41 protein-coding genes and 2 pseudogenes are annotated in these 48,140 nt (G+C 61.8%); 29 read left to right on the top strand and 14 right to left on the bottom strand.

Annotated features, from left to right (window positions below; all coding sequences use genetic code 11):
* The 6 genes from araG to BFP93_RS03955 form a co-directional block, all read right to left on the bottom strand.
* On the bottom strand, positions 1 to 1,283 hold a 1,283-nt coding region (gene araG / locus BFP93_RS03980), incomplete at its 3' end, for an L-arabinose ABC transporter ATP-binding protein AraG (protein WP_065892039.1).
* The gene (locus BFP93_RS03975) at positions 1,280 to 2,284 is read right to left on the bottom strand and encodes a substrate-binding domain-containing protein (RefSeq protein ID WP_065883611.1); all 1,005 of its coding nucleotides are present in this window, start codon (positions 2,282 to 2,284) and stop codon (positions 1,280 to 1,282) included. The genes araG and BFP93_RS03975, both read right to left, overlap by 4 nt.
* Before the next feature lie 138 nt (positions 2,285 to 2,422).
* Positions 2,423 to 3,286, bottom strand: coding sequence for an SMP-30/gluconolactonase/LRE family protein (locus tag BFP93_RS03970; RefSeq protein ID WP_065892036.1), 864 nt, complete (start codon positions 3,284 to 3,286; stop codon positions 2,423 to 2,425).
* A gap of 16 nt (positions 3,287 to 3,302) precedes the next feature.
* The gene (locus BFP93_RS03965; protein ID WP_065892033.1) at positions 3,303 to 4,883 is read right to left on the bottom strand and encodes an aldehyde dehydrogenase (NADP(+)); all 1,581 of its coding nucleotides are present in this window, start codon (positions 4,881 to 4,883) and stop codon (positions 3,303 to 3,305) included.
* An 11-nt stretch (positions 4,884 to 4,894) separates the two neighbouring features.
* Positions 4,895 to 5,884, bottom strand: coding sequence for an AraD1 family protein (gene araD1, locus BFP93_RS03960; RefSeq protein ID WP_065892031.1), 990 nt, complete (start codon positions 5,882 to 5,884; stop codon positions 4,895 to 4,897).
* A 15-nt stretch (positions 5,885 to 5,899) separates the two neighbouring features.
* Positions 5,900 to 7,222, bottom strand: a complete 1,323-nt coding sequence (locus tag BFP93_RS03955; protein ID WP_065892029.1) for an MFS transporter — start codon at positions 7,220 to 7,222, stop codon at positions 5,900 to 5,902.
* Between the two features lie 193 nt (positions 7,223 to 7,415).
* Between BFP93_RS03955 and BFP93_RS03950 the strand changes: the two genes are divergently transcribed.
* Both BFP93_RS03950 and BFP93_RS03945 read left to right on the top strand, forming a co-directional pair.
* Positions 7,416 to 9,152 carry an IlvD/Edd family dehydratase gene (locus BFP93_RS03950; RefSeq protein ID WP_003173349.1) on the top strand — a complete coding sequence of 579 codons (1,737 nt, stop codon included), beginning with the start codon at positions 7,416 to 7,418 and terminating at the stop codon, positions 9,150 to 9,152.
* A gap of 48 nt (positions 9,153 to 9,200) precedes the next feature.
* Positions 9,201 to 9,923 (top strand): FadR/GntR family transcriptional regulator, encoded by a 723-nt coding sequence (locus tag BFP93_RS03945; protein WP_065892027.1) that lies wholly within the window; start codon positions 9,201 to 9,203, stop codon positions 9,921 to 9,923.
* A 133-nt stretch (positions 9,924 to 10,056) separates the two neighbouring features.
* On the opposite strand, the gene BFP93_RS03940 is transcribed toward BFP93_RS03945, so the two are convergent.
* Both BFP93_RS03940 and BFP93_RS03935 read right to left on the bottom strand, forming a co-directional pair.
* Positions 10,057 to 12,183 carry a TonB-dependent siderophore receptor gene (locus BFP93_RS03940; protein ID WP_065892023.1) on the bottom strand — a complete coding sequence of 709 codons (2,127 nt, stop codon included), beginning with the start codon at positions 12,181 to 12,183 and terminating at the stop codon, positions 10,057 to 10,059.
* Between the two features lie 288 nt (positions 12,184 to 12,471).
* Positions 12,472 to 13,563, bottom strand: a complete 1,092-nt coding sequence (locus tag BFP93_RS03935; RefSeq protein ID WP_065892021.1) for an NADH:flavin oxidoreductase/NADH oxidase — start codon at positions 13,561 to 13,563, stop codon at positions 12,472 to 12,474.
* A 91-nt stretch (positions 13,564 to 13,654) separates the two neighbouring features.
* Between BFP93_RS03935 and BFP93_RS03930 the strand changes: the two genes are divergently transcribed.
* On the top strand, positions 13,655 to 13,954 hold the full coding sequence (locus BFP93_RS03930; protein ID WP_065883595.1) for an ArsR/SmtB family transcription factor: 300 nt from the start codon (positions 13,655 to 13,657) through the stop codon (positions 13,952 to 13,954).
* 17 nt (positions 13,955 to 13,971) lie between these two features.
* On the opposite strand, the gene BFP93_RS03925 is transcribed toward BFP93_RS03930, so the two are convergent.
* The gene (locus BFP93_RS03925; protein WP_065892019.1) at positions 13,972 to 14,997 is read right to left on the bottom strand and encodes a GGDEF domain-containing protein; all 1,026 of its coding nucleotides are present in this window, start codon (positions 14,995 to 14,997) and stop codon (positions 13,972 to 13,974) included.
* Positions 14,998 to 14,999: 2 nt separating this feature from the next.
* The gene (locus BFP93_RS03920; RefSeq protein ID WP_170875999.1) at positions 15,000 to 15,851 is read right to left on the bottom strand and encodes a hypothetical protein; all 852 of its coding nucleotides are present in this window, start codon (positions 15,849 to 15,851) and stop codon (positions 15,000 to 15,002) included.
* Positions 15,852 to 16,181: 330 nt separating this feature from the next.
* On the opposite strand from BFP93_RS03920, the gene BFP93_RS03915 reads away from it, so the two are divergent.
* The 10 genes and pseudogenes from BFP93_RS03915 (at position 16,182) to BFP93_RS03875 (ending at position 24,592) form a co-directional block, all read left to right on the top strand.
* Positions 16,182 to 17,072 carry a bestrophin family protein gene (locus tag BFP93_RS03915; RefSeq protein ID WP_057721971.1) on the top strand — a complete coding sequence of 297 codons (891 nt, stop codon included), beginning with the start codon at positions 16,182 to 16,184 and terminating at the stop codon, positions 17,070 to 17,072.
* 143 nt (positions 17,073 to 17,215) lie between these two features.
* Positions 17,216 to 18,298 (top strand): annotated as a pseudogene (locus BFP93_RS29575) (cache domain-containing protein); the annotation flags it as partial.
* 345 nt (positions 18,299 to 18,643) lie between these two features.
* Positions 18,644 to 19,159, top strand: a pseudogene (locus BFP93_RS29570) (methyl-accepting chemotaxis protein); the annotation flags it as partial.
* A gap of 248 nt (positions 19,160 to 19,407) precedes the next feature.
* On the top strand, positions 19,408 to 19,998 hold the full coding sequence (locus tag BFP93_RS03905; protein WP_065883587.1) for an amino acid synthesis family protein: 591 nt from the start codon (positions 19,408 to 19,410) through the stop codon (positions 19,996 to 19,998).
* A 39-nt stretch (positions 19,999 to 20,037) separates the two neighbouring features.
* Positions 20,038 to 20,871 (top strand): alpha/beta fold hydrolase, encoded by an 834-nt coding sequence (locus tag BFP93_RS03900; RefSeq protein WP_065892013.1) that lies wholly within the window; start codon positions 20,038 to 20,040, stop codon positions 20,869 to 20,871.
* On the top strand, positions 20,868 to 22,349 hold the full coding sequence (locus BFP93_RS03895) for an aldehyde dehydrogenase (RefSeq protein ID WP_065892010.1): 1,482 nt from the start codon (positions 20,868 to 20,870) through the stop codon (positions 22,347 to 22,349). The genes BFP93_RS03900 and BFP93_RS03895 overlap by 4 nt, the downstream gene beginning before the upstream one ends.
* 12 nt (positions 22,350 to 22,361) lie before the next feature.
* The gene (locus BFP93_RS03890; RefSeq protein WP_065883582.1) at positions 22,362 to 22,847 is read left to right on the top strand and encodes a flavin reductase family protein; all 486 of its coding nucleotides are present in this window, start codon (positions 22,362 to 22,364) and stop codon (positions 22,845 to 22,847) included.
* Between the two features lie 13 nt (positions 22,848 to 22,860).
* On the top strand, positions 22,861 to 23,250 hold the full coding sequence (locus BFP93_RS03885) for a carboxymuconolactone decarboxylase family protein (RefSeq protein ID WP_065883580.1): 390 nt from the start codon (positions 22,861 to 22,863) through the stop codon (positions 23,248 to 23,250).
* A 23-nt stretch (positions 23,251 to 23,273) separates the two neighbouring features.
* Positions 23,274 to 24,026, top strand: a complete 753-nt coding sequence (locus BFP93_RS03880) for a GntR family transcriptional regulator (RefSeq protein WP_065892008.1) — start codon at positions 23,274 to 23,276, stop codon at positions 24,024 to 24,026.
* A gap of 2 nt (positions 24,027 to 24,028) precedes the next feature.
* The gene (locus BFP93_RS03875) at positions 24,029 to 24,592 is read left to right on the top strand and encodes an NUDIX hydrolase (protein ID WP_065892007.1); all 564 of its coding nucleotides are present in this window, start codon (positions 24,029 to 24,031) and stop codon (positions 24,590 to 24,592) included.
* A 96-nt stretch (positions 24,593 to 24,688) separates the two neighbouring features.
* Here the strand turns inward: BFP93_RS03875 and BFP93_RS03870 are convergent, their stop codons facing one another.
* Both BFP93_RS03870 and BFP93_RS03865 read right to left on the bottom strand, forming a co-directional pair.
* The gene (locus tag BFP93_RS03870) at positions 24,689 to 26,209 is read right to left on the bottom strand and encodes an MFS transporter (protein WP_065892005.1); all 1,521 of its coding nucleotides are present in this window, start codon (positions 26,207 to 26,209) and stop codon (positions 24,689 to 24,691) included.
* A gap of 271 nt (positions 26,210 to 26,480) precedes the next feature.
* Positions 26,481 to 26,774, bottom strand: a complete 294-nt coding sequence (locus tag BFP93_RS03865) for a DUF1330 domain-containing protein (protein ID WP_065892003.1) — start codon at positions 26,772 to 26,774, stop codon at positions 26,481 to 26,483.
* Between the two features lie 69 nt (positions 26,775 to 26,843).
* Between BFP93_RS03865 and ribBA the strand changes: the two genes are divergently transcribed.
* The 5 genes from ribBA (at position 26,844) to BFP93_RS03840 (ending at position 32,050) form a co-directional block, all read left to right on the top strand.
* The gene (gene ribBA, locus BFP93_RS03860; RefSeq protein ID WP_065892001.1) at positions 26,844 to 27,950 is read left to right on the top strand and encodes a bifunctional 3,4-dihydroxy-2-butanone-4-phosphate synthase/GTP cyclohydrolase II; all 1,107 of its coding nucleotides are present in this window, start codon (positions 26,844 to 26,846) and stop codon (positions 27,948 to 27,950) included.
* Between the two features lie 178 nt (positions 27,951 to 28,128).
* A complete protein-coding gene (locus BFP93_RS03855) occupies positions 28,129 to 29,154 on the top strand; it encodes an ABC transporter substrate-binding protein (RefSeq protein ID WP_065892000.1) in 1,026 nt (341 codons plus the stop codon).
* Positions 29,139 to 30,062, top strand: coding sequence for an ABC transporter permease (locus BFP93_RS03850; RefSeq protein WP_122462815.1), 924 nt, complete (start codon positions 29,139 to 29,141; stop codon positions 30,060 to 30,062). Before BFP93_RS03855 ends, BFP93_RS03850 begins: the two co-directional genes overlap by 16 nt.
* A 6-nt stretch (positions 30,063 to 30,068) precedes the next feature.
* A complete protein-coding gene (locus BFP93_RS03845; RefSeq protein WP_065891998.1) occupies positions 30,069 to 30,878 on the top strand; it encodes an ABC transporter permease in 810 nt (269 codons plus the stop codon).
* Between the two features lie 17 nt (positions 30,879 to 30,895).
* Positions 30,896 to 32,050, top strand: coding sequence for an ABC transporter ATP-binding protein (locus BFP93_RS03840; RefSeq protein WP_065891997.1), 1,155 nt, complete (start codon positions 30,896 to 30,898; stop codon positions 32,048 to 32,050).
* A 176-nt stretch (positions 32,051 to 32,226) separates the two neighbouring features.
* Here BFP93_RS03840 and BFP93_RS03835 read toward each other — a convergent pair whose 3' ends face one another.
* Positions 32,227 to 33,633, bottom strand: a complete 1,407-nt coding sequence (locus BFP93_RS03835; RefSeq protein WP_065891996.1) for a purine-cytosine permease family protein — start codon at positions 33,631 to 33,633, stop codon at positions 32,227 to 32,229.
* 319 nt (positions 33,634 to 33,952) lie between these two features.
* Here BFP93_RS03835 and BFP93_RS03830 point away from each other — a divergent pair, with 319 nt between their 5' ends.
* The 4 genes from BFP93_RS03830 (at position 33,953) to BFP93_RS03815 (ending at position 39,550) form a co-directional block, all read left to right on the top strand.
* Positions 33,953 to 34,438: a flavin reductase family protein gene (locus tag BFP93_RS03830; protein WP_065891995.1), complete on the top strand. Its 486-nt coding sequence runs from the start codon at positions 33,953 to 33,955 to the stop codon at positions 34,436 to 34,438.
* A gap of 56 nt (positions 34,439 to 34,494) precedes the next feature.
* Positions 34,495 to 35,538, top strand: coding sequence for an LLM class flavin-dependent oxidoreductase (locus tag BFP93_RS03825; RefSeq protein WP_065891994.1), 1,044 nt, complete (start codon positions 34,495 to 34,497; stop codon positions 35,536 to 35,538).
* A gap of 280 nt (positions 35,539 to 35,818) precedes the next feature.
* Positions 35,819 to 38,227: a glucose/quinate/shikimate family membrane-bound PQQ-dependent dehydrogenase gene (locus tag BFP93_RS03820; RefSeq protein WP_065891993.1), complete on the top strand. Its 2,409-nt coding sequence runs from the start codon at positions 35,819 to 35,821 to the stop codon at positions 38,225 to 38,227.
* 57 nt (positions 38,228 to 38,284) lie between these two features.
* Positions 38,285 to 39,550, top strand: coding sequence for a carbohydrate porin (locus tag BFP93_RS03815; RefSeq protein ID WP_065891992.1), 1,266 nt, complete (start codon positions 38,285 to 38,287; stop codon positions 39,548 to 39,550).
* On the opposite strand, the gene BFP93_RS03810 is transcribed toward BFP93_RS03815, so the two are convergent.
* Complete coding sequence (locus BFP93_RS03810; protein ID WP_065883553.1) at positions 39,547 to 40,722, bottom strand: XylR family transcriptional regulator; 1,176 nt, start codon at positions 40,720 to 40,722, stop codon at positions 39,547 to 39,549. The two genes, BFP93_RS03815 and BFP93_RS03810, sit on opposite strands and share 4 nt — an antisense overlap.
* 139 nt (positions 40,723 to 40,861) lie before the next feature.
* Here BFP93_RS03810 and xylA point away from each other — a divergent pair, with 139 nt between their 5' ends.
* From xylA to BFP93_RS03775, 7 genes are all read left to right on the top strand, one after another.
* Complete coding sequence (xylA, locus tag BFP93_RS03805; protein ID WP_065891991.1) at positions 40,862 to 42,178, top strand: xylose isomerase; 1,317 nt, start codon at positions 40,862 to 40,864, stop codon at positions 42,176 to 42,178.
* 123 nt (positions 42,179 to 42,301) lie between these two features.
* Positions 42,302 to 43,303, top strand: coding sequence for a D-xylose ABC transporter substrate-binding protein (xylF, locus tag BFP93_RS03800; RefSeq protein ID WP_057721949.1), 1,002 nt, complete (start codon positions 42,302 to 42,304; stop codon positions 43,301 to 43,303).
* A gap of 162 nt (positions 43,304 to 43,465) precedes the next feature.
* Complete coding sequence (gene xylG, locus BFP93_RS03795) at positions 43,466 to 45,010, top strand: D-xylose ABC transporter ATP-binding protein (RefSeq protein ID WP_065891990.1); 1,545 nt, start codon at positions 43,466 to 43,468, stop codon at positions 45,008 to 45,010.
* On the top strand, positions 45,011 to 46,147 hold the full coding sequence (locus BFP93_RS03790) for a sugar ABC transporter permease (RefSeq protein WP_065891989.1): 1,137 nt from the start codon (positions 45,011 to 45,013) through the stop codon (positions 46,145 to 46,147).
* 406 nt (positions 46,148 to 46,553) lie between these two features.
* Positions 46,554 to 46,862 (top strand): DUF6124 family protein, encoded by a 309-nt coding sequence (locus tag BFP93_RS03785; RefSeq protein ID WP_065883544.1) that lies wholly within the window; start codon positions 46,554 to 46,556, stop codon positions 46,860 to 46,862.
* A gap of 92 nt (positions 46,863 to 46,954) precedes the next feature.
* Entirely contained in the window at positions 46,955 to 47,263 is a 309-nt protein-coding gene (locus BFP93_RS29095) for a transposase (RefSeq protein WP_065883309.1), read from the top strand.
* Positions 47,260 to 48,102 carry an IS3 family transposase gene (locus BFP93_RS03775; protein WP_065891840.1) on the top strand — a complete coding sequence of 281 codons (843 nt, stop codon included), beginning with the start codon at positions 47,260 to 47,262 and terminating at the stop codon, positions 48,100 to 48,102. Before BFP93_RS29095 ends, BFP93_RS03775 begins: the two co-directional genes overlap by 4 nt.
* Positions 48,103 to 48,140 lie beyond the last annotated feature (38 nt).

Below are 48,140 nucleotides of genomic sequence, written 5' to 3'. Positions count from 1 at the left end.
ATACCGCGCGTGGGCTCGTCCAGCAGCAGCACCTTCATCGGCATCGACAGCCAGCGGCCGAGAATGGCCTTCTGTTGGTTGCCGCCGGACAGGTACATGATTTTCTGTTCGGCGCTCGGCGTCTTGACCTTCATGGCCTTGATTTGCCCGTCGGCGTTGCCCTTTTCCCAGCCATCGCGCAGCAGCCAGCCGAACGCCGAATGCGCGCCACGGGCACTGATGTTGATGTTTTCGGCGACGCTGGACAGCGGAATGATGCCCTCCTTCTTGCGGTCTTCCGGGCACAGCAGTACGCCGGCCGCGATGGCATCGCGCGGTGAGCGCAATTGCAGCGGCTCACCGCACAGCTCCAGATGGCCGGCACTGGCGCGTTCCAGGCCGCTGAGCAGGCGGAACAGTTCCGTGCGCCCTGCCCCCACCAAGCCGAACAGGCCTAGGATTTCGCCTTTGCGCACGTTGAAACTGATCGGCGCGCGCAGGCCGGGACCGAGCAGGCCGTCGACCTTGAGCGCCACTTCGCCGTGCTCGCGCGGGCGATAGTCGTAGATGTCCTGGATATCGCGGCCGACCATGCAGGTCACCAACTGATCGTGGCTCAGCGCGCTCATGTCCTCGAAGGTGCGCACGAAGCGCCCGTCCTTGAATACCGTCACCGCATTGCAGATACGGAACACTTCTTCCATGCGGTGCGAGACATAGAGCACCACTTTGCCCTCATCGCGCAGGCGCGTGATGATCGCCATCAAGCGATCAATCTCACGGGCGGACAGGCTGCTGGTCGGCTCATCGAAGGCAATCACATGGGCGCCACGGGACAACGCTTTGGCGATTTCCACCAGTTGGCGCTGGCCCAGGGACAGGCGCCCGAGCTTTTCCTGGGGATCGATTTCATCGGCCAGGCCCTTGAGGCACGCCAGCGCCTGCTGGCGCAGCACGCCGCGGTTGACCACGCCAAAACGCGACGGCAAATGCCCGAGGAACAGGTTTTCGGCCACGGTCATTTCCGGCACCAGGTGCAGCTCCTGATGGATCACCGCCACGCCGCTGGCAATGCTGTCGGCGGCGTTCTTGAAGACCATGGTTTGCTCGCCGATCTGCACCGTGCCGCTGCTGGGAATATAGGCGCCGCCGAGGATCTTCAGCAGCGTCGATTTACCCGCACCGTTCTCGCCCATCAGGGCGTGCACTTGCCCCGGGTGCGCGGTGAAGCTGATGCCATCGAGCGCCTTGACCCCAGGAAAGGTTTTGCCGATACCGTCAAAACGCAGGGCCGCAGCGGTCATTTCCACAGCCCGATCTTGGTCAGTTCTTCCTGGAAGTTGGCGCGGGTGATCAGGGTCACTTCGTCCATGGCGGTGTATTTGGCGGGCTCTTTACCGGTGGTGACCCACTCGTACATCGCCAGCGCGGTGTTGTAGCCCTCGATATGCGGGCTTGGCAGCATCGAGCCGAAGAAGCCGCTGTCGGCTTTCTTCAATTCGCCGATGGCGTCGGTGCCATTGATGCCGATACCGATGACGTTGGCGGCCTTGAAGCCGGCGCTTTCAGTGGCACGTACGCCACCGAGCACGGTGTTGTCGTTCATGCCGCCGATGATCAGGTTTTTCGCGCCGCTGGGCAGCTTGACCAGGGCCGAGTTGGTGGCGTCCATGCTGCCGGGCACGTCGAGGGTTTTAAGCGCGGCGGTGAGGATATGGTCCTTGGGAATGCCGGCTTCTTCCAGAGATTTGATCGAGCCGTCGGTGCGTTTCTTGCCGGTGTCGAGTTCGTTGAAGGTGTTGATCACCGCGTAGGTGTCCTTCCAGTCCCAGCCGCGTTTTTTCGCTTCGGCGGCCATGGCGGCGCCCTGCTTCTGGCCCACTTCAAACGCCGCCATGCCCAGGTACGGCACGTCTTCCATGAAGTTGCCCTTGGCATCGACGAAGCGGTCGTCCACGGCCATCACTTTGAGGCCGTTGACCTTGGCCTTGGCGACAATCGCCGGGCCGAGGGACACATCCGGCGGGCAGATCACAAAGCCCTTGGCGCCGTTGGCGGCCAGGCTGTCGATGGCCGACAGGGTTTTCTCGCCATCCGGCACGGCGATCTTGATCACGGTGAAACCGTGTTCCTTGCCGGCTTTTTCGGCGAAGGCCCATTCGGTCTGGAACCAGGGTTCTTCGGCCTGTTTGACCAGGAAGCCGATCTTCACTTCTTCAGCGGCCAGCAACAGCCCGCTCAAGCTCATGGCCGAGACCGCCACAGCGGCGCAGCACAGGGAACGCAAACCACGACGACGATTCATACGGGTGACTCCTTGTTGTTGTTTTGTGTTTTTGTGTAGGAGCGAGCTTGCTCGCGAAAAACCTGAGAGCACCGCGTTCATCCAGGATGAACGCGTTATCGTTGACGTTTTTCGCGAGCAAGCTCGCGCCTACAGGGTTTATCCGGCAAAGCGAGTGCAAGGTTTTCCAGGGACATCAACTTCCAGGGCCAGCACTGCACCGTCCAGGGGGTGACCCAAGGGGCTGGCGGCGCTGGTGATATACAGGGTGGTGAGATCCGCTCCACCGAACACGCAACTGGTGGGACGGCTGACCGGCAGTTCGATGATGCGGTCCACCTCACCGTCAGGCGCCAGGCGCAGCAGGCAACTGCCGTCCCAGCGCGCATTCCAGATATAGCCTTCAGTGTCCATGGCCGAGCCGTCGGGCCCGCCGCGTTCGTGCGGGCCGAACCACACCTGTGCGGGTGCCGGCCGGCCATCGGCGTGGATCGAATGCTGATAGAGCGTGCCATCCAGGCTGTCGCCAAAGTGCACCTGGCTACCCTCCTCGTTCCACAGCAAGGTATTGGGAATGCCCAGCCCGCTGAGCAACGGCGTGACCGTCGCATCGGCATCGATGCGAAACAGCCCGCCGGAGCGTCGCGTGATCGGCAGGTCTTCACCCTGCTCGCCAATATTGTTCTGCATGGTGCCCAGCCACAGTCGGCCCTGGGCATCGCAGCGCGCTTCATTGCCACGGTTGCCCGCTTGCGGGTCGGCCACGCACAGCAGGGTCAAGGCTTCGGTGTTCAAGTCCAGCCGGTACACACCGCTGCTCAGGGTCACCAGTGCATCGCCGCTTTCACAGGGAATGAACGCCGAGACGTGCTCGGGTAATTGCCAGACCCGCAACTGCCCGCCCATCAGGCGCAGCGCCTGCCGGGCGGCGATATCCACCCAATAAAGGGCCTGGGACCGCGCATCCCAGAACGGCCCTTCGCCCAACCGGGCACGGTGTGAGGTGACTGCGCTCAATGTCATGAAGCCTCCGGGTGACTTACAGCGATTCGCGAGACGGCGCGCCATCCACCAGCCGCTGGATACGCAGCGGGTTGGCGTTCTTCAGCGCGTCGGGCAGCAAGCTGTCAGGGTAGTTCTGGAAGCACACCGGGCGCAGGAAACGATCGATGGCCAAGGTGCCGACCGAGGTGCCACGGGCATCCGAGGTGGCCGGGTACGGCCCGCCGTGCACCATCGAATCGCAGACTTCCACGCCGGTGGGGTATCCGTTGAGCAGGATGCGTCCGACTTTCTGCTCCAGCAGCGGCGTCAGCTCGGCGAACTGTTGCAGGTCGGCCGGCTCACCAATGATCGTCGCCGTCAACTGCCCGTGCAGGCCGTGCAAGGCGGTGCTGAGCTGGGCCTGGTCGGCGACCTCAACGAACACCGTGGTGGGGCCGAAGACTTCTTCCTGCAGCACTTCGTCGCCGTCGATCAACAGGCGTACATCGGCTTTGAACAGTTGCGGCTGCGCCTGGTTGCCCGATTGCGCGTTGCCGGCCAGGTGTTCAATGCCAGGGTGGGACAGGAGTTTTTCCAGGCCCTTGCCATAGCTGCCCAGGGTGCCGGCGTTGAGCATGGTCTGCGCCGGTTGCTCGCCGATCAGCTGCGCCATTTGTTGGGTGAATGCGCTGAATTCGGGCGAAGCGACGCCGATCACCAGGCCTGGGTTGGTGCAGAACTGACCGCAGCCTTGCACCACCGAAGCGGTCAGGTCGCGGGCCACGCTTTCGGCCCGTGCCTTGAGGGCCTGGGGCAATACAATCACCGGGTTGATGCTCGACATCTCGGCAAATACCGGGATCGGTTGCGGGCGGGCTGCGGCCATGTCGCACAGGGCACGGCCGCCCTTGAGCGAGCCGGTAAAGCCCACGGCCTGGATCGCCGGATGCTTGACCAGCGCTTCGCCGACGCCGCCACCGAAAATCATGTTGAATACACCGGCGGGCATCTCGGTCGCTTGCGCGGCGCGAATGATCGCATCGGCGACCTGTTCAGCCGTCGCCATATGGCCGCTGTGGGCCTTGAACACCACCGGGCAGCCTGCCGCCAACGCCGCCGCGGTATCGCCACCGGCCGTGGAAAATGCCAGGGGGAAGTTGCTGGCGCCGAACACGGCGACCGGGCCGAGGCCGATGCGGTATTGGCGCAGGTCCGGACGCGGCAGCGGCTGGCGATCCGGCAGTGCCTTGTCGATGCGCGCACCGTAGAAATCACCCCGGCGCAACACGTTGGCGAACAGGCGCATCTGGCCGCTGGTGCGCCCACGCTCGCCCTTGATACGCGCAGCCGGCAAGGCGGTTTCGCGGCACACCAACTCAACGAAGTTATCGCTCAGGGCATCCAGTTCGTCGGCGATCGCATCCAGGAACTGCGCGCGCCGCGCCGCACTCAAGGCGCGGTAGGCTGGATACGCCTGGGCGGCGGCCCTGGCGGCGGCGTCGACTTCCTCCGGGGTGGCCTGATAGAAGTCCTGGGGCAAGGCCTGGCCTGTGGTCGCGTCGACGCTTTGCAGCTTGACGCTGCCGTTGGCGCTGCGCTGGCCGCCGATGTAGTTGTGGCCGAGGAACTGGGTCATGGGGCTCTCCTTTAAAGGGTGATGACATTGCCGGGTTCGAATACCGCGTCGCTGCTGCCGACGCTGTTGACCAGCGGCGCGCCGAACTCAGCCTGGCTGATCTCGAACACATCGCCGGCCTGGGTACGTATACCGTCGGCGAATGACAGTGTGGCGGTGCCGAAGAAGTGAATATGCACATCGCCGGGCTTGAGGAACTGGCGGTATTTGAAGTGGTGGTACTCGAGGTTTTCCAGGCTGTGGCACATATTGGCCTCGCCGCTGAGGAATTCGTTCCGCCAGATTTCCTCGCCGTTGCGCAGGATACGGCTGGTGCCCGCCAGGTGCTGGGGCAACTCGCCGACACGCACTTCCGGGCCATAGCTGCAACTGCGCAGTTTGGAATGGGCCAGGTACAGGTAGTTCTTGCGTTCCATGATGTGGTCGGAGAATTCGTTGCCCACCGCAAAGCCCACACGATAGGGCTTGCTGTCCGGGCCGATCACGTAGAGGCCGCCGATTTCCGGCTCTTCACCGGCATCTTCGGCAAACGGTGGTACCGGGAAGGCAGCGCCCGGGCGCACGACGGTGCTGCCGTCGCCCTTGTAGAACCACTCCGGTTGCACGCCCGCCTGGCCGGCCGCCGGCTTGCCGCCCTCCACGCCCCATTTGAAGATGCGCATGGTGTCGGTCAAGGCGGTCTCGTCGCCCGCCTGGTGCATCTTGTCCCGCGCCGAAGCGCTGCCCAGGTGGGTCAGGCCGGTGCCGCTGATGAGCATGTGTGCAGGGTCCGGATGATCCAGCGGCGGCAGGACCTTCAGGTCGGCCAGCAGGCTTGCATAGTCGTGGCTGTCGCCCAGGCCGAGGCTGTTCACCTGTTGTTCCAGGCCCACGCCCGCTTCGATGGCGGCCAGGGCCAACTCGCGCACGCTGCACGCGCTGCGCACCTCACGCAGTTGGCTGCCCTCGACGACGCCGACGCGGCGTTCGCCGTTGCTTGACTCGAACTGAACTAAACGCATGAATTTTCTCCCAGATTAAGGTCGTGTGGCGCCACGGGCGCTGGCGGCGAATTGGTCGACGGGCAGCACATGCTTGCGCTCCAGCACACGGTAGACCACGCCGGTCAAGACCAGCCCGAACACCATCACCGCCGACAGGAAGTACAGGCCCGAAGCCAGGTTGCCGGTGTATTCCTTGAGCGCACCGATCACGAACGGGCCGATGTACCCGCCGAGGTTGCCCACCGAGTTGATCAACGCAATACCCGCCGCCGCACTGGCGCCGGCGAAGAACCGCCCCGGCAAGGTCCAGAACACCGCGGTGCAGGAAAACAGGGCGAATGCGGCCAGGCACAGCGCCGCCATCTGCAGCACGGGCGCACTCAGCCAGGCGCTTGAAAACAGGCCGATGGCGCCCAGTACATAGAGCACGGCGAGGTGGCCGTAACGGTCATTCAGGCGGTCGGAACTGCGCGGGATGATCAGCAGACCGATGATGCCGAAGAGGTAAGGCACGGCGGAGATGAAGCCGGTGGTGAGGTCACTGCCGCCGAACTGTTTGATCAAGGTCGGCAGCCACAGGCCAAGGCCGTAGATGCTCAGGGTCACCGGCAGGTAGAACAGCGCCAGCAGCAACACGCGCTTGTCTTTCAACGCATGCAACGGGTTGCCGTGACGGGTCTGGCCGTAGGCTTGCAGGTCTTTGTTCAACTCACCCGTGAGCCAGGCCTTTTCTTCCTCGCTCATCCACTTGACCTGCTTGGGGCCGTCCGGCAGGTAGCGCAGCACTGGCCAGGTCAGCAGGATCGCCGGGGTGCCGATCACGATAAACAGCCACTGCCAGCCGTGCAGGCCGAGCAGGCCATCCATGCCCAGCAGGCCGCCCGACACCGGGCCGGTGATCATCATGGCGATGGGTTGGGACAGAATGAACAGCCCGAGGATCTTGCCGCGATGGCGCACCGGGAACCATTGGGTGATGTAGTACAGCACGCCCGGGAAGAACCCCGCCTCGGCCGCGCCGAGCAGAAAGCGCATCACGTAGAAGCTGTGCGGCCCCTGCACAAAGGCCATGCCGATGGTGATGGTGCCCCAGGTGATCATGATGCGCGCAAACCAGCGCCGCGCGCCGAAGCGGTCGAGCATCAGGTTGCTGGGAATCTCGAACAGGAAGTAGCCAATGAAGAACAACCCGGCGCCCAGGCCATAGGCCGCATCGCCGATGCCGACGTCGGCGCCCATGTGCAGCTTGGCGAAGCCAACGGCGGAGCGGTCCACATAGGCAATCAGGTACAGCAGGATCAGGAAGGGAATCAGTTTCAGCGTGATGCGCCGAATAAGCCGCAGTTCCTGGCTCATGGGGGTCGATCTCCGATTGTTGTTTTTATAGAAGCTCGGGGGACGCCTCTCGCGAAAATCCGCCAGGGTCATACCTCAGTTGAGAAAGACTATATAGTAGGACTATTTACAAAACAACTCTTCCAAAGCTTGGTTTTTGCGCTTATGTTTAGCTACGGTTAGAACATATAGTCATACAATAAGAGAATCGATCATGTCTGATAAAAAGCCCGGCCTACGCTCCGCCCAGTGGTTTGGTACTGCCGACAAGAACGGCTTCATGTACCGCAGCTGGATGAAGAACCAGGGCATTGCCGACCATCAGTTCCATGGCAAGCCGATCATCGGCATCTGCAACACCTGGTCGGAGCTGACCCCGTGCAACGCGCATTTCCGCCAGATCGCCGAGCACGTCAAACGCGGCGTGATCGAAGCCGGTGGCTTTCCGGTGGAATTTCCGGTGTTCTCCAACGGCGAATCGAACCTGCGCCCTACCGCCATGCTCACGCGCAACCTGGCGAGCATGGACGTGGAAGAAGCGATTCGCGGCAACCCGATCGATGGCGTGGTGCTGCTGACCGGCTGCGACAAAACCACTCCGGCGCTGCTGATGGGCGCCGCCAGTTGTGATGTGCCGGCGATCGTCGTCACCGGCGGGCCGATGCTCAACGGCAAGCACAAGGGCCAGGACATCGGCTCGGGCACGGTGGTGTGGCAGCTCAGCGAACAGGTCAAGGCCGGCACCATCACCCTGGATGATTTCCTCGCGGCCGAAGGCGGCATGTCGCGCTCGGCGGGTACCTGCAACACCATGGGCACCGCGTCGACCATGGCCTGCATGGCCGAAGCGCTGGGCACCTCCCTGCCGCACAACGCGGCGATTCCGGCGGTGGATGCGCGGCGTTATGTGCTGGCGCATATGTCCGGCATGCGCGCGGTGGAGATGGTGCGCGAAGATTTGAAACTGTCGAAGATTCTCACCAAAGAAGCGTTTGAAAACGCGATTCGCGTCAACGCGGCCATCGGCGGCTCGACCAACGCGGTGATTCACCTCAAAGCCATCGCCGGGCGCATCGGCGTCGAGCTCGACCTGGATGACTGGACGCGCATCGGCCGTGGCATGCCGACCATTGTCGATTTGCAGCCGTCGGGGCGCTTCCTGATGGAGGAGTTCTACTACGCCGGTGGCCTGCCCGCCGTGTTGCGCCGTCTCGGTGAAGCCAACCTGATCCCGCACCCGAATGCCTTGACCGTCAACGGCAAGTCGTTGGGCGAAAACACCAAGGACTCGCCGATCTACGGCCAGGATGAGGTGATCCGCACCCTCGACAACCCGATCCGCGCCGACGGCGGCATTTGCGTACTGCGCGGCAACCTGGCGCCACTCGGTGCGGTGCTCAAGCCATCGGCCGCCAGTGCCGAGCTGATGCAGCACCGTGGCCGCGCGGTGGTGTTCGAAAACTTCGACATGTACAAGGCACGCATCAACGACCCGGAGCTGGACGTGGACGCCAACTCGATCCTGGTCATGAAAAACTGCGGGCCCAAGGGTTACCCGGGCATGGCTGAAGTGGGCAACATGGGCCTGCCGGCCAAGTTGCTGGCCCAGGGCGTGACCGACATGGTGCGCATTTCCGATGCGCGCATGAGCGGCACGGCGTACGGCACGGTGGTGTTGCACGTGGCGCCGGAAGCGGCGGCCGGCGGGCCGTTGGCTGCGGTGAAGGAAGGCGACTGGATTGAGCTCGACTGCGCCAACGGCCGCCTGCACCTGGACATCCCCGACGCAGAGCTGGCAGCGCGCATGGCCGACCTGGCGCCACCTGAAAAACTCATCGTCGGCGGCTATCGCCAGCTGTACATCGACCATGTGCTGCAGGCTGACCAGGGCTGCGACTTCGACTTCCTGGTGGGTTGCCGAGGGGCTGAAGTCCCACGGCATTCCCACTAATTGGGATGCTATGATGCCGCGAATCTAAGTCAGAGCCTGCCCGTCGTTATGGATCACCAGCCGCCCAAGCCGCGCAAGAGCCAGCATGCCCAGATCGTTCAAGACCTGGGCATGCACATCGTTTCCGGCCGCTTCAAGCCCGAAGAACGTCTGCCCATGGAGGCCACGCTCTGCGAGGAATACAAGGTCAGCCGTTCGGTGCTCCGCGAGGCGACGCGGGTGCTCAGCGCCAAGGGCCTGGTGTATTCCAAGCCGCGCGTGGGCGCGGTGGTGCGGCCACGCTTGAAATGGCACCTGCTCGACCCGGACGTGCTGTCCTGGTTGATGCAGTCCACGCCCCACAGTGAATTCTTCAATACCCTGGCCGGGGTGCGGCGCATTCTCGAACCGGAGATCGCCGCCATGGCCGCGACCACCGCCACCGATGAAGACATCGCCATCATCGAACACGCCTACCAGGGCATGGAAACCGCCAAGACCCACGAAGAACTGTTGCAGGCCGACCTGGATTTTCACCGTGCGATTGCCGACGCCACGCGCAACGACCTGCTCGCCTACATGTGCAACATGCTGTCGCTGCCGTTGCGTGAATCGATCAACATCACCAACCGCCGCCCGGATATCCAGGGGTTGAGCCTGCCCCGGCACAAGGCGATTCTGACCGCGATAAAAAACCGTGACGCGCTGGGCGCACGGCATGCCTCGCTGGTGCAACTGGATGACACCCGCGTGGCGCTGGATACGGTGATGAATGTGTTGACGCCGTTGTAGCGCGTCCGGGGTGTAAACGGGATCAAATGTGGGAGGGGGCTTGCCCCCGATGGCGGTGGGTCAGCGGCAACAGAGCTGGCTGACATACCGCATCGGGGGCAAGCCCCCTCCCACATTTGGACTGTGTACAGCGTCAGAGGGTGTAGGCGATGCCCACCTGCACCGTGCGCGGCTCGCCCGGGTAGGCGTAGAAGTTCAGGAACGAGCCCTCTTCGTATTCACGGTTGAACAGGTTCTTCACATCCAGGTTGAGCCGCACGTTCTCGTTGACCTTGTAGTAACCGAGCAGGTCGACCACCGTGTAAGCGTCCATGGTGAAGGTGGAATTGGCGGTCTGCCCGGCACGATCAGCCACGTATTTGCCACCGGCGCCAAGGCCCAGGCCCTTGAGTGCGCCATCCTGGAACTCGTACACGTTGAGCAGGCTGAAACTGTTGCGCGGGATGTTGGCCTGACGCGTTCCGGTACGCACCGTCGTGTCCTTGGTAACGGCGGCATCCACATAGGCATAGCCGCCGATCATCCGCCATTCAGGCGTCAGGTTGCCGGCCACGTTCAGGTCGAAACCACGGCTGCGCACCTCGCCGGTCGCGACCTTGAAATCGGCGTTGAGCGGGTCGACACCCTGGACGTTCTTCTTTTCGATCTGGTAGATCGCCGCGTCGACGCTCAGCTGTTTATCCAGCGCTTCCCATTTCACGCCCATCTCATAGGACTTGCCTTTCTCCGGCTCGAACCCGCCACCTTGACGGCTGGCACCGGTGTTCGGCTTGAAGGAGCGGGCGGCATCGGCGTAGAGCGCGACGGTGTCGGTGAGGTCATACATCACGCCGACGCGCGGGGTGACGGCGTTGTCGGCTGCGTTCCAGGGTTTGACGCCCGACACGTAGGATTCGTACTGGTGCTCGAAGCGCTCAAGGCGTGCGCCGGCGAGGACTTTCAAACGCTCGGTCAGCGCCACCTGGTCCTGGACGAAGACCGCATAGGTCTTGAGGTTTTCTTTATCGTGGGTCGGCGTGCGGGTCAACGCCGGACGTGGCTGGCCATAGACCGGGTTGAAGATATCGATCGGGAAAGCAGCGCTGGAACGTTGGATGATCGACTTGTAATCGTAATCTTCGTATTCGATGCCTGTGAGCAAGGTGTGGTCGAGGCCACCGGTGGAGAAATGCCCGGTAAGGTTGAGCTGATAATCCTTGTCGGTCCATTCCAGCTTGCGGTAGTTGAAGTTGCGCTGCAGGGTGCGGCCGTCAGCGCCGAGGCTGCTCGCGTTATTGGCCTCCACGCCATCGCCCTTCATCGTGCCGTCCAGCCACTGGAACCCACCGCCCAGGGTCCAGTTGTCGTTGAGCAGATGCTCGAAGCGCAACTGGGCCGTGTTGTTATCGTTGTGCAGGTCACCGGCGTACTTTTCACCCCAGAAGGTGTCGCGCGACGGCGTGCCGCGCTGGTTGGCAAAGCGGGTCAGGCCGCGATCCAGCGGGTGGTTGTTGCGTATGAAGTCGCCTTCGAAGATCACCTTGGTCTCATCGGTCGCTTGCCAGGTCAGCACCGGGGCCACGCCGTAGCGTTCTGTGGAGACATGGTCGCGGAACGTATCGCCGCCCTCGCCCACCACATTCAGGCGATAGGCCAGGCGGCCTTCTTCATCCAGCGGGCCGGACGCATCCAGGGTGCCGCGCTTCATGCCTTGATCATCCAGTTGGCTGCCCAGTGTGACCGTGCGCTCGGCCAACGGCTGCTTGGACACCACGTTGAAGGTGCCGCCGGGATCGCCCCGGCCGTAGAGCATGGTCGCCGGGCCACGCAACACTTCAAGACGTTCGATCGTGTTGGCGTCGGGCATGGCCGGGTAGCCGCGGTTCACGGGGAAACCGTTGCGATAGAACTCTGCAGTGGTAAAACCGCGCACGGTGAAATTGGTGAGGCCCTGGCCGCCGAAGTTATTCGCCCGGCCCACCCCGCCCGCGTAATCGAGCGCATCTTGCAGACGCGTCGCACCGATGTCCTCGACCACGTCTTTGGAGACCACGGTGATGGACTGCGGTGTTTCATGGATGGATGTATCGGTACGCGTCGCACTGGCTGAACGTGTGGCGTGGTAGCCCTTGACCGGTCCTTGAGCCGTCTCGAAATCCGCCGTGCCGGTCACAGTGGTCGCTTGCAACTCAAGGCTGGTTTTTTCGGTGGGGGCACTATCTGCCCAACTGAACGGGGAAAACGCCTGCAGCACACAGATGGAAATCAGGGTACGACGCATGAATGTTGAACCTAGTGAATGAGCCAGATGGGGCGGCAAACCTGCCAAGAATTCGCCGCGCATCATATATCAATGCATTCTCGTTTGATATCCGTTCTCATTTGTTATTTTTCGTGTATCAGCTTTGTACGAAGTGGCGCGGATTGTCTGATGGATGAAAAACAAATGTGGGAGGGGGCTTGCCCCCGATGGCGGTGTATCAGTCAAAAATATTGAGACTGAGCCACTGCTACCGGGGGCAAGCCCCCTCCCACATTTAGATATGCGCAAAAACGCTTTTTACTGGCCTCAGCGATAGCGCTCCAACCAATGCGCGTAAGGCGCCGGCAAGGTCCAGGACGACTTTTCCACGCCCAGTTCCTTGGCCGCAAAGTACGCCCAATGCGGATCGGCCAGGTGCGCACGGCCCACCGACACCAGGTCAAGATGCCCGGCCTGCAGCGCGCCTTCGGCCAGTTGCGGCGTACCAAAGCCCCACGCCGACGTCACCGGAATACCCGCTTCGCGGCGCACACGTTCGGCGATCGGGCCCAGGAAGGCCGGGCCCCACGGGATGTTGGTGTCGGGAATGGTGAACCCGACGCTGACGCTCAGCAGGTCCAGACCACCGGCCTTGAAACGGCGGGCCAGTTCGATGGACTCGGTGAGGGTCTGCTCATCGCGACCGTCGTATTCGATCACACCGAAGCGTGCGGTAAGCGGCAGGTTTTCCGGCCAGACTTCGCGCACGGCGGCCAGGGTTTCCAGGAGGAAGCGGCTGCGGTTGTCGAAGCTGCCACCGTAGGCGTCGGTGCGCTGGTTGGTGTGTTCGGAAAAAAAGCTCTGGCCCAGGTAGCCATGGGCGAAGTGCAGTTCGATCCACTCAAAACCGGCATCACGGGCGCGACGGGCGGCGTCGACGAAATCCTGCCGGACCCGGGCGATATCGTCCAGGGTCATGGCACGCGGCACCTTGGGCAGGTTCTCGCCGAACGCAATCGCCGACGGAGCGATGGTTTCCCAGCTACGGGGATCGGACGCAGGGATGTGGTCGTCGCCTTCCCATGGACGGTTGGCGCTGGCTTTGCGACCGGCGTGGGCGATCTGGATACCCGGTACGGAGCCCGCCGCCTTGATGGCCTTGACCATGGGCACGAACGCCTGGGCATGGGCATCGCTCCAGATACCGGCGCAGCCTGGGGTGATACGCCCCTCAGGCGAGACGGCGGTGGCCTCGACCACCAGCAGGCCGGCACCGCCACGGGCCATGCTGGCCAAGTGCACGTGGTGCCAGTCATTGACCATGCCGTCGTCGGCCCTGTATTGGCACATCGGTGGGATGGCGATGCGATTGCGCAGGGTAACGTCTTTGAGTTTGAACGGTTCGAATAATGCGGACATCAGATACTCCGAGGGAAAGGTGGTTGATTCGATAGTTCGATGGTAATCGAACTATGGTGTTCAGTGCTACCCCCCTGTTATGATTTGCTCCATGCGCGCATTCAAACACCCTACCCTGCAAGAACTCACGCTGGAGCGTCTGCTTTACGCCCTCAGCGACCCCGTGCGCCTGGAAATCGTGCGCTGCCTGGCCGACGTGCCCGAAGCCACCTGTGGTGAACTGGACGGTGGGCGACCCAAATCCAGCGTGTCCCACCACTTCAGGGTACTGCGCGACGCCGGCCTGGTGAACACGCGCAATGTGGGCACCACCCACATGAACTCATTGCGCCGTGATGAGCTCGAGGAGCGTTTCCCCGGGTTGCTGGCCAGCGTACTGGCCCAGCGCTGAATCACGCCGGCTGCGCTTCAGGCCGCGACGGGCCGCAGCGGCGCGCCATCGAGATGCACACAGTCCTTGCCATTGCGCTTGGCGCCATACAGGTTCTTGTCGGCGATCTTGAGTACCATCGACAGTTCGTCACCTGAGGCAAAGCGCGCCATGCCGGCACTGCACGTATAGTTGTGCGGGGCCGCGACGCTGCAACGGATCGCCTGCAGCAAATCCAGCACAAACTCGCAGGCAAACGCCGGGTCATCGCCCTGCAACAGCACGCCGAACTCTTCCCCGCCGATCCTTCCAAAGCTGAAGCTGCCTTTGGCGTTTTTCAGGCAGAGCGCCATGGCGCGCAGAATCTTGTCCCCAACGTCGTGGCCATACCGGTCGTTCATCGCCTTGAAACTGTCGATATCGAGCATGATGAAATAGCCACCGTGGCCGCTGTCGAGCAGCTTTTCGAAGCTCTGCATGAACGCGCGCCGGTTGAGGATAGACGTCAGGTAATCGGTCTCGGCCAAGGCGCGAAACTCACTTTCCACCAGCAACACCGAACGCAGGTTCTTCAGGTACGAGTAACTGAGGATAAAACCGATCGACACCGACGAGGCGCAAAATATCAACAGATAGCCTTGGGTTGCGGCATACAGCTCGGCCTGCATGGGCGACCACAGGATGAGCCACACCGACAGCGCGCCGACCAGATAGTCCTGAACGCTGATAAACAGGATGGCGCTGCCGACCACCAGGGTGACCGCCAAAGGCAAGCCATAGATACGCAATTGCGGATTCAAGTGAATCACATAGGCAAACCCCACTGACAACAGCACGATGTAGGTCACCCCCAGAAAGCGCCACAGTAGAAAATTAGTCGTCAGCGAATGAACACGGCAAACAAGCAACAGGGCAAGGGTGACACTCAACATATACAGGTCCAACAGCGTTGCCTGCATCCAACCGATACCTGTCCAGGCAATGATGCCTATCCATTCGGCTTGCGTGACCGCAGGCGACAACAACCTGCGCATCCTGGGTCTTAACTTCAAGTGAGCCGGCATCCTTACGCTCCCATTTCAATAGCATGCAGGCCCACCGCAAATGAAAAGGCCATGAACCGCTTTACCAGGCTGACGAAGGGTGGCAGCACTTCCAGGCGGGTCTTGGAGTGCGCTTTGAAATAGCCCTTTTCAACGCCCTCCTGAACCATTCGGATAATGTGGGTCTTGGACACCGAAAGTTGCTTGGCCAAGGCAAGATAAGACGATGACCTGAACGTTGCCCGATCATTTTCCGGCGCAAAGGCGTCGTTATAAATGGCCAGCATCAACAGGTGCCCGGCGTCTCTTTTCACCAGCCAGTAACACTCGGGCAGCAATACATCGACCGTCAGGTCGGCGTCGAGAATGATGGCAAAGCCCCTGAAGTAGAGGGCCAGGAAGCCGCGATCATCCAGCTCGCGCATTTTCCGGAATATCGCCCGGTCAGGGTACAGCCGCGCCAACGACTCGGTAAGCGAGTTCAACATCAAGCGTGCTTCACGGCAGGCTTCATCCGAGGGCGCATACACTCGGAAACGACTGTCTTCCGGGTGCGGCGCCACCTCCATAAAGCCCAGCGCCCGTAATAACAGAAACATTGATTCCAGGCTGTTTTTTGAACAATACCTGCGCGTCACGCACAGGGTTTTAACTTCGGACAACAACGGTAACGGTGTGGCGAAGTACTCACTCAATAACGCAAACGACACCATCAGACGACTGTATTTAAGTGCACTCTTATAGAAAAACGGTCGTCTGGAATAGGGCACGAGCAGCACGTGGTAATGCGCTCTCAAGCACGATTCAAAATCCTTATGACGTTCGATTGCTTGCGCGGTACTCCACATAGCCGACTTCAACGAACTGACATGCATGAAAGAGCCCTGATCATCCAACTTGATTCCTGATCTCAGCTACGAAATCCCTGCAGCCCGGCCCCAAAACAAATCACGTGGTAAACCCTGCGGTTAATGGCTTTTTGCCTCGAACGCAATGTACAGCGATTGCTGCGCAAGACGTCATCAGTACCAAAGTTGTTCCAGTTTCCCCGGTGCCCCCTGCCATCGGCAGTTCGAAGACACTTCCTGTTACATCCACCCTGGCGTCGCGCTAAAACATCCAACCAGGTCTCGTTGGGCGAACCTTCATCCGCCTGCGGCGTCGTAACCTGGCATTGTCGCCAAACGCACGCGCGAGGTTCTCGTTTGAAAGCTGCCCTTCTCAAGAAATACCGCCTGATCATCAAGACCATGGGCTATGTGGGCTGGGCCCTGTTCTGGCTGTTGTTGTGGGATATCGCCGTCACGGTGGATTTCATGCTGTTCCTCAACTCCAAGATCAACCTGCCGCTGATGCCCCTGACCTTGCTGGGTTCGGCGCTGGTGGTGCTGATCAGCTTTCGTAACAGCAGCGCCTACAACCGCTGGTGGGAAGCGCGCACTTTATGGGGCTCGATGGTCAACAACTCGCGCAGTTTCGCGCGCCAGGTGCTGACCCTGCTGGACGACCCCGACAGCGAAGTGAACCCGATCAAATCGACCCTGCTGCGCCGTCATGTGGCCTATGTGAATTGCCTGGCCGCGCACCTCAAGGGCGAGCCCTGCCCGGAGGAAGTGCGCGCGTTCATCCCTGACGAGGAATTCGCGCGCAATGGCGCCACCAACAACTTCGCCAACGACATCCTGACCGGCTCGGCCGCCTTGCTCGCCCGGGAATACAAGGCCGGTCACCTGGACAGCATCCGCCTGGCGCGGCTGGAGTCGACCCTGGTGGACCTGTCCAATGCCCAGGGCGGCATGGAGCGCATCGCCAACACGCCGCTGCCCTACCCCTACGTGTATTTCCCCCGGCTGTTCATTTCGCTGTTCTGCCTGATCGTACCGGTGGGCCTGGTGGAATCCCTCGGCTGGTTCACCCCGTTGGCCTCTACGGTGGTGGGCTTCATGCTGCTGGCGATCGAACGCATCGGCACCGACCTGCAAAGCCCGTTTCGCTCCAGCGAACATCAGATCCAAATGGAAGCCATCTGCGAAACCATCGAGAAAAACCTGCAGTCCATGCGCCGTGACGCCCTGGCCGGCGATCAAATCGGCTGAGTCCCCGCCCTTCCCCCTCAAGTGCCGGCGCCCTCGGTCGATAAACCGAGGGTACGCATGGCCTCGGCCCCATAACAACGCATGCGACGCTTAGCACGACCGTTTCCCCCTTGCCAAAACTATAAATACCCGCGGGTGAAGTCATGAATATCAAGCAGAAGCTGACATGGGCGTTTGCGGCCATCGCGTGCGTGCCGGTCATCCTGGTCGCCGTTATTGTGGTGTTGAATGTGCGCGAAGGCGCCCTTGCCAACTTTCTCGACAGCAGCGGTCGCGAGATCCGCCAGATCGACAATGGCATGAAGCAGTTTTTCGACGGCATCAGCCAGAACGTGGAATTCGTGGCCAAGGACCCGCGCGTTGTTGCGGCCAAGGACCTGAAAAGCTACGCCGGCGCGGATGGGGCGAAAATCCCCCTCACACCGACCAATATCGAGCTGCTGGCGATATTCGACCAGTTCGCCAAAAGCCATCCCAGCACCGCCTACCTGTCCCTGGGCCTGCGCGATGGCGGCTACGCCAGCTGGCCGGACGACACCAAGCTGAACAACTACGACCCACGCGTGCGCCCCTGGTACCAGGCCGGCGTCGCTGCCCCGGGCAAGACCGTGCGCACCGGTGCCTACTACTGGGCGCCGGACGATGTGGTGCTGATCGGTACCGTGCGCGCCGTCGCCGATGCCACGGGCAATATCCTCGGCGTGGTCGGCCTGGACGTGTCGCTCAAGCAACTCACTGAACTGGTACGCACCATCAAGCTGGGCGACAGCGGCTACTTGATGCTGGTGGAAGACAACGGCAACGTGCTGGTAGACCCCAGCGATGCCAAGCACAACTTCAAGCCCCTGGCCGACCTGGGCCCCAACTACGCCGAACTGGCCAAGGGCGGCGACGGCGTGACTCAGGTCGACATCGACGGCGTGGCCTACATGGCCAACGTGGTCAGCTCCAAAGACCTGGGCTGGCGCTTTATCGGCCTGATCAAGCGCGATGAAGTAATGGCCGGCGCCACCCGCCTGACCTGGTTGATCGCGGCCATCGCCGCGGTATTGGCCGTCGTGTTCGCCATTGTCGGCGCCAGTTTTGCCCGCGTGATCGTGCGCCCGATTAGCGGCGTGGCCGACGGCCTGCAGGAAATCGCCGAAGGTGAAGGCGACCTCACGCGCCAGCTCAAGGTGCAGGGCAAGGACGAAACCGCCATCCTCGCCGGCTGGTTCAACCAGTTCCTGGGCATGATTGCCCAACTGGTGCAACGCATCGGCAACGCGTCCTCGGACCTGCAAACCGCCGCCGCCGACACCAGCGAAGTGGCCAGTAACATGAACCAGGCCGCCGGTCGCCAACGCGAAGCGGTGGAACTGGTGAGCACCGCCTTCAACGAGATGGTGGCAACCGCCAATGAAGTGGCCCGTTCCTGCAGCGCCGCTGCGGTGAGTGCCGACGAAGGCTATCGCGACGTACACAACGGCCAGCAGCACATCGGCGAAGCCACCGGCAGCGTGCTCAAGCTCAGCGAAGACTTGCAGAAGTCGACCCAGACCATGCAGTTGCTGGAGCAGGACAGCCAGAACATCAACACCATCCTCGACACCATCCGTTCGATTGCCGAACAGACCAACCTGTTGGCGCTCAACGCCGCGATCGAGGCGGCTCGCGCCGGCGACCAGGGCCGTGGTTTCGCGGTAGTGGCCGACGAAGTCCGCGCCCTGGCTCGACGCACCGCCGACTCCACCGGCGAGATCGACAGCCTGCTGGGCAATCTTGCCCGCCGCACCCAGGAAGTCACCCAACAGATGCAAGGCAGTTTGCTGGTGTCGCACACCAGCGTGGAGCGTATCCAGCAGGCCCGCGACAGCTTCGAAAAGATCCGTGGCTCGGTGGACTCGATTCGCGACCAGAACACCCAGATCGCCACGGCCGCCGAAGAACAGCACCAGGTGGCCGAAGAGATCAACCGGCACATCGCGCAGATCCATGCCGATGCGCAGCTGGTTGAAGAGTTTGCGCATACGGCGCAGACCGGCTCGGGGCGTTTGACCGACATTTCCGGTCAGCTCAACGGTCTGGTGGGCCGCTTCAAGTTCTGACGTCCTCTCCCAAAGCAGGCGGTGAGCCCTTCACCGCCTGATCGCTGCACCCCTTCCCCCCTCAAGCACTGCCAGCGGGCAACTGTAGGAGCGAGCTTGCTCGCGAAAAACTTCAACGATAACGCGTGCTTCCTGAATGAACGCGGCGCCTGTGAGTTTTTCGCGAGCACGCTCGCTCCTACAGCTATTGCGCTTCTCGTATTATGGTATACCATCATACGCAGACCCTCACTTAGACGGAGCAGCCCATGAGTTTCGAAATCCGCAAGATCGTCAGTTATGTAGAAGAGACCTTTATCGAGGGCGGCAAAGCCTCCGACACGCCCGTGAAAATGGTCGGCCTGGCCGTGGTGCTGAAAAACCCCTGGCTGGGTCGTGGTTTCGTCGAAGACCTGAAGCCGGAAATTCGTGCCAACTGCTCCGACCTCGGCGCGCTGATGGTCGAGCGCCTGGTCGCCATCATCGGCGGCGCCGAGAACATCGAGGCCTACGGCAAAGCGGCCGTGGTGGGTGCCGATGGCGAGATCGAACACGCGAGCGCGATCATCCATACCCTGCGCTTCGGCAACCACTACCGTGAAGCGGTCAAGGCCAAGAGCTACCTGAGCTTCACCAACAAGCGCGGCGGCCCGGGCACCTCGATCCAGATTCCGATGATGCACAAGGACGACGAAGGCCTGCGCTCGCACTACATCACCCTGGAAATGCAGATCGAGGACGCGCCGCGCGCCGACGAAATCGTCGTCGTGCTGGGCTGCGCCGATGGCGGTCGCCTGCACCCACGGATCGGCAACCGTTACATCGACCTGGAAGAGCTGGCGGCTGAACAAGCCCAGTAAGCAACACCGGCCATGACAAAAAGCATGCAGGAGCGCTCCATGATTCGGCTCACCGCTGAACGCACCCCGGCCGGCACCAGTTACCTGGCGACCGGCCAAGGCCAGCCTGTGGTTTTGATCCACGGCGTGGGCCTGAACAAAGAAATGTGGGGCGGGCAAGTCGTTGGCCTGGCCACGAAATACCATGTGATCAGCTATGACATGCTCGGCCATGGCGCCAGCCCGCGCCCGGCCGCCGGCACGCCGTTGCTCGGCTATGCGGACCAGTTGCTGGAGCTGCTCGAGCACCTGCAAGTGCCCCAGGCCACGGTGATCGGGTTCTCCATGGGCGGTTTGGTCGCACGGGCGTTTGCCCTGCACTACCCCGACCGCCTCAAAAGCCTGGTGGTGCTCAACAGTGTGTTCAACCGCAGCCCCGAGCAGCGTGCCGGCGTCATCGCGCGCACGGCCCAGGCCGCCGAGCACGGGCCGGATGCGAACGCGCAAGCGGCGCTGTCGCGCTGGTTCAGCCCTGAATACCAGGCGGCCAACCCGGCGCAGATCGCCGCGCTGCGCCAGACCCTGGCGGGCAACGATCCCCAGGGCTACCTCACCACCTACGAGCTGTTTGCGACCCAGGACATGTACCGCGCCGACGACCTCAAGGGCCTGCGCGTGCCCACCCTGGTCGCCACCGGCGAACTGGACCCCGGCTCGACGCCGGAAATGGCCCGGCAACTGGCCGACTGTATTCCCGGCGCCACGGTTGCGGTGCTGGCCGAGCAACGGCATATGATGCCGGTCGAATCACCGCGCCTGGTCAACAGCCTGCTGCTGGGGTTCCTCGACACCGTGTACACCCAAAATAATCCAATAAAGGGGATCGTTGCATGACACTCGCACGCTTCCAGATGTGCATCGGCGGTGAATGGGTCGATGCCCTGTCCGGCAAGACTTTCGACAGCCTCAACCCGGCCCTGGCCGAACCCTGGGCGCAATTGCCCGATGCCGATGAAGCCGACGTGGACCGCGCCGTACAGGCCGCACAAACGGCTTTTGGGAGCCCGGCCTGGCGTGGCCTCAGCGCCACCGCACGGGGCAAACTGCTGCGCCGCCTGGGTGACTTGATCGCCCAGAACACCGAACAACTGGCGCAGTTGGAAAGCCGCGACAATGGCAAGCTGATCCGCGAGACCCGCGGCCAGGTCAGCTACCTGCCGGAGTTCTTCCACTACACCGCAGGCCTGGCCGACAAGCTCGAAGGCGGCACTTTGCCGCTGGACAAGCCGGACCTGTTCGCCTACACGGTCCACGAAGCCATCGGCGTGGTCGCCGCGATCATTCCGTGGAACAGCCCGCTGTACCTGACGGCGATCAAGCTCGCGCCGGCCCTCGCGGCAGGCAATACCATCGTGATCAAGCCCTCGGAACACGCTTCGGCGACTGTCCTGGAACTGGCGCGCCTGGCCCTCGAAGCCGGCATTCCACCGGGCGTGGTCAACGTGGTGACCGGCTACGGCCCAAGTACCGGCGCCGCCCTCACCCGTCACCCACTGGTGCGCAAAATCGCCTTCACCGGCGGCGCGGCCACCGCTCGGCATGTGGTGCGCAGCAGCGCGGAGAACTTCGCCAAGCTGTCGCTGGAGCTGGGTGGCAAGTCACCGAATATCATTTTTGCCGACGCCGACCTCGACAGCGCCATCAACGGTGCGATTGCCGGGATCTTCGCGGCGTCCGGCCAGAGCTGCGTGTCCGGGTCGCGCCTGCTGGTGCAGGATGACATCTACGACGAGTTCGTCGAGCGCCTGGTGCAGCGCGCCGAACGCATCCGCATCGGCAATCCCCTGGACGATGCCAGCGAGATGGGCCCCATGGCCACCGCCCAGCAACTGGCCGTGGTCGAAGGCCTGGTGGCGGATGCCATCGCCGAAGGCGCACGCCTGCGCACCGGTGGCAAGCGCCCGCAGCACCTCGGTGAAGGCTGGTTCTATGAGCCGACGCTGTTCGAGTGCGACGCCAACTCAATGAAAATCATGCAGGAAGAAGTGTTCGGCCCGGTGGCTTCGGTGATCCGTTTCAAGGACGAAGCCCAAGCGCTGGCGATTGCCAACGACTCCCAGTTCGGCCTCGCCGCCGGCATCTGGACCCGCGACCTGGGCCGCGCCCATCGACTGGCCCGCGACGTGCGCTCGGGGATTATCTGGGTCAACACCTACCGCGCCGTCTCGGCCATGGCGCCCATCGGCGGCTTCAAGAACAGCGGCTACGGACGCGAAAGCGGCATCGATTCGGTGCTGGCCTATACCGAGCTGAAGACGGTGTGGATCAACCTGTCCCAGGCGCCCATGCCTGATCCCTTTGTGATGCGTTAAGAGGCCACACCCATGATCGAACCCGGCATTTACAAAGACGTCATGAGCTCGTTTCCTTCGGGCGTCACGGTGGTCACCACCCTCGACCCGGACGGCGGCATCGTCGGCATTACCGCCAGCGCATTCAGTGCGCTGTCGATCGACCCGGCCCTGGTGCTGTTCTGCCCCAACTACGCGTCGGACACCTACCCGATCCTGCGCGACAGCAAACGCTTTGCGATCCACCTGCTGTCCGCCGGCCAGACCGCCGAAGCCTATGCCTTCGCCAGCAAAGGCAAGGAAAAGGCCAAGGGCATCGAGTGGCACCTCAGCGACTTGGGCAACCCGCTGCTGGCCAACGCCACGGCCATCATCGAGTGCGAGTTGTGGCGCGAATACGACGGCGGTGACCACGCGATCATTGTCGGCGCGGTGAAGAACCTGATCCTGCCCACACAGCCGGTCACGCCGATGATCTATCACAAAGGCAAGCTCGGCGCGCTGCCGACCCTGGCCTGAGGAGCACTGAACCATGAGCAACGACAAGTATGAACAAGGCCTGAAAATCCGTACGCAAGTCTTGGGTGAAGCCTACGTACAGCGTTCAATCGACAACGCCGACGACTTCACGCGACCGCTGCAGGAGATGGTCACCGAGTACTGCTGGGGCCATGTGTGGGGCCGGGAGGGTTTGTCGCTTAAAGAACGCAGCATGATAAACTTGGCAATGATTTCGGCCCTCAATCGGCCTCACGAACTCAAGCTGCACGTGCGCGGCGCCTTGCGCAACGGGCTGAGTCGTGAACAAATACGCGAAATTCTGCTTCAGGTCGGCATTTACTGCGGGGTTCCCGCCGCCGTGGACAGCTTCAGGCTGGCCCGTGAAGCCTTCGCCGAAGCCGATGCCGAGGCCTCCAGTTAACCGCCACATTCAGAGCAAACCCCATGAAACGCGCGCCCCTCGACGACAGCTTCAAGGTCAATCACAACCCGATCACCCTGCGCGAAATCGTGCTGGAGAAACTGCGCAGCGCCATCATGAATTTCCAGCTGCTGCCCGGTGACCGCCTGGTGGAGCGCGACCTGTGCGACCGCCTTGGCGTCAGCCGCACGTCGGTGCGCGAAGCCTTGCGCCACCTGGAATCCGAAGGCCTGGTGGAATTCGCCGATGCCAAGGGCCCGCAGGTGGCGATCATCACCCTGGCCGATGCCGTCGATATCTATGAACTGCGCTGCGTGCTCGAAGGCTTGATCGTGCAGCTGTTCACCCTGCGCGCCAAGGCCAAGGACATCAAGGCCCTGGAAAAAGCCCTGGAGGAAAACCGCAAGGCCCTCAAGGAAGGCGAACTGCAGCAAGTGATCGACTCCGTGCAGGGCTTTTACGATGTGTTGCTCGAAGGCTGCGGCAACCACGTGGCCGCCACTCAGTTGCGCCAGTTGCAGGCGCGTATCAGCTATCTGCGCGCGACGTCGGTGTCCCAGCAGAACCGGCGTGGCGCCAGCAACCAGGAAATGGAGCGCATGGTCCAGGCGATCAAGAGCGGCGACCCCCTCGCCGCCCACCAGGCCTGCGTCGATCACGTACGTGCCGCGGCAGCCGTGGCCCTGGATTACCTCAAGCGCAAACAGGAAGAAACCGGCAAGCTCCCCGAGATCACCCTGCCCATCGCGCTCAAAGAACCGCGCATAGGTCACTGACCGTGCCCGGCCCCAGCTTCTGCCCGACCTGCGGCGGCCATGACCTCGGTCACCAACTGCCACCGGGCGACACCCACGAGCGCCTGATGTGCCGGGGCTGCGGCTACATCCACTACATCAACCCCAAGATCATCGCCGGCTGCATCATCGAGCAGGACGGCAAATACCTGCTGTGCCAGCGCGCAATCCCCCCGCGCCCCGGCACCTGGACGCTGCCGGCGGGCTTCATGGAAGGGGGCGAAACCACCGAAGAAGCGGCGTTGCGCGAAGTCTGGGAAGAGACCGGCGTGCGCGCCGAAATCGTGTCGCCCTACTCGATTTTCAGCGTGCCGAAGATCAGCGAGGTGTACATCATCTTCCGCGCCATCGCGCTGGAGATCACCGGCCAGTTCGGCCCGGAAACCCTGGCCTACACCTTCTTCGCCCCCGAGGACATCCCCTGGGACAGCATCTACTACCCGGCGATCCGGCAGATTCTGGAGCGCTATATCGAAGAGCGCCAGGCGGGGGTGTATGGCATTTACATGGGGAATGATGACAGCGGCAAGATTCACTTCATACGCTGATCTTTGGGCCAAACCTTGTCTCAACTCGGCAGGGGCGGTGCGGCGATTCGTTTTGCTTTCGATAACGGCATCAAAAAAAGAGATCACCGCCCTACGCTATACCGGAGCCGCTTTAGGGACTTTCAATGTGCGCCTGGCGATGAAAATTGCCAGCAACGCCAAACTGAAGGTTACCCAGGCCATCAAACTTATACCCCCTTCAAATGCTCGTGTGGCGTTGTACATCACCTCGTCGCCTTGACTTCCAGTCAATGTTGCCGATATCGCGTGGGCACCTGCCAGTGTTTCACTGGCCAGGTGCATTTGCAGCGGTGTCAGGAAGTCCGGCAACTGTAGCGTGCTGCGGTAGGTCGCAGTGACAACGCCGCCGAGTACGGTGGTACCGAGTACGACGCCCACTTCATAGGCGGTCTCGCTGATGGCTGAAGCCGCTCCAGCTTTGGTGGAGGGCACGGCCGATAAAATCACGTCGTTAGATACCGTAGCGATGGCGCCAACTCCGATGTTCAACAACGCAAATGCCATCACCAATATCGTCAGGCTGCTACCAATGCCGGCAACCAGCAAAAAGGCTGCAGCAGTAAAAGCCAACAAAATTGGAATCAAAACAATGACCGATACTCGCTGGGCGACCGGTACTATCACCAGGCCCACGACGATAGCCATCACCTGGCCTGGTATCAGCGCCAGGCTGGCGCTGAGGGGAGACATCCGCAGGGCGATTTGCAGAAACTGAGTGGAAAAAAACACAAAACCGATCAGAAACGCCAGACTCATCAGGTTGATGGTCACCGCCCCACTGAACATCTTGTTGCGAAACAGGCCCAGGTCCATCAATGGTGTTGGCAAGCGCAGTTGCCTGCGCACGAATAACCAGCCGATGACGAGAGCGACACTGAAGGCCACCAGTGCCCACACATCCGGACCAACACTGGCGACGTGCTTGATGCTGTAAACCAGCGCACCGAGGGCCACCATCGATTGCACAATACTTACGGCATCCATTGCTCCCGACGCATCCGGTTCAGACTCGGGTAACAGCAAAGGCCCGAGGATCAATAATGGCACCAGCACCGGCACCGCCAGCAGAAAAATCGATCCCCAACTGAAAAACTCCAGCAGCACGCCGCCGATCAAAGGCCCAAGTGCAGAACCGACCGTCAAGGTCGTTGCCCAAATAGCCACCGCAAGCCGCCGCTCTTCCCGGTCTTCGAAGAGTGAGCGGATCAACGCTAATGTTGAAGGCATCAACATGGCGCCGAAGATCCCCATGCAGGCGCGCCCGGCGATCAATTGCGCGGCACTAACGGAGTAAGCCGTCATGGCGGACACTACGCAAAATCCCAATGAGCCGATCAGCAGCAGTTTTCGATGACCTTTGCGATCACCCAGGCTACCCATGGAAATGAGCAATCCCGCCAGCACCAACGAATAGGCGTCAATCATCCATAGCTGCTGGCTGGCGCTGGGCCGCAAGGCTTGAGCGATTTTCGGCAGGGCAAAACCGAGTACAGTGTTATCCACGGTCACGAGCAGAACCGGTAGCATCAATATCGCTAACGCTATCCACCGGTTGGAGCGTGGTTGCTGCCTTACATCTTCCGCCGTCAATGACATCATCGGCTCCTTATAAAATAATCATAAAACCGTCCCCCTGTAGGAGCCTGCTGAGCTTTTTATAATTTGTAAGGCGGTGAGACCATCAAGTGTTTGTTTCACATTGTATTGCTGTTACAAACCCACATAAATTCAAAACAAATTCTGAGTTTTCTGTAAGAACTTACCCATCTTAATTCTCCTCGCGCATAAAAAGCGGCTGAGCGAATTCAATTCGCTCTCTTACTGTGCAAGGGCCTCTTGCCTCTGAATCGGCATACACCTGGCAGACCTAGGGCGCCAGCCCTTCCACAATAATGATCTGCGCCTCCCCCACCCCCGCTCTGTGCCCCTTCGCCGCCTGATATTCGGCAGACTCATAGCACGCCACCGCCTGCTCATAGCTCTCAAACTCAATCACCACATTACGCTGCCGTGCCGGCCCACCTTCCAGCGCCTGACTGCGCCCACCCCTGGCCAGGAAGCGTCCGCCGAATTTCGCAAACGCCGCCGGGGCGCGCTGGGTGTACTGGGTGTATTGCTCTGCATCGGACACGTCCACATGGGCAATCCAATAGGCCTTCATCGAGACATCCTCTTGCTTGGAATTTGTGGTATACCATAATACATACAACCAACAAGCAGAGCACTCCCCATGCCCTTCAACAGCATCGCCGACATCATCGAAGACTACCGCCAGGGCAAGATGGTGCTGCTGGTGGACGACGAAGACCGGGAAAACGAAGGCGACCTGCTGCTGCCTGCAGCGTGTTGCACCGCCGAGACTATCAGCTTCATGGCCCGCGAAGCCCGTGGCCTGATCTGCCTGACTCTCACCGATGAACATTGCCAACGCCTGGGCCTGGAGCAGATGGTGCCCAGCAATGGCAGCGTGTTCAGCACCGCGTTTACCGTGTCCATCGAGGCCGCCACCGGCGTGACCACCGGCATCTCCGCCGCCGACCGCGCACGCACGGTGGCGGCGGCTGTGGACAGCAACGCCGGCCCCGCCGACATTGTGCAGCCGGGGCATATCTTCCCGCTGCGCGCCAGGGATGGCGGTGTGCTGACCCGCGCCGGCCACACCGAAGCCGGTTGCGACCTGGCGCGCCTGGCCGGGCACACACCGGCCTCGGTGATCGTCGAAGTGATGAACGATGACGGCACCATGGCCCGCCGCCCCGAGCTGGAAGCCTTTGCCCGCAAGCACGGGATCAAGATCGGCACCATCGCCGACCTGATCCACTACCGTCTCAGCACCGAACGCACCGTGGTGCGCATCGGCGAGCGCGACCTGCCCACGGTGCACGGCACTTTTCGCCTGATCACTTTTGAAGACCGCATCGACGGCGGCGTGCACATGGCCATGGTCATGGGCCAACTGCGCCGCGATGAACCGGCGCTGGTACGTGTGCACGTGATCGACCCGCTGCGCGACCTGGTCGGCGCCGACTACAGCGGGCCGTCCAACTGGACCTTGTGGGCCGCCCTGCAACGCGTGGCGGCAGAAGGCTGCGGCGTGGTGGTGGTGCTGGCCAACCATGAATCGTCCCAGGCCTTGCTCGAACGCGTCCCGCAGTTGACCCAGGCGCCGCGTCAGTTCAGCCGGTCGCAGTCGCGGATTTACTCGGAAGTGGGTACCGGCGCGCAGATATTGCAGGACCTGGGCGCAGGCAAACTGCGCCACCTCGGGCCACCGCTGAAATACGCAGGCTTGACCGGTTACGACCTGGAAGTCGTGGAAAGCATCCCCTTCACCTGAGACTGGAAACCAGCGTTGGCAGATAGCCGGTATGGCAAAGTGCTTGCGCAAAGTTTGGAATACCATAATATGATATTCCATAGGCCGGACGACCTTAACCAGTTGCTCCGGACCGACTGCTCCCGACAGGCGGGCACTGCAAAGCCCCGCTCATAAACACAACAATGAGGGCGTAAACATGGTGTTGAACAAAGGTGCAACCGCGGCGCTGTTCGCGGGACTGTTGAGCGTGGCCACCCACGCGGCCATGGCAGCCGAAAGCGTCAATTTCGTCAGCTGGGGCGGCAGCACCCAGGATGCGCAGAAGCAGGCGTGGGCCGATCCTTTCAGCAAGGCCAGCGGCATCACCGTCGTCCAGGACGGCCCCACCGACTACGGCAAACTCAAGGCCATGGTCGAAAGCGGCAATGTGCAGTGGGACGTGGTGGATGTCGAAGCCGACTTCGCCCTGCGCGCCGCCGCCGAAGGCCTGCTCGAGCCCCTCGACTTCGCGGTGATCCAGCGCGACAAGATCGACCCGCGCTTCGTCTCCGACCATGGTGTCGGTTCGTTCTTCTTCTCCTTCGTGCTCGGCTACAACGAAGGCAAGCTCGGCGCCGGCAAACCGCAGGACTGGAGCGCCTTGTTCGACACCAAGACCTACCCCGGCAAACGCGCCCTCTACAAATGGCCGAGCCCGGGCGTGCTCGAACTGGCGCTGCTGGCCGACGGCGTGCCCGCCGACACGCTCTACCCCCTGGACCTGGACCGCGCCTTCAAGAAACTCGACACGATCAAGAAAGACATCGTCTGGTGGGGCGGCGGCGCGCAGTCGCAACAGTTGCTGGCCTCCGGCGAAGTCAGCATGGGCCAGTTCTGGAACGGTCGCATTCACGCCTTGCAGGAAGATGGCGCACCGGTGGGCGTGAGCTGGAAGCAGAACCTGGTGATGGCCGACATTCTCGTGGTGCCTAAAGGCTCGAAAAACAAAGCGGCCGCGATGAAGTTCCTGGCCAGTGCCAGCAGTGCCAAGGGCCAGGCGGATTTCTCCAACCTGACCGCCTACGCGCCGGTGAACATCGACAGCGTGCAGCGCCTGGATTCGGTCCTGGCGCCCAATCTGCCGACCGCCTACGCCAAGGACCAGATCACCCTCGATTTCGCCTACTGGGCCAAGAACGGTCCGGCCATTGCGACACGGTGGAATGAATGGCTAGTCAAATGAAAATGACGGCAACCACGCCGGCCGGGGGCGCCCTCGGCGGTGCCGTTGGCGCGAAGGCCGGGGCGCCGTCCCTGGCGCAGCGTTGGCGCGGATCGAGCAACCTGATTCCGGCGCTGCTGTTCCTTGGCCTGTTCTTCCTGGCGCCACTGATCGGCCTGCTGCTGCGCGGCGTGCTGGAGCCGGTGCCGGGCCTGGGCAACTACGAACAGTTGTTTGCCAACTCGGCGTATGCGCGGGTGTTGCTCAATACCTTTTCAGTGGCCGGCCTGGTGACCCTGTTCAGCCTGCTGCTGGGCTTTCCGCTGGCCTGGGCGATTACCCTGGTGCCGCGCGGCTGGGGCCGTTGGATCCTGAGTATCGTGCTGCTGTCGATGTGGACCAGCCTGCTCGCCCGCACCTATTCCTGGCTGGTATTGCTGCAAGCCTCGGGGGTGATTAACAAGGCGTTGATGGCCATGGGCATCATCGATCAACCGCTGGAGATGGTGCATAACCTCACCGGCGTGGTGATCGGCATGAGCTACATCATGATTCCGTTCATCGTGCTGCCGCTGCAGGCGACCATGCAGGCCATCGACCCGATGATCCTGCAGGCCGGCTCCATCTGTGGCGCCAGCCCGTGGACCAACTTCTTGCGGGTATTCCTGCCGCTGTGTCGGCCGGGGTTGTTTTCCGGCGGGTTGATGGTGTTTGTGATGTCCCTCGGTTACTACGTCACCCCGGCCCTGCTGGGCGGTGCGCAGAACATGATGCTGCCCGAGTTCATCATCCAGCAGGTGCAATCGTTCCTCAATTGGGGCCTGGCCAGTGCCGGCGCGGCGTTGCTGATTTTGATCACGCTGGTGCTGTTCTACTTCTACCTGAAGCTCCAGCCGGAATCCCCGGTTGGCGCCAGCAACGCGAGGTAAGCCGTCATGCTCCTGACTCCCAACGCCATGAGCCGCAGGATGCGCCTGGGCCTCTACACCACCACCGGTTTGATTGGCCTGTTCCTGCTCTTGCCGATCGTGTTTATCGTGTTGCTATCGTTCGGTTCGTCGCAATGGCTGGTGTTCCCGCCACCGGGCTGGACACTGAAATGGTACGGTCAGTTCTTCTCCAACCCCGACTGGATGAACGCGGCAATGGCCAGCCTCAAGGTGGCGGTGCTGACCACGATTTTCGCGGTCGCGCTGGGACTGCCGACGGCGTTTGCCCTGGTGCGCGGGCGCTTCCCCGGCCGCGAGCTGCTCTACGGCCTGTTCACCCTGCCGATGATCGTGCCCCTGGTGATCATCGCCGTGGCGGTGTACGCGCTGTTCCTCAAGCTCGGCTACACCGGCACGATGTTCGCGTTTGTGGTCAGCCATGTGATCGTTGCGCTGCCGTTCACCATCATCTCGATCATCAACTCGCTGAAGCTGTTCGACCAGTCGATTGAAGACGCGGCGGTGATCTGCGGCGCCTCGCGCTTGCAGGCGGTGTTCAAGGTGACCTTCCCGGCGATTCGCCCAGGGATGGTCGCCGGTGCGCTGTTCGCCTTTCTCGTCTCGTGGGACGAAGTGGTGCTCAGCGTGATGATGGCCAGCCCGACCCTGCAAACCCTTCCCGTGAAAATGTGGACCACCCTGCGCCAGGACCTGACGCCTGTGATCGCCGTCGCCTCGACGTTGCTGATCGGCCTGTCGGTACTGGTCATGGTGATTGCCGCCGCCCTTCGTCGGCGCACTGAAACCCGCGCCTAAGCGCCCAGGAGCAGAACATGAGTGCAGTGATCCAAGATGTCGCGCAGAACCCCGGCCACCCCCTGGTCAGCCTGCGCAACCTGAACAAGTACTACGGCGACTTTGCCGCCGTGGACAACATCTCCCTGGACATCCAGGACGGCGAGTTCCTCACCTTCCTCGGCTCCAGCGGCTCGGGCAAGAGCACCACCCTGTCGATGCTGGCCGGCTTTGAAACGCCGAGCAGCGGCGAGATCCTGGTGAGCGGGCAATCCCTGGTCAACGTGCCGCCGCACAAGCGCGACATCGGCATGGTGTTTCAACGCTACTCGCTGTTTCCGCACCTGTCGGTGCGCGACAACATCGCCTTCCCCCTGGCCATCCGCAAACTGGCCAGCGCCGAACGCGAGAAACGCGTCGACGCCATGCTCAAGCTGGTGCAGCTGGAATCGTTTGCCCATCGCCGCCCTTCGCAACTCTCCGGCGGCCAGCAACAGCGCGTCGCCATCGCCCGCGCGCTGGTGTACGAGCCACGTATCCTGCTGATGGACGAACCCCTCGGCGCCCTCGACAAGAAACTGCGTGAAGACCTGCAGGACGAGCTGCGCCAATTGCACCGGCGCCTGGGCATCACCATTGTCTACGTGACCCACGACCAGGAAGAAGCCATGCGCCTGTCCCAGCGCATCGCGATTTTCAGCCACGGCAAAATCGTCGGCCTGGGCAGCGGTTTCGACCTGTACCAGAACCCGCCGAACGCGTTCGTCGCCTCGTTCCTGGGCAATTCCAACTTCCTCAAGCTCAAGGGCCAGGGCAACGCGGCAGCGTCGTTCGAAGGCCAGTCGCTGTCGATCCGCCTGACCAGCGGGCTGCACACCGAGCAGGACATATTGCTGATGGTGCGTCCGGAAAAGGCCCTGGCGCTGAGCGTCGAACAGGCCGCCGAGCAGCCGTTGGCCGCAGGCTGGAATGAAGTCTCGGCGATTGTCGGGGAGGTACTGTTTCTGGGCGAGAGCCAGACCTGCGCGGTGAAGACCCTGGGCGGTACGTCGATGACGGTCAAGGCGCTCTCAGCGGCGGGCATGCCGCTCAAGGCCGGCGACCCGGTGCGGGTGCGCTGGGCCACGGCGGATGCGTGCGTGTATACGCAGTGGGCCGAGAGTGATTTGAACAAGGCGGCCGGGGCGCACTGACATCTGACGAATGCATCACCTTCGGGTCGCCACGACGTCGGGTCGTGGCGGCCTTTTTTTTTCGCTACCTGGCTCCGCTAGAACGTTCGAGGCTCGCCATGAAATCCCGGCGTGGCGAGCTTGCCAGAGAAACGAAAATGCCCGGCACTGGCCGGGCACTTGAGCTAAGTGAGTGTCTAGTCGGTGTAACCCAGCTTCGCCGCCCGGACCTTCTGCGTTTGCTTGCGCGTCGCCAGGCAGTAATACAACGGACACGTCACCGCCAACCCCACCAGCCACGACAAGTCCGCGCCTTCCACCAGGTTGGCCCAGGGCCCCACATACAACGACGTATTGGCAAACGGCAGTTGCACGATGATCCCGATGAAGTACGCCACGATCGCATGCAGGTTAAATCGGCCATACACACCGCCATCGGCCTGGAAGATCGAGGCGATGTCGTACACGCCGCGCTTGATCACGTAGAAATCGATCAGGTTGATCGAGGCCCACGGCACCAGCACCAGCAACAGCGCGAGGATCAGCCCGATAAATTGCGCGATGAAGTCCGCCGACGCGCCCAGCGCCACCACGCAGCAACCGGCGAGGATGATGCCCGAGAGCACCACGCGCACCTTGATGCTGGGGGTCCAGTGGCTGGCGAAGGTCTGGATCGAGGTGATGATCGAAAGCACCGCGCCGTACAGGTTCAGCGCGTTGTGGCTGATGATATTGAGCAGGAACAGCACCATCAGGATCGGCCCCAACGCGCCGGTGGCCTGCTTGACCGCGACCATCGCCTCGGTGCCTTCCGGTGTGGCCAGCGCCGCCACCAGGCCGAAGGCGAACGACAGGATGGTGCCCAGGGTTGCGCCCAGGTAGGTGGCAATAAACGGCCGGGTGATGCCGATGTCCGCCGGCAGGTAACGCGAATAGTCACTGGTGTAGGGCGAGAAGCTGATCTGCCAGATGATCCCGAGCGACACCGTGGCCAGCCAGCCGGCGGCGTTGAAGCCGCCACGGGTGAGGAAGTCGGCCGGCAGGTCATGGGCAAAGATGTAGACAAAACCGGCGAGCAACGCGCTGCCCATCACCCAGGTGCCGATGCGGTTCAAGGTATGGATAAAGCGGTAGCCGATCACGCCGATGGCCGTGGCGCTGAGCGCGCCGATCAGGATGCTCGCCGGCACCGGCACCGAGGGCACGATGCCGACGATGGATTTGCCGGCCAGCACAATATTGGAAATGAAAAAGCCGATGTAGATCAGCGCCGCGAAAAACACGATCAGCAGCGCGCCATAACGCCCGAACTGGCCGCGGCTCTGCACCATCTGCGGGATGCCCATGCGCGGGCCCTGGGCCGAGGCCAGGGCAATCACCACGCCGCCCAGCAGATGCCCGAGGGCAATCGCCAGCAGCCCCCACAGCAGGTTGAGATGGAACACCTGGGCCACCATCGCACCGGTGACGATGGGCAGCGGCGCGATATTGGTACTGAACCATAACGTGAACAGGTCGCGGGCCTTCCCGTGGCGCTCTGCGAGGGGGACGTAATCGACCGTGTGATGCTCGATCAGGGGGTCTTGCCGGGACATCTGAGGCATAGGAATAACTCGCGCTTGTCTGATCTTATAGTTGTTTGACGCCATCCGAAGGAAGCTCGATGGCTCCTCCTCAGACGAACACCATATTATGGTATTCCAACATTTTAACAAGGCTGATCCGCTGTTTTAGCCCGCCTCTGATCCGGCAATCGCGCCCCGAGAACAACCGCCATCACGGGATAAATCCCCGTAATAAAGGCCTTTGGCGGGCTCCGGACACGTTTATCGCCTGTCCAAAAAAGCCCTTGCAACTCCTGTATTACGGTATACCATCAGACCTATAAATTTAAAAAACCGCTTCATAGCAGAGGACCATCCCATGATCGATGCCGCCATCTACAAACAAGTGATGGGTTCGTTTCCGTCCGGTGTCACCGTGATTACTACGCTGGACGACGAGGGGCAAATCGTCGGCCTCACCGCCAGTGCGTTCAGCTCGCTGTCCATGGACCCGGCCCTGGTGCTCTTCTGCCCCAACTACAGCTCCGACTCCTACCCCGTGCTGATCAAAAACAAGCGTTTCGCCATTCATGTGCTGTCCGGCGGGCAGCAAAGCGAAGCCTATGCCTTTGCGCGCAAAGGCAAGGACAAGGCCCAGGGCATCGAGTGGACCCTGAGTGCACTGGGCAATCCGATCCTGGCCAACGCCACGGCGGTCATTGAATGCCAACTGTGGCGCGAATACGAAGGCGGCGACCACGCAATCATGGTGGGCGCCGTCGAGAACCTGATCGTGCCGGCGCAACCGAACAACCCCCTGGTGTATTGCCACGGCAAGATGGGTACCCTGCCGGTGCCTGCCTGACACCCCGCTCAACCCGTTTTTTGCGGAAAAATAACAATAGATCCGAGGTACGCGTCATGAAATTTTCGCTGTTCGTACACATGGAACGCTGGGATGAAAGCGTCAGCCACCGTCAGTTGTTCGAAGACTTGACCGAACTGACCCTGATGGCCGAAGCCGGTGGCTTCAGCACCGTGTGGATTGGCGAACACCACGCGATGGAATACACCATATCGCCAAGCCCGATGCCGTTGCTGGCTTACCTTGCGGCCAGGACCACCACGATTCGTCTGGGCGCCGGCACCATCATCGCGCCGTTCTGGCACCCGCTGCGGGTAGCGGGGGAATGCGCGTTGCTCGACGTGATCAGCAACGGACGCATGGAAGTGGGCCTCGCCCGGGGCGCTTACCAGGTTGAATTCGACCGCATGGCCGGCGGCATGCCCGCCTCGAGCGGCGGCCAGGCCCTGCGCGAAATGGTGCCGGTGGTGCGCGCCCTGTGGCAAGGCGACTACGCCCATGACGGCGACATCTGGAAATTCCCCACCTCCACCAGTGTGCCCAAGCCGATCCAGCAGCCCACCCCACCGATGTGGATCGCCGCCCGCGACCCCGACTCCCACAATTTTGCAGTGGCCAACGGCTGCAACGTGATGGTCACGCCGCTGATGAAAGGCGACGAAGAAGTCCTGGACCTGAAAAACAAATTCCAGGCCGCCCTGGACAACAACCCTGGTGTGCCCCGCCCGCAATTGATGGTGCTGCGCCACACCCACGTGCACGCCGCTGATGACCCCCAGGGCTGGAAAGTCGGGGCCACGGCGATCTCGAAGTTCTACCGCACCTTCGATGCCTGGTTCGGCAACAAGAGCGTGCCGGTCAACGGTTTCCTCGAGCCAAGCCCGGAAGAGAAGTTCGCCGCGCGCCCAGAGTTCGAACTGGAGAGCCTGCACAAAACCGCGATGATCGGCACCGCAGAAGAGATCATCCCGCGCATTCGGTACTACCAGGAACTGGGCGTGGATGAGTTCAGCTTCTGGTGCGACAACAGCCTGCCCCATGCCGAGAAAAAGAAGTCCCTGGCACTGTTTATCGAGCAGGTAATGCCGGCGTTTCGCTGACCGACTGCCGGCGCCCTCTGTAGGAGCGAGCTTGCTCGCGAAAAACGTCAACGATAACGCGTGCTTCCTGAATCAACGCGGTGTCTGTGAGTTTTTCGCGAGCAAGCTCGCTCCTACAAAGGGCGGTGACCGGCATCAGGGCTTACCCGTACTACGTTCTTCGCCCTCAGCCCATCATCGCAGCATCTGTAACAGTCTATTGCACGAGCATAATGTACTAACCAGTTACTTATCTTGCTAAAATCGCGCCCTTGCCCTCTCTCACTCGAGTCCTTTCGACATGAAACGAGCATCGCGCGCCGCTGGCGTCTCTAGATTCCTACTCCTTGGCCTGGGCGTGATCATCGCCCTGCTTGGCCTTGCGCTCGCCGTCGGCGGCGCCAAATTGATCAGCCTGGGAGGTTCCTGGTACTTCCTGGTCGGTGGCGTGGCCATGGCCATTGCCGGGCTACTGATTGCCCGGCGCAACCCGGCAGGTGCCTGGCTGTTCGCCGCGTTCCTGATCGGCACGGCCGTCTGGGCCGTCGCGGACGTGGGCCTGGTGTACTGGCCGCTGTTCTCGCGCCTGTTCATGTTCGCCGTGATCGGTATCGTGGTCGCGCTGGTGTATCCGTTGCTGGTCGGCAAACCGGCGCGTGGTGCGTACGGCGTCGCTGCCGTGCTGACGCTCGGCGTGGCAGTGGCGGCGGGCAATATGTTCGTCGCTCATCCAAGCGTAGCGCCAACCGGTGCAGGCCCAGGCATCACCCCGGTGGCTGCGGCCGATGCCCAGAAAGACTGGGCCCACTACGGCAACACCGAGGGCGGCAGCCGCTTCGCTGCGCTGGACCAGATCAATCGCGACAACATCGACAAGCTCAAAGTCGCCTGGACCTACCACACCGGTGACGTGGCGATCAGCGACGGCAACGGTGCCGAGGACCAACTGACGCCCCTGCAGATCGGCAACAAAGTGTTCATCTGCACCCCGCACAACAACCTCATCGCGCTCGACGCCGACACCGGCAAGGAGCTGTGGAAGAACGAGATCAATGCCCAATCGGCGGTCTGGCAGCGTTGCCGTGGCATGGCCTACTTCGACGCCACTGCGCCGATTGCCCAGCCCACCCAACAAGGCAGCTCGCCGGTCATTGCCGCCAGCGTGCCCGCCGGTGCGCAATGCCAGCGTCGTCTGCTGACCAACACCATCGATGCACGCCTGATCGCCGTGGACGCCGACACTGGCAAATTCTGCGAAGACTTCGGCACCCACGGCCAGGTGGATTTGAAGGCCGGCCTGGGTAACGTCCCGGACAGCTACTACCAACTGTCCTCGGCGCCGCTGATTGCCGGCACCACGGTGGTGGTGGGTGGTCGCGTCGCGGATAACGTGCAAACCGATATGCCGGGCGGCGTGATCCGTGGTTTCGATGTAATCAGCGGGCAGATGCGCTGGGCGTTCGACCCCGGCAACCCTGAAGACAAACACGCGCCGGCCGCTGGCAGCACCTACGTGCGCAGCACCCCGAACAGCTGGGCACCGATGTCCTACGACCCGCTGATGAACACGGTCTTCCTGCCGATGGGCAGCTCGTCCACCGACATCTATGGCGTGGAGCGCACCCAGCTCAATCATAAATACGGTGCTTCGATACTCGCGCTGGACGCCTCCACCGGCGCCGAGAAATGGGTGTACCAGACGGTCCACAATGACCTGTGGGACTTCGACCTGCCGATGCAACCCAGCCTGATCGATTTCACCCCGCCGGGCAGCGACAAGGCAGTGCCCGCCGTGGTGATCGGCACCAAGGCCGGACAGATCTATGTACTCGACCGCGCCACCGGCAAGCCGTTGACCGACGTGCAGGAAGTGCCGGTCAAAGCCGCGAACATCCCCAACGAGCCGTACTCCCCCACCCAGCCCAAGTCCCTGGGCATGCCGCAGATCGGCGCACAGACCCTGACCGAATCGGACATGTGGGGCGCCACGCCGTATGACCAGTTGCTGTGCCGCATCGACTTCAAGGGCATGCGCTACGACGGCCTGTACACCGCGCCGGGCACCGATAAATCCCTGAGCTTCCCGGGTTCCCTGGGTGGCATGAACTGGGGCAGCATTTCTACCGACCCGGTGCACGGTTTTATCTTCGTCAACGACATGCGCCTGGGCCTGTGGATCCAGATGGTGCCGTCGCAGAACAAGGCCCTGGCCGCCTCCGGTGGCGAAGCGCTGAACACCGGCATGGGCGCCGTGCCGCTCAAGGGCACGCCGTACGCGGTGAACAAGAACCGCTTCCTGTCGGTGGCCGGCATTCCGTGCCAGGCGCCGCCGTTCGGCACCTTGACCGCGATCGACATGAAGACGCAGAAAATCGCCTGGCAAGTACCGGTAGGCACCGTTGAAGACACCGGCCCCCTGGGCATCCGCATGCACCTGCCGATCAAAGTCGGCCTGCCGACCCTCGGCGGTACGCTGTCGACCCAGGGTGGCCTGATCTTTATCGCCGGCACTCAGGACTTCTACCTGCGCGCCTTCAACAGCGGCAACGGTGATGAAATCTGGAAAGCCCGCCTGCCGGTGGGCAGCCAGGGCGGCCCGATGACCTACGTGTCGCCGAAAACCGGCAAGCAGTACATCGTCGTCACCGCCGGCGGTGCACGCCAGTCCACCGACCGTGGCGACTACGTGATCGCCTACGCCTTGCCGTAACAACCCCTTGTTAGCGCGGTGCGCCCGCACCGCGCTTTTGTGCCTGGAAAATCCTCCATGAACCCTACTTCTCATACGTCCCTTGGGCGCCTGGTGCTGGGCCTGGCCTTTGCCGCCGCCCTGCCCGTTCAAGCCGACGACTCCACCCTGACCGGCGACTGGGGCGGCCTGCGCCGCGAACTCGACGACCAGGGCGTGCGCTTCAGCGGCGACTACAGCGGCGAGACCGCCTACAACGCCCACGGCGGCCAGCATCGCTCGGCGCGCTATTCACAGAATCTCAAGCTCGGTGTGCAGTTCGACCTGGGCAAACTCTACGGTCTCAACAACGGCGACCGTATCCAGCTGACCATCAACGACCGCCGCGGCAACAGTGCCTCCGAAGACCTGGTGGGCAACCGCCTGCCGATCCAGGAGAACTACGGTGGCCTCTACACCCGCCTCACCGAGTTGAGCTACGAACGCACGCTGTTCACCCCGGCACTTAACCTCAAGCTCGGCTACATGGCCATGGGCAATGACCTCGGCGGCCTGGACAGCGGCATCCTGTGCAACTTCATGAACGCCGGGTTCTGCGGGCACCCGTTGAACATGTCGGGCGGCAGCGGCTGGGCCAACTATCCGAATGCGCACCTGGGTGCGCGAGTGAAATACGACTTCTCGCCCAACTGGCAACTGCGCGTGGCCGCGTTCAATGTCGACCCGTCCAGCAACGGCAATTCCAGCCGCGCCTGGCACCTGGGGCCCAAACACACCACCGGCACGGTGGTGCCCATCGAGCTGATCTACAAACACACCGGCAGTCTGCCGGGTGAATACAAGCTCGGTTATTACTACGACAGCTCCGATGTCAAACGCATCGGCAGCGACAAAGAGGTCAGCGGTCGTGGCGGCCACTACCTGTTGATCGACCAGGCCGTGTGGGCCTCGCCAACGTCCCAGGGCCGCAGCCTGCATGCCTTCGGTCAATACTCGGCGGCCAGCGAGGCGGCCTCGCCGTTCAGCAAGTGGTATGGCGCGGGCGTGGTGTTGTACAAACCGTTCGAAGGCCGCCCGCGCGACACCGTCGCCCTGGGCTATGGCCGCGCCGTGCCGAACCCGCGCAGTCGCGATGTACAGGAACTGGCGGCCTTCAATGCAGGCAACCCCTACCCTGCCCTGGACAGCGCCGAGCAGTTGATCGAACTCAGTTATGGCTATCAGGCTACGCCGTGGCTGACCTTGCGTCCGGATGTGCAATACATCATCGAACCGGGGGCATTTTCCGGGAAGCGTATCGACAATGCGCTGATCCTGGGTATGCAGGTCAAGGCGGTGTTCTAAGCCGCGCCCTGCTGGTACTGCCGCGGCGTACACCCGTACTCGCGGCGAAACACCGTGTGCAGGTATTGCGCCGAGGTAAACCCGCAGGTCTGCGCAATATCGGCAATCGCCAGCGCCTGGTTTTCCAGGCCCCTGGCGGCGGCGGCGAGTTTGAAGCGCAGGATCTCGTCGTGCACGCTGCACCCGCGCACCTTGCGAAAGTGCGACTCCAACGATGAACGCGACACTCCGACATACGCCGCCACCTGCGCGGTCTTGATGCCCTGGCAAGCGTACTGGCGGATAAACAGCAGCGCCTGCATCACATAGGGATTGCCCAAAGGTTGATGCAGGCTGGAGGCCTGCACGTTGATCGCGTCCGGCGGCACCAGAACCTGCGTACCCGCACAGGGTTTGCCATGCAGCATCTGATGCAGCAGTGCGGCGGCGGTGCGGCCCATGGTTTCGGTGCCCTGGATCACCGAACTGAGCGGCACCCGCGTCAGCGTGCGGGTCAGCGGGTCGTTGTCGATACCGATCAGCGCCACTTCCTCCGGCACCGCAATGCCTGCTGTCAGGCAAGCCTGCAACAACTGCCGGGCACGGGCGTCGGTCACGGCAATAATGCCGATGGGCTTGGGCAGGCTGTGCAACCAGGCAATCTGCTGCTCCACCGCGCTGTCCCACAACGGCGCGCTGGTCCCCAGGCCGCGATAGATCTCCACCTGCAAACCATCGCGCTGCATCAAGCCGCGAAAAGCCTTCTCACGCTCCTGGGCCCAGCGATTGGCCTGGGCTTCGGGCAGGCTGAAACAGGCAAACCGCGTCAGCCCGGCCTCGATCAGATGCTCGTAGGCCAGCTTCATGAGGGCATGGTTATCGGTCGCTACATAGGGAATCCCCTTGGGGTACAGGCTGACGTCCTCATACGACCCGCCCACCGCCACCACCGGTATCCGACTCCCGGCCAACGCCTCACCAATCAGCGGGTCATCGAAATCGGCAATGATCCCATCGCCCTGCCAACGCTCGATGCCGCGCAGGCGACAGAGGAAATCCTCCTCCAGGAACAAATCCCAGGACGCACGGGTGCTGCTCAGGTAATTGCCGATACCGGCGATGATGCCACGGTCGTAGATTTTGCTGCCGTTGAAGAGCAAGGCAATGCGGTGCACGGGCGGTAGGGTTTTCATTGTTTTTGTCCTGGGGCCGGTGGAGACAGACTAGACCTGACTGCACAAAATCGCACCACCCCTTGGTGATTTTCATAATCAGCAGCCCCAGTGCCGTTGCTAGTATCCAGACACCGCCAAGAACAATAAGGAAACCCCCATGCCGTACTTCCCCGGTGTCGAGCAGGTTCGCTTCGAAGGCCCTGCCAGCGACTCTCCCCTCGCGTTTCGTCACTACGACGCCAACAAGCTGATCCTCGGCAAGCCCATGCGCGAGCACCTGCGCATGGCCGCCTGTTACTGGCACACCTTTGTGTGGCCGGGGGCGGATATGTTTGGGGTGGGCACCTTCAAGCGGCCGTGGCAGCGCAGCGGTGATCCAATGGAGCTGGCCATCGGCAAGGCGGAGGCGGCCTTTGAGTTTTTCTCCAAGCTGGGCATCGACTACTACAGTTTCCACGACACCGACGTGGCGCCCGAAGGCCGTTCGCTCAAGGAGTACCGCAACCACTTTGCGCAGATGGTCGATCACCTGGAGCGTCATCAGGAACAGACCGGCATCAAGTTGCTGTGGGGCACCGCCAATTGCTTCAGCAACCCGCGCTTTGCCGCCGGCGCCGCGAGCAACCCTGACCCTGAGGTGTTCGCCTACGCCGCCGCCCAAGTGTTCAGCGCAATGAACGCCACGCTGCGCCTCAAGGGTTCCAACTACGTGCTGTGGGGCGGCCGTGAAGGCTATGAAACCCTGCTCAACACCGACCTCAAGCGCGAGCGCGAGCAGCTTGGCCGGTTCATGCGCATGGTGGTGGAGCATAAGCACAAGATCGGCTTTACCGGCGACCTGCTGATCGAGCCCAAGCCCCAGGAGCCGACCAAGCATCAGTACGATTACGACAGCGCCACGGTGTTCGGCTTCCTGCATGAGTACGGCCTGGAGCACGAGATCAAGGTCAATATCGAGGCCAACCATGCGACGTTGGCCGGGCACAGCTTTCATCATGAGATTGCCACCGCCGTGTCCCTGGGAATTTTCGGCAGCATCGACGCCAACCGTGGCGACCCGCAGAACGGCTGGGATACCGACCAGTTTCCCAACAGCGTCGAGGAAATGACCCTGGCCACCTATGAAATCCTCAAGGCCGGCGGGTTCAGGAATGGCGGCTACAATTTCGATTCCAAGGTACGCCGCCAGAGCCTGGACGAGGTGGACCTGTTCCACGGCCACGTGGCGGCCATGGATGTGTTGGCCCTGGCCCTGGAGCGCGCGGCCGCCATGGTGCAGAACGACCGGCTGCAACAGTTCAAGGACCAGCGCTATGCCGGCTGGCAGCAGCCGCTGGGCAAAGCCGTACTGGCGGGCGAGTTCAGCCTGCAATCCCTGGCCGAACATGCGTTTGCCAACGAACTGGACCCGCAGGCCGTGAGTGGTCGGCAGGAGATGCTGGAAGGAATCGTGAACCGGTTTATCTACACCTGACGCCCATACCGGGGGCTGTGACATTTGCGCGACAAATCTATGCACAGAGCGCCCCAGGACGCTCTACAGTTTCAGGCGCACCACGCTGTGTCTTTTCCAACAACAATAAAAGGACGCACCACCATGAAGTCATTCAAACGTACGCTGCTCGCCACTGCCCTGGCCCTGCTCGCCCTGCCGGTGATGGCCGATTCGGCTCACCCGAAAATCGGTTTTTCCATTGACGACCTGCGCCTGGAGCGCTGGTCCCGAGACCGTGACTACTTCGTCGCAGCGGCGGAAAAACTCGATGCCAAGGTATTCGTGCAGTCCGCCGATGCCAACGAGCAGAAGCAAATCTCGCAGATCGAAAACCTCATCTCCCGTGGCGTCGATGTGATCGTGATCGTGCCGTTCAATGCCACGGTGCTCACCAACGCGGTGGCCGAAGCCAAGAAGGCCGGGATCAAGGTGGTGTCCTATGACCGTCTGATCCTCAATGCGGACATCGATGCCTACATCTCTTTCGATAACGAAAAAGTCGGCGAAATGCAGGCCAGCGGCGTGCTGCAAGCGGCGCCCAAGGGTAATTACTTTCTGCTCGGCGGCGCGCCGACCGACAACAACGCCAAGGTGCTGCGCGAAGGCCAGATGAAGGTGCTGCAACCGGCCATCGACAAGGGCGATATCAAGATCGTCGGCCAGCAATGGGTGAAAGAGTGGAACCCCACCGAAGCCCTGAGCATCGTCGAGAACGCCCTGACCCGTAACAACAACAAAATCGACGCCATCGTCGCCTCCAACGACGCCACCGCCGGCGGTGCGATCCAGGCCCTGGCCGCGCAGAAGCTGGCGGGCAAGGTACCGATTTCCGGCCAGGACGCGGACCTGGCGGCGATCAAGCGCGTGATCGACGGCACCCAGACCATGACCGTCTACAAACCGCTCAAGTTGATCGCCACCGAGGCGGCCAAACTGTCGGTGCAGTTGGCGCGCAATGAAAAACCCACCTACAGCTCGCAATACGACAATGGCAGCAAGCAGGTCGACACCATCCTGCTCACCCCGACGCCGCTGACCAAGGCCAATATCGACGTGCTGGAGAAGGACGGGTTCTACACCAAAGAGCAGATCGCCGGGCAATGATGACTGCCTCGATAAAACCTCGCCCCCTGTAGGAGCGAGCTTGCTCGCGAAAAACGTCAACGATAATGCGCGCTTCCTGGATAAACGCGGCGCTCTCGGGTTTTTCGCGAGCAAGCTCGCTCCTACGGGGGTGGGGCCAGCCTATTTGTGTGAGCCTTTCCCATGTCCGACTACTTGCTGCAAATGAACGGCATCGTCAAAAGCTTCGGTGGTGTCAACGCCCTCAATGGCATCGACATCAAGGTGCGGCCCGGCGAGTGCGTCGGGTTGTGCGGCGAAAACGGCGCCGGCAAATCCACCTTGATGAAGGTGCTGTCGGCGGTCTATCCGTACGGCACCTGGGAGGGCGAAATCCTCTGGGACGGGCAGCCGCTCAAAGCCCAGTCCATCAGTGAAACCGAAGCCGCCGGCATCGTCATCATCCATCAGGAACTGACCCTGGTGCCCGACCTGTCGGTGGCCGAGAACATCTTTATGGGCCACGAACTGACCCTGCCCGGTGGGCGCATGAATTACCCGGCGATGCTGCACCGCGCCGAGGCGTTGATGCGTGAACTCAAGGTGCCGGACATGAATGTGGCGCTGCCGGTGTCGCAGTATGGCGGCGGCTACCAGCAACTGGTGGAGATCGCCAAGGCCCTGAACAAACAGGCGCGCCTGCTGATTTTGGACGAGCCCTCTTCGGCCCTGACCCGCTCGGAAATCGACGTGCTGCTGGACATCATTCGTGACCTCAAGGCCAAGGGCGTGGCCTGCGTGTACATTTCGCACAAGCTCGATGAAGTGGCCGCCGTGTGCGACACCATCGCCGTGATTCGTGACGGCAAGCACATCGCAACCACCGCCATGGCCGACATGGACATCGCGCAAATCATCACGCAAATGGTCGGTCGCGAGATGAGCAACCTCTACCCCACCGAACCCCATGAGGTGGGTGAGGTGATGTTCGAGGCGCGCAACGTTACCTGCTACGACGTCGACAACCCCAGGCGCAAACGCGTCGACGATGTTTCCTTCGTGCTCAGGCGTGGCGAAATCCTCGGCATTGCCGGGCTGGTGGGCGCCGGGCGCACGGAGTTGGTGTCGGCGCTGTTCGGCGCCTACCCCGGGCGCTACAGCGGTGAGGTGTGGCTGGAAGGCCAGATGATCGACACGCGCACGCCCCTCAAGTCGATCCGCGCCGGGCTGTGCATGGTGCCCGAGGACCGCAAGCGCCAGGGCATCATCCCCGACCTGGGCGTGGGCCAGAACATCACCCTGGCGGTGCTCGACACTTATGCCCACCTGACCCGCATCGACGCCGAGGCCGAACTGGGCAGCATCGACCAGCAGATCGCGCGCATGCACCTGAAAACCGCCAGCCCGTTCCTGCCGATTACCAGCCTGTCCGGCGGCAACCAGCAAAAGGCCGTGCTGGCAAAAATGCTCATGGCCAAGCCCAAGGTGCTGATCCTGGATGAGCCCACGCGCGGGGTGGATGTGGGCGCCAAGTACGAGATCTACAAACTGATGGGCGCGCTGGCGGCCGAAGGTGTGGCGATCATCATGGTGTCGTCGGAACTCGCCGAAGTGCTCGGCGTGTCCAACCGCGTGCTGGTGATCGGCGACGGCCAATTGCGTGGCGACTTCATCAATCAGGGGCTCACCCAGCAACAGGTACTCGCCGCTGCGCTCAGCCAAAACAATAATGATCGGAAGACCGCGTAGATGAATCAGGTCAAACACCTTTTCACCCGCTACAAAATGCTCGCCCTGGTGATCGCCGTCGCGTTCATCTGGCTGTTTTTCAGCTGGCAGACCGACGGCGGCTTCCTCACGCCGCGCAACCTGTCCAACCTGCTGCGGCAGATGTCCATCACCGGGATACTGGCGTGCGGCATGGTGCTGGTGATCATCAGCGGCGAAATCGATTTGTCGGTGGGTTCATTGCTGGGCTTGCTGGGCGGGCTGGCGGCGATCCTGGACGTGGTTTATCACATCCCGCTGCTGGCCAACCTGAGCCTGGTCGCGCTGTGCGGCTTGATGATCGGCCTGGCCAACGGCTATATGACGGCCTACCTGCGCATCCCGTCGTTCATTGTCGGCCTGGGCGGGATGCTGGCGTTTCGCGGGATCCTGCTGGGGATCACCGGCGGCACCACCATCGCGCCGGTATCGCCGTCGCTGGTCTACGTGGGCCAGGGGTACTTACCGCATTCGGTGGGCATTGGCCTGGGTGTCCTGCTGTTTGCATTGACCCTGTTCCTCACCTGGAGGCAGCGGCGCAACCGCGCACTGCATGGCTTGGCCGCGCACGCCCTGATGCGCGACGTACTGCGCGTGGTGCTGATCGGTGCAGTGCTGGCCGGGTTCGTCACCACCCTCAACAGCTACGACGGCATCCCGGTGCCGGTGTTGCTGCTGTTGGTGCTGCTCGGCGTGTTCAGCTACGTCACCAGCCAGACCGTGTTCGGCCGTCGCGTGTACGCGGTGGGCAGCAATATGGAGGCGACGCGGCTGTCGGGTATCAACGTGCAGGCGGTGAAACTGTGGATCTTCGGCATCATGGGCGTGATGTGCGCGCTGGCCGGCCTGGTCAACACCGCGCGCCTGGCCGCCGGTTCACCGTCAGCGGGAAACATGGGCGAACTGGACGCGATTGCCGCGTGCTTTATCGGCGGCACCTCAATGCGCGGCGGCTCGGGCACGGTGTATGGCGCGTTGCTCGGGGCGCTGGTGATTACCAGCCTGGATAACGGCATGTCGATGCTCGACGTGGACAGCTACTGGCAGATGATCGTCAAGGGCAGCATTTTGGTGCTGGCGGTGTGGGTGGATGTGAGTACGCGGGCGGGCCGGCGGTAAACCCAACTCCTACCAATACTGAATAACCCTGTGGGAGGGGGCTTGCCCCCTCCCACATTTGTCTGCATTTCAACATTGGGATTGGTGGCATTTGGTCATGTTTTTTAAAGGGCCAGCAAGGCATGTCCCTTTAAATTGCAGGACGTTTCCTAGACAATCCCTGCCGCCTTGTGCCTGCTGGAATCGCTGGCTAGTCTGCGCTCCGTCACTGCCAATTCAGTGATCGGGTTTAGTCGCCCGGAATGTCACAAGGAGCATGGTCCATCAAGTTTTATGGTGGCTGTGCGCAGGGCACCTTCGGGTGCGCCGGATTTTCCTTGTGGCCGGTCGACTAACCTGCGTACAGCCGCCACCCATCGTTTAGTCGCGACGGGGGTCGGTACCTGACCACACAAGGAGTTGCACCATGAACAAAGCCCTACCCGACCCACCCCTCGATCCCGCAAAAGACCGCGCCGCCTTCAACCGCGCCATCGACCACTACCTGCCCACCCAAGGCTTTCACTCGGTCAACGAAGACCTGAGCTTCGAAGACGCCCTGCTCTACACCGCCAGCTTGCTCGACAGCGCCTCCGCCACCGCCCTGGACTGCGGCGAACTTCTGCAAAGCCCCGAGCGGGCGAAGATCCTGGCGGTATGGCACCTGCTGGAAATTGCCAAGACCACGGTCGACCGCTCCATCGAATGCCTGACCTGCACAAAACCCACTGCCTGAACGCGCTCAAAACTGTGGGAGGGGGGCTGAACTGGCCTAATGCTCCCGGACACCTCTTAAGGGCGATATGATTCGCCCAATCAGGAGGTTTCATGCAAGAGCGAAAGACCTACACCCGCGAGTTCAAGCAACGTGCTGTAAGCATGGTACTTGATGATAACTGCTCAGTTCCTGACGTCTGTGCGTCGATGGAGGTTGGCCCCACGGCTCTGCGCCGTTGGATTGAGCAGGTTCGCAAAGAGCGTCAGAAAGGGCAGCCAGTGGCAGGTACTAAGGCAATCAGCGATGAACAGCGAGAGCTTCAACAGCTGCGAGCCAAGGTCAAGCGCCTGGAGACCGAGGCTGAAATCTTAAAAAAGGCTACGGCTCTCTTGATGTCGGATCCCGATCGTTTTTCCTGATCGAGGAGCTGAGAGAGTCGAGTTCGTATCCGATCTGCCTGCTTTGCAGTGCGCTGGGCGTTTCCCGCAGCGCGTTTTATGACTGGCTTAAGCGTCGCTCAGTGCCGAATACCAAGCGTGACGCGCTCAGAGCAAAAGTTGCGCAATTGCATGACGAAAGCCGGGGAAGTGCAGGCGCGCGGATGATCTCTCAGCACTTGAAAGCCCAGCAGATCAAGGTGGGACGGCATCTGGCCGGAAAACTCATGGCGGAGGCAAATCTGGCCAGCAGACAGCGCCGCCGCCATCAGTATCGCTCTAGAGGCGTCGAAGCATTTGTGGCCAAGAATCTGCTCGAGCGTAACTTCGAGCCAACCGCAATCAATCAGGCCTGGTGCGGCGACGTTACCAGCCTGATGGTTGGTAAACGTTGGTATCACTTGGCAGCGGTCATTGATCTGTTCGCCCGCCGAATCGTTGGCTGGGCGTTTTCCCTGATCAACGACGCCAACCTGGTTAGCAAGGCGCTGAGAATGGCGGTGGAGGTTCGAGGCAAACATGCAGGCTTGATGTTTCATTCGGATCAAGGCAGCCAATACACCAGCCAGCTCTTTCAGTCCGAGCTGCTGGAGCATGGAATAACGCAAAGCATGAGCCGCAGAGGGCAATGCTGGGACAACGCGCCAACAGAGCGTTTCTTCGGGACGCTTAAATCAGAGTGGGTGCCCAATAAGGGCTACACCACAGTTGAAGAAGCCAGGCGGGATATGACCAGCTTCTTCATGCGATACAACCGAATCAGGCTCCACAGCTACAACAACTACCTGTCGCCAATAGCCATGGAGCAAAAAGCGGCATAAACACCGTAATCGGTGTCCGGGATTACTTGACCAGTTCA

It is taken from the genome of Pseudomonas sp. 44 R 15 (assembly GCF_900004965.1).
GTDB classification, from domain to species: Bacteria; Pseudomonadota; Gammaproteobacteria; order Pseudomonadales; family Pseudomonadaceae; genus Aquipseudomonas; species Aquipseudomonas orientalis_A.
Note: the sequence above shows the minus strand (reverse complement) of the source record. Positions and strands in the feature narration are given on the sequence as shown.

What these genes read in the sequence shown, in the direction of transcription:
- BFP93_RS03975 (WP_065883611.1), bottom strand. Translation starts at nt 2,284, where the DNA reads ATGAATCGTCGTCGTGGTTTGCGTTCCCTGTGCTGCGCCGCTGTGGCG.
- BFP93_RS03970 (WP_065892036.1), bottom strand. Translation starts at nt 3,286, where the DNA reads ATGACATTGAGCGCAGTCACCTCACACCGTGCCCGGTTGGGCGAAGGG.
- BFP93_RS03965 (WP_065892033.1), bottom strand. Translation starts at nt 4,883, where the DNA reads ATGACCCAGTTCCTCGGCCACAACTACATCGGCGGCCAGCGCAGCGCC.
- araD1 (WP_065892031.1), bottom strand. Translation starts at nt 5,884, where the DNA reads ATGCGTTTAGTTCAGTTCGAGTCAAGCAACGGCGAACGCCGCGTCGGC.
- BFP93_RS03955 (WP_065892029.1), bottom strand. Translation starts at nt 7,222, where the DNA reads ATGAGCCAGGAACTGCGGCTTATTCGGCGCATCACGCTGAAACTGATT.
- BFP93_RS03950 (WP_003173349.1), top strand. Translation starts at nt 7,416, where the DNA reads ATGTCTGATAAAAAGCCCGGCCTACGCTCCGCCCAGTGGTTTGGTACT.
- BFP93_RS03945 (WP_065892027.1), top strand. Translation starts at nt 9,201, where the DNA reads ATGGATCACCAGCCGCCCAAGCCGCGCAAGAGCCAGCATGCCCAGATC.
- BFP93_RS03940 (WP_065892023.1), bottom strand. Translation starts at nt 12,183, where the DNA reads ATGCGTCGTACCCTGATTTCCATCTGTGTGCTGCAGGCGTTTTCCCCG.
- BFP93_RS03935 (WP_065892021.1), bottom strand. Translation starts at nt 13,563, where the DNA reads ATGTCCGCATTATTCGAACCGTTCAAACTCAAAGACGTTACCCTGCGC.
- BFP93_RS03930 (WP_065883595.1), top strand. Translation starts at nt 13,655, where the DNA reads ATGCGCGCATTCAAACACCCTACCCTGCAAGAACTCACGCTGGAGCGT.
- BFP93_RS03925 (WP_065892019.1), bottom strand. Translation starts at nt 14,997, where the DNA reads ATGCCGGCTCACTTGAAGTTAAGACCCAGGATGCGCAGGTTGTTGTCG.
- BFP93_RS03920 (WP_170875999.1), bottom strand. Translation starts at nt 15,851, where the DNA reads ATGCATGTCAGTTCGTTGAAGTCGGCTATGTGGAGTACCGCGCAAGCA.
- BFP93_RS03905 (WP_065883587.1), top strand. Translation starts at nt 19,408, where the DNA reads ATGAGTTTCGAAATCCGCAAGATCGTCAGTTATGTAGAAGAGACCTTT.
- BFP93_RS03900 (WP_065892013.1), top strand. Translation starts at nt 20,038, where the DNA reads ATGATTCGGCTCACCGCTGAACGCACCCCGGCCGGCACCAGTTACCTG.
- BFP93_RS03895 (WP_065892010.1), top strand. Translation starts at nt 20,868, where the DNA reads ATGACACTCGCACGCTTCCAGATGTGCATCGGCGGTGAATGGGTCGAT.
- BFP93_RS03890 (WP_065883582.1), top strand. Translation starts at nt 22,362, where the DNA reads ATGATCGAACCCGGCATTTACAAAGACGTCATGAGCTCGTTTCCTTCG.
- BFP93_RS03885 (WP_065883580.1), top strand. Translation starts at nt 22,861, where the DNA reads ATGAGCAACGACAAGTATGAACAAGGCCTGAAAATCCGTACGCAAGTC.
- BFP93_RS03880 (WP_065892008.1), top strand. Translation starts at nt 23,274, where the DNA reads ATGAAACGCGCGCCCCTCGACGACAGCTTCAAGGTCAATCACAACCCG.
- BFP93_RS03870 (WP_065892005.1), bottom strand. Translation starts at nt 26,209, where the DNA reads ATGTCATTGACGGCGGAAGATGTAAGGCAGCAACCACGCTCCAACCGG.
- BFP93_RS03865 (WP_065892003.1), bottom strand. Translation starts at nt 26,774, where the DNA reads ATGAAGGCCTATTGGATTGCCCATGTGGACGTGTCCGATGCAGAGCAA.
- ribBA (WP_065892001.1), top strand. Translation starts at nt 26,844, where the DNA reads ATGCCCTTCAACAGCATCGCCGACATCATCGAAGACTACCGCCAGGGC.
- BFP93_RS03855 (WP_065892000.1), top strand. Translation starts at nt 28,129, where the DNA reads ATGGTGTTGAACAAAGGTGCAACCGCGGCGCTGTTCGCGGGACTGTTG.
- BFP93_RS03850 (WP_122462815.1), top strand. Translation starts at nt 29,139, where the DNA reads ATGGCTAGTCAAATGAAAATGACGGCAACCACGCCGGCCGGGGGCGCC.
- BFP93_RS03845 (WP_065891998.1), top strand. Translation starts at nt 30,069, where the DNA reads ATGCTCCTGACTCCCAACGCCATGAGCCGCAGGATGCGCCTGGGCCTC.
- BFP93_RS03840 (WP_065891997.1), top strand. Translation starts at nt 30,896, where the DNA reads ATGAGTGCAGTGATCCAAGATGTCGCGCAGAACCCCGGCCACCCCCTG.
- BFP93_RS03835 (WP_065891996.1), bottom strand. Translation starts at nt 33,633, where the DNA reads ATGCCTCAGATGTCCCGGCAAGACCCCCTGATCGAGCATCACACGGTC.
- BFP93_RS03830 (WP_065891995.1), top strand. Translation starts at nt 33,953, where the DNA reads ATGATCGATGCCGCCATCTACAAACAAGTGATGGGTTCGTTTCCGTCC.
- BFP93_RS03825 (WP_065891994.1), top strand. Translation starts at nt 34,495, where the DNA reads ATGAAATTTTCGCTGTTCGTACACATGGAACGCTGGGATGAAAGCGTC.
- BFP93_RS03820 (WP_065891993.1), top strand. Translation starts at nt 35,819, where the DNA reads ATGAAACGAGCATCGCGCGCCGCTGGCGTCTCTAGATTCCTACTCCTT.
- BFP93_RS03815 (WP_065891992.1), top strand. Translation starts at nt 38,285, where the DNA reads ATGAACCCTACTTCTCATACGTCCCTTGGGCGCCTGGTGCTGGGCCTG.
- BFP93_RS03810 (WP_065883553.1), bottom strand. Translation starts at nt 40,722, where the DNA reads ATGAAAACCCTACCGCCCGTGCACCGCATTGCCTTGCTCTTCAACGGC.
- xylA (WP_065891991.1), top strand. Translation starts at nt 40,862, where the DNA reads ATGCCGTACTTCCCCGGTGTCGAGCAGGTTCGCTTCGAAGGCCCTGCC.
- xylF (WP_057721949.1), top strand. Translation starts at nt 42,302, where the DNA reads ATGAAGTCATTCAAACGTACGCTGCTCGCCACTGCCCTGGCCCTGCTC.
- xylG (WP_065891990.1), top strand. Translation starts at nt 43,466, where the DNA reads ATGTCCGACTACTTGCTGCAAATGAACGGCATCGTCAAAAGCTTCGGT.
- BFP93_RS03790 (WP_065891989.1), top strand. Translation starts at nt 45,011, where the DNA reads ATGAATCAGGTCAAACACCTTTTCACCCGCTACAAAATGCTCGCCCTG.
- BFP93_RS03785 (WP_065883544.1), top strand. Translation starts at nt 46,554, where the DNA reads ATGAACAAAGCCCTACCCGACCCACCCCTCGATCCCGCAAAAGACCGC.
- BFP93_RS29095 (WP_065883309.1), top strand. Translation starts at nt 46,955, where the DNA reads ATGCAAGAGCGAAAGACCTACACCCGCGAGTTCAAGCAACGTGCTGTA.